Here is a 51,917-nt window from a genome sequence, read left to right on the forward strand (position 1 = left end):
ATGATCTCCAGGTCGGGATCGACCTCCTTGTCCGTCTCGATCAGGTCGCCTTCGGACTTGAGCCACTCCAGCGCATTGCGCAGATCGTGGATCTGCTCGGCCGCGGCCCCGAGTTTCTTTGCTGGTTTCGCCATTTCCCACTCCTCTTGTGTGATGTACGGTTGAACGGATCCGCTCTCGTCCGCGGCTCGCCCTTGTGGTGGCGCCACCGGTGGGTCATGTGGACTCGCCGGCGACGGTAAATTCTTCCTCAACTCTGCAAAGGATAAAGGAATTCGTCCGACCGTCGGACGGGGCGTTGCGCTCGCGAGCGGAGTCCCATCAAGTTAGCCAAAGGGACAGACCGTGTCAACCTTTGGTTCCCGCTTTTCCGGCCTTCACCCGAGCTCCGGCCGAAACCGCCTTTTCCAGATCAGGCTGCCGAGGATGCAAACGTAGACCAGCGCGGCGCACAGGAGCGCCAGGAGCCACGCGAAGCGGTACGAGCCCGTGACGTCGTAGGCGAAGCCGCCGAACCATGTCCCGGTGGCGAAACCGAGGCCGAAGGTGATTTCCAGCATGCCTACGATGGTGGCGATGTTCCGGCCCCAGAAGATATCGGCGATGGTGGCGGAGTAGATGGGATGGCTGGCGCTGTGTCCCAGGCCGTAGAGGAATACGAAGGCCGCGAACCACCACCGGGGCGCCGCCGGCCCCAGCAGCATGAACAGGCCGATGCCGCTCAGCATCATGATGGTGGAGATGCCGAAGGCGCGTTCGCGGCCGAGCCGGTCCGAGACGAACCCCCAGATGGCCGTACCGGGTACCCGCGCCATGCCCACCAGGCTCAGGACCGAGGCCGCGCCGAGCTTGCCCATGCCGGTGTGCACCAGGTGGGCGACGGCGTGAGTGTACATTAGCGAAGTGCCGGTGCCGACGCCCAGGTGCCCCAGGAAAATGGCCCAGAAGGGAAAAGAGGACAGGACGTCCCGGAACGTCCACTCGCGGTGGGGGAAGGCCCGCTTGGGGACGGTCTGGGCGGCGGGGCCGTGCGCCTCCGGTTCTTCCACTCGGTCGCCGTCCGGGAGCTGCCCGATATCCTCGGGCCGGCGCCGCTGAAACAGCGCGTTGAGCGGCACCAGCGAGCCCAGCACGGCCGCTCCGAACAGCAGCATGGCGGTGCGCCAGCCGTAGCCGGAGATGAGGAGCTGGACCAAGGGTACGACGACGATGCCGAGTCCCAGCCCCATGGCGGCGAAGCCGATGGCGGTGGCCCGGCGCCTGCGGAACCAGTGGGAGATCACCGCGGTGGTGCCGACGAAATCGATGCAGCCGAGGCCGAAACCCGCCAGCAGGCCGTAACCGAGATAGAACTGCCACAGGGAGGAGCTGCCGCTCGACAGCACCAGCCCGAGGCCCACGAGCCCGCACCCCAGCGGCATGAGGATGCGCGGCCCGAGACGGTCGTAGAGCCATCCCGCCACCGGCGCCATGGCGCTGTAGGTGATACCGTTCACGGAGGCGATGGTGGCGGTGGTGGCGCGCGGCCAGCGGAACGTCTCCAGCAGGGCGACGTTGAACACGCTGAACGCGGCCATGAACGTGCCCACGAGCATCACGTTCAGGAAGCACAGGGTGACGATGACGTAGCCGTAAAAGAACGGGCGCCGCATGGACATCACTCGATGGCGCGTGTCTCCGAGCGGCGCGCGTCAGCGCGTCTCGGGGTGAACCCGCCGCTGCCACGTCATGCTGGCCCGGATGCTTACGTAGGTCATGGCGAAGGACGCCATCCCCACGATCCAGGCGGTCTGGTAGGAACCGGCGACGTCGTAGGCGTATCCCCCGAACCAGGGCCCGAACGCCACCCCGATGCCGAAGGTGATCTCCAGCCACCCGAGGATCTTGCCCACGTCCTTGCCGCTGAAGATGTCCGTGATGGTGGAGCCGAAAGTGGGGTTGCCCCCGCTGTGGCCGACCCCGTAGAGGACGGCGAAGGCCACGAACCACCATGCCGGCGCCTCGGCGCTGAGGGCCATGAGCACGCCGAGGCCGGCCAGGGTGACGAGGGTGGCGACACCATAGGCTTGGTCCCGGCCCAGGCGGTCCGAGGCCAGCCCCCAGACGGCCGTGCCGGGAATGCGCGCCAACCCCACCATGCTGAACGCGGACGCCGCCGCCAGGTCGTCCAACCCCACGTGCACCAGGTGCGCCACCGCGTGTGTGTACATGAGGGACAGGCCGATGCCCAGGGCCAGGTGGCCCACCGCGATGGCCCAGAAAGGGAAGGATGCGAAGGCCTCCCGGAGGGTCCAGTCATGCCGCGGAGCGGGCCCCTCCCGGCGGGCCTCACCGGGCCTCGGGGCGTCATCCGCGGCGCCCGTCAGCTCGCCGTCCGGAAGCTGTCCGATGTCTTCCGGCCGGCCTCTCTGGAAAACGGCGTTCAACGGCACCAGCGTGACGAGAACGGTGGCGCCCAGCAGCACCATGGCCGCGCGCCACCCGAAGCGCTCGATGAGCACCTGCACTCCCGGCACGAGCAGGATGCCCGCGCCCAGCCCCATGGTGGCGAAGCCCATGGCCGTGGCCCGTCGCCGCCGGAACCACTGGGACAGCAGCGCGGTGTTGCTCACGAAACCGATGCAGCCGACGCCCAGTCCCACGAACACGCCGTAGAAGAGGCACAAATGCCACCAGGACGTACTGGCGCCGGAGAGCAAGAGCCCGACCCCGATGGCAGCGCACCCCAGGGGCATGAGAATGCGCGGCCCCAGGCGGTCGTAGGCCCAGCCCACGAGCGGGGAGGCGAAGCTGTAGACCAGGCCGTTGACCGAGGCGATGCTCGCGGTGGCGGCGCGCGACCACTGGAAGGTGTCCAGAAAAGCGATGTTGAAGACGCTGAACGACGCGAGGATGCCGCGCATCAGCACCATGTTGAAGAAGCAGATGGCGACGATGACGTAGCCGTAGAAGAAGGGGCGGCGCGCCATGAATGGGCTCACAGGCGCGGCAGGGCTTCCTCGGCGAAGTGCTGCATCTGCTCCAGCCGGTCGGGCCAGCGCGGCACCATGAACTGCAGCGCCAGGTGCTCCACGCCGGCATCGCGGTAGCGCGCGATGGCTTCCACGAGCTGCGCCGGGGTGCCGGCGAGGCGGTCCGGTTCCTGCGGCACGGCTGCGCGCGTGACCTCGACGGGGAGGCAGCAGTTGAGCCGCAGGCTCTCCGGCGCGCGGCCGGCGGCCTCGGCGTGGCGCCGGGCGTTGTCGAAGCGCGCGGCCAGTTCGTCCGGGCGGATGCGCACGAAGTAGGGGAACCACGCGTCGCCATGGCGGCCGGCGCGTCGCTGGGCGTGCTCGCCCTCGCCGCCGACCCATATGGGGATGCCTCCGGGACGGCACGGCTTGGGCAGGAAGGCGATGTCCTCGAACTCGTAGAACCGGCCGGAGAAGCTCGCGTGCTCGGCGTTCCAGAGTTCCTTGAGCACCTGGAGCTGCTCGTCTGTGCGGCGTCCGCGGTCCCGGAACGGAGCCTGGAGCGCGCGAAACTCCTCTTCCATCCAGCCGACGCCCACGCCCAGGATGAAGCGTCCGTTGGACAGGTGGTCCAGGGTCACGGCGATCTTGGACCACACCAGGGGTTGGCGGTAGGGCAGCACCAGCACGCTGATGCCCAGCTCCACGCGGCTGGTGCACGCGGCCAGGAAAGTCAGGCAGGTGAGGGAGTCGAGGAACGGCCGGTCCGGCGGCACGATGAACGTCCCGCCCCGGGCGTAGGGGTAGTGCGTGTCGATGCGCCAGGGAATGATGATGCGGTCCGCCGCCCAGATGGAGTCGAAACCCCACGCTTCCGCGCTCTGGGCTGCCTGACGCAGGGTCTCGGGAGTGGCGGCGCGGCCCGAGATGGGAAGAAAGACGCCGGTCTTCGTGGTGCGGCTCCGTTTCCAGGAAGTGGTCTGCGACGGCTGGTGAACTCGCAGGTTTCTTAGTAGCCGGACGGTGCGGGGCTGTCAAATTCGTTCGCGGTCGGTCCGTTTGACGCGGGCCGGGCAAAGGGGCTATGGCTACGTTGCGCGCGGGTTGCGGAGACACCGTTCCGAGCCCCGCGGGACCGGCGAGGGAGAGCATCGGGAGATCGACCGTGGAGTTCCGCCGCATCGGCATTCTCAACATCGGCGAAATGGGTTACCACTGGGCGCGTCTCCTGGCGGCGCGCGGCGCGGAGCCGTTGACCTGCGTCGCGGGACGGAGCGAGGCCACCCGGCAGCGCTGCGACGAGGCCCCGGTCCGGCAGGTGGATAACATGGAGCGGCTCGTCGAGGAGGCCGACCTGGTCGTCTCCATCGTGGTGCCGTCCGCCGCGTTGGAAGTGGCGCGGTCGGTGGCGCACGCGGCCGCCGCGGTGAAACGCCGAGGGCTGCCGTTCCTCGAAGCCAACGCCATTTCGCCCATGACCGCCGAGGCCGCCCGCGCCGCGCTGGAAGGCGCTGGCGGCGTGTACGTGGACGGCTGCATCATCGGCAGCGCGCGGCGGCTGGAAAAGGCCGCGGTCTACGTCTCCGGCCCGCAGGCGGAGCGCCTGGCGCCGCTGCGGGAACTGGGGCTGCCGATCCGCGTGCTGGGAGATGGCGCGACCCAGGCGTCGGCCTTCAAGGTCGTCTACGCCGGGTTCACCAAGGGGCTCGCGGGCCTCTTTACCGAGCTTTTGACCGGCGCGCACAAGATGGGCCTGCTCGAACAGATTCTCGAGCGCTACGAGGAGAGCTTCCCGGGCCTGCCCGGCAAGGCGAGCGGCTCCATCACGTCGCTGCGGCTCCACGCGGCGCGGCGCAGCGAGGAGATGGCGGAACTGGCGGACACCTTCAGGCATGCGGGTCTGGAGCCGGTGGTGACCCCGGCCATCGAGCGGCTCTTGAAGGCGGTCGCGGCGGCGGAGTCAGGGCACGGGCCGAAACACCGCGACGAGTTGGGGTCGTTGCCGGAGACCGTGGAGGGGTTCGTGGAACACGGGCTGTTGGCGGCGCACGGCCAAGACGGCGGCGAAGGGAAGGACAGGTAAACACCAACCAGGAAACACGGCGCAAGCCGCGCCGAGGGAGAACATCGACATGGCACAGGCCAGCAGGACGGAGAAGAAACAGGCCGAGTACGGGTCCGACGTGGTCGTCGATATGCTCAAGGCCTTCGACATCGAGTACACGGCTTTCAACCCCGGGGCGAGCTTCCGCGGCATCCACGACTCCATCGTCAACTATGGCGGCAACCACCACCCGGAGGTGATCTTCTGCTGTCACGAAGAGATTTCGGTGGCCATCTCCCACGGCTACGCCAAGGCCACGGGCAAGCCCATGGTGGCGATCCTGCATGACGTGGTGGGACTCCAGCACGGCAGCATGGGGATCTTCAACGCCTGGTGCGACCGGGTGCCCGTGATCTGCCTGGGCGGCACCGGCCCGGTGGACACCACCATCCGGCGCCCGTGGATTGACTGGATCCACACCGCCCTCACCCAGGGCAACCAAGTGCGCGACTACACCAAGTGGGACGACCAGCCGGCCACGCTGGAGAGCATTCCCGAGTCCTTCATCCGCGGCTACCGCCTGGCGGTCACCGAGCCCACCGCGCCGGTGTACATCAACTACGACGCGGGCCTCCAGGAAATGGCCATGTCCAAGCAGATCGAGATCCCGGACGTGAGCCGGTTCGCGCCCCAGGCCCCGATGCAGGGGAACCCCGACGCCATGCGCCGGGCGGCGGAACTCCTGGTGGGCGCCAAGGCGCCGCTCATCATCGCCGACTTCATGGGACGGAAGCCCGCGGCGGTGGCGGCCCTGGCCGAGCTGGCGGAGCTGCTGGCGATTCCAGTCATCGACAAGGGCAACCGCCACAACATCGCCAACACGCATCCGCTGGACGTGACCAACGTCTCCGGCGACTTCTTGAAGAAGGCCGACGTGGTGCTGGCCCTGGACGTGCAGGACCTCTACGGCTCGCTCACCACGGTGGACCGCACCACCCGCGAGATGGGCTACGTGATCCAGCCCGGCACGCAGATCATTCACATCAACCTGAACGACATGCTGGTGCACAGTTGGGCCACCGACGTCCAGCCGCTGCAGGCGGTGGACGTGCCCATCAGCGCCGATACCGCCATCGCGCTGCCCGAGCTGACGCGCCTGTGCCGCGAACGGATGGACGGAAACAAGGCGGCGGTCGAGGCCCGCGCCAAGGAGGTCCAGGCGGTGCACGACTCGGCGCGTGCCCGCTGGCAGGAGGAAGCGCGCCAGACCCTGACCCGGAACGAGATCACCACCGCGTGCCTCGGTTACGAGTTGGGCGAGGCCATAAAGCGCGAGGACTGGGTGCTGGCCAACGGCAGCGCCAACGGGTGGGCGCGGAAGCTGTGGGACTGGACCAAGCCGGGCCAGTACCTGGGGCGGAGCGGCGGCGCCGGCGTGGGCTACGGCATGAGCGCGGCCATCGGCGTCGCCCTGGGCCACATGAAGACGGACAAGTTCTGCGTGGACATCCAGTCCGACGGCGACCTGCTGATGACGTCGAGCGCGTTGTGGACGGCGGCGCACCACAAGATCCCGCTGCTCATCGTCATCCACAACAACCAGTCCTTCTACAACTCGGAAGAGCACGGCATCAAGCTGGCGGAGTTCCGCAACCGCCCGGTGGAGAACGCCGGCATCGGCACCCACGTGAGCGATCCGCTCGTGGACTACTCCAAGATGGCCGAGTGCTTCGGCGTGTGGGGCGAAGGCCCCATCCGCACGCCCGCCGAGCTGGGTCCCGCGCTGGAGCGGGCCTGCAAGGTGGTGAAGGAGCAGCGGCTCCCGGCCGTGGTGGACGTCGTATCCGAGCCGCGCTGACCGGGTTCGCCTCGGGACGCGCCGGCCCGCGGGAGCGCGGGCCGGCGGTGTCCCCGCGCGGCGGAGAAGGGCCGCCGCGGTTTTGCGCCGGAGGGAGAAATGGACGAGAGCGCGCAGTACCAGGCTTTCGCCGAGGCGGTGTCCGCGCCCGATATGGATTTGGCCCGCGTGGCCCTCACCATCGCCCTGCCCGAGTATCCGGATCTCGACATCCAGGAATACCTGAGCCGCCTGGACGGGCTCGCCGAGAGGGTGAGCAAGGCGGCCGGCACGGAGGACAGCGCATACCGGCGTCTCGCGTGCGTCGACTACGTGCTGTTCAAGCAGGAACGCTTCGAGGGCAACGAGGACGACTACTACGACCCCGAGAACAGCTTCCTGAACCGGGTCATGGCGCGCAGGCGCGGCATCCCCATCACCCTGTCGGTGCTCTACATGGAAGTCGCCCGGCGTATCGGACTCGACGTCGAGGGGGTGGGTTTTCCCGGGCACTTCCTGGTGAAGGCCCAATGCGACGGCGAGGAGATCCTCGTGGATCCCTTCCACGGCGGCGACATCCTGTCGCCCGCCGACCTCCAGGGTCTGCTCGACAAGCTCTACGGCGGCCGGCTGCAGGTGCAGGCGGAATACCTTTCCGCCGTATCCGCCCGCCACATCGTCCAGCGCATGCTCAACAACATCAAGCTGATCTATGCCAATCGCCAGGACCTGAAGCGGTGCCTCCGGGCGGTGGAGCAACTGGTGATCCTCAACCCGGACGACGCCGAGCAGGTGCGCGAACGGGGCCTGCTGCGCCTGCGCCTGCGGGACGGCGCGGGCGCGCTGACCGACCTGGAGCGGTTTCTGGAGCTGGCGCCGGACTCCGGCAGCGCCGCCACGGTGCGCGAGCAGATCGAACGGATCCGCAAGCACTGAAGGCGGCGGGTCCAAGCACCTGAGTGTCCGATTCCAGAAATGGCCGGAAGCCGGCTCCGCGCGAGCTGTCGCCGCTCTTCCACACCCACATCATCGTCGACTGGTCGGCGCGATCCAAGCCGAGTCCCGCGAAGCGCACCAAGGACGCAATCTGGTGGGCTGTCGCCCGCATCGACGGCGGCAGCGTATCGGTCCATCGACCTGGGTACGCGCGTACCCGCCACACCGTCCTGCGGCGCCTCGCACGCCTGATCGCCGGGGAGCTCGACTCCGGCCGGCGCGTGATGGTAGGATTCGACTTCCCCTTTGGCTATCCGGAAGGCGTCGCCGCGCATCTGACCGGCAAGGCGTGTGCCTTGACCCTTTGGGATTGGCTGGCGGCCCGCGTCAAGGACCAGCCCGACAACACGAACAAACGTTACGACGTCGCGGCCGAGATCAACGCGGCCTATCCGGGTTGCGGTCCGTGCTGGGGCCGGCCCGGCAAATGGCCCTACCCGACCATCCCGGTGAAGGAGTCGGAGCGTACCGAACGAGGACGCCACCCGCCGGAGCGCCGCATCGCCGATCGCTGCGCCAAGGGTTCGAAGACCGTTTGGCAACTGGCCTATGCCGGTTCCGTCGGCTCCCAGGTCTTGCTCGGTCTGCCCGCCCTGAAGCACCTGATGGAGGCCCGGTCCATCGCCGGCCGCGCGGCGGTCTGGCCGTTTCAAACGGGTCTCCGGACACCGGAGGCGCCGGCGGTGATCGCCGAAGTGTATCCCTCCCTGCTCAGGACGCAGATCGGCGAGCGCAGGCGCGAACGTGAAATTCTCGATTGTGCGCAAGTGCGGGTAAACGCGGAGGCGTTCGCGCGGCTGGATGCGGACGGAGGGTTGGCGCCGCTGTTCGACGGCGCCTCATGGCTGACCCCGGTTCAACGTGGCGTCATCGAGACGGAGGAGGCGTGGATACTCGGCGTGGGCCACGAAGAGGCGCTCAAGGGCGCGCTGCCTACTGGAAGGCCCTGACGTAGGCCCGCTGGAGCCGTTCCACGCGGCTGGTGTACATCAGCCCGATGCGCGCGAAGGCTTCCAGGGCCGCGCCGTCTCCCTGGTCCATGGGGAAGTGGACCACCTTGGGGAAGCGGCGGATCTCCTTCTGGGACTCCTCGTTCAGGTGCTCCACCACCTGCTGCAGTTCCTCGCGCCCCTTGAGCACCTTGTTGAGGATCGGCAGCACGAGCACGTCGGCCTTGTCCTGGATGCGTGACAGGGCGGCGCTCGCCACCGGCACGACGTCGATGTCGAGGTCCGAAAGGAAGTTGCTGAGGCGCTGGCCCACTTGGTCCTTGAGGAAAGCCTCGGGCACGGCCACGGCGTGGCGCAGCCGCCGCCGCATCCAGCGCCGTGCCCCTGGGTACAACTCGCGCCGCAGCTTGCGGAGGTAGTCCTTGCTCAGCTCGCCCCAGGTGTGCTCCGCGGTGACGCTCTCGGCGAAGGGCGTCGCCGCCACCGCCTCGGGATCGCCATGGGTCTTGTTCACGTAGTCGTGGAAGTGCTTTTCCGAGATCATGTAGCTGACGGCGTAGTCGAGCTTTTCGAAGTTGGGGTGCGGCCACATGATCTGGCGCAGCGTCCTCAGGAAGAAGCGCCGCCGCGCGCTGTCGGTGGTGAAAACGTAGTGCCGGATCGTCTTGGCCAGGATGCCCAGGACCTCTCGATCCACCTTGTTGCCGCGGCCGTGGCGCGTGTATTCGGGGCGGAAGTGCTCGATGCCCTTGACCAGCCGCGCACCGTAGTTCTCGTATTTGTAGAGGCTCCGGATCAGCCAGTTGTAGCCCTGCTGCACCTCCTCGATGCTCATCAGCTTGGGAACGAAGTTCAGGTCCGCCGAGCCGTGGCCCATCATCTGCGCGGAGTCGTAGGGGATCAGCCGACCTTCCTTCTCCATGCGCTCGTAGAGGGGCGTCTTCTCGATGGCCGTGAGCACCCCGCTGGTGGTGAAGGCGATGCCGGCCTCCTGCAGGAAGTCGAACTGCTCCCGGAAGATGTCCTTGTCGTCGTTGTCGAAGCCCACGATCATGCCCGCCAGGATCGCCATGTTGTGGGACTGGATCTTGCGGATGCTCTCCATCAGCGGCGAGGTGGTGTTCTGCCGTTTCTGGGTCTCGTTGAGGCTCGCCACCCGCGGCGACTCGATGCCCAGGAACATGCTGGTGAAGTTGGCGTCGTGCAGCAACTGCAGCAGCCTGGGCTTCTCCGCGACGTTGATGGTCATCTCCCCGGAGAAGTTGATGGGGTAGCCCTTGGCGCGGCCGAACTCCGCCACGGCCTCGAGCAGCCCCTCGGCGTAGCGCATGTTGCCGATCAGGTTGGCGTCGGAGAAGCTGATGTGCTTTCCGCCCACGGCCTCGACGGCCTCGATCTCCCGGATCACGTGGTCCACGCTCTTGGTGCGCGGCACGCGCCCGTCGGTGATGATGATGTCGCAGAACTCGCACTTGAAGGGACAGCCCCGGGTGGTCTGCAGGAAGTAGTAGAGGTAGTCGTCGCGGGACGCCAGATCCACCCGCGGCACCGGCGAGAGCGTGATGTCGACGTTGCCCTCCTGCTTGTAGACGGACTTGTAGTCGCCGGCGCGGAGATCGTCGCAGAACTGCGGCCAGGTAATCTCCACCTCGCCGTCGAAGACCACGTCGAAGAGCCCGTCGGTGAAGCGCTCCGGGCACAGCGAGGGGTAGGGGCCGCCCACCACCACCGTCTTTCCCTGCTTGCGGAACGCCTGGGCGATGTGCCGGGCGCGATTGTACTGGATGTTCCAGCACGCGATGGCCACCACGTCCGCGTCGGTGTCGAAATGCAGCGGCCGGACGTTTTCGTCCTGAAGCTCCACGTCGAAGTCGGGCGGCGTCAACGCGGCCACGGTGAGCAGGCCCAACGGGGTCTGCGCACAGCGCTGCGGCAGGATGTCGGTAATGCCTGTCAGGCGCCACAGTGAGTTCGGGAAGCGCGGATTGACGAACAGGATCTTCATGGCGTGCATTCCTACTGCGGTCGGTGACTCCGCGGTTTCCTTTTTGTTACGGAGCCGGTTTAGTGGTAACCTGCGTGAGAGAGGCCGGGAAAATACAATAGAACGTATTTCCGCCACGTTATCAGCCGTCCAACGGGAATGTCAAGGTGGATTTCGCGGTTTTCCGGGGCAATCCCAGGTTCTCCCCCGATGTCCATGATTCAGCTTCACAGCGTCTCGAAGGTGTACCCCCCGGACAACGCCGGAGTGAAGGACATCACGTTCCAGGTGGAGGCAGGCGAGTTCCTGTTCCTGTGCGGTCCCAGCGGCGCCGGAAAGACCACGCTGCTGCGGTTGCTGTTCCGTTCCGAGCAGGCCACCGAGGGCCAGATCATCGTCAACGGACGCAACATCACCCGCCTGAAGGGGCCCGGACTGGCGGCCTACCGGAGAAAGCTGGGACTCGTTTTCCAGGACTTCAAGCTCATCCCGCACATGACCGCGCTGGAGAACGTCTCGCTGGCGGCGGACGTCGTCGGCGTTCCCTGGCGCCAGAGCCGGCGCCGGGCCTTCCGCCTGCTCTCCGAGCTCGGGCTCAAGGACAAGTACGGCGTGCTGCCGCCCGCTCTGTCGGGCGGTGAACAGCAGCGGGTGGCCATCGCCCGGGCGCTGGTGAACGGTCCCGAGCTCGTGCTGGCGGACGAGCCCACGGGGAACCTGGACCCCGAGAGGGCTGCGGAGAGCCTGCGGCTCTTCGCGCGCATCAACGAGGAAGGCACCACCGTGCTCATCGCCACCCATGACCCGCGTCTGTTGCGGAGTTCCGACGGCCGTGTCCTGCTGATGCACCAGGGACGGCTGCTGCGGCGCGCGGACCTGGAAGCGGCGGCCTCCGCGCCATGAAGCTCGCCCACGTCGCATTCGTGACCGGACGCGTGGTCCGGAGCCTGAGGGAGCTTTTCTGGACCCATCTGCTGACAGCCGGCGTCATGGCCATGACCCTGCTGGTGTTCGGCGGGTTCCTGCTGATCCAGGAGAACGTCGGCCAGCTTGTGCGAGGGTGGGGCGAGGATATCCACGTGTTCGCCTACCTGGACGAAAACGTGGACGCGGCCGCGGCGGCGGACCTGCGGGTCCGGCTGGAGAGCTTCCCGGAGGTGGGCGCCGCGCGCTACGTTTCCCGGGAGCGTGCATGGGAGGATTTCAAGAGCGCGCTGGGCTCGCAGTCGGGAATCCTGGAGGGACTCGACCCGGCGATGCTGCCGGCGTCCATGGAGCTGGAGCTGCGCGCCGGCTCCCGGTCGCGTGACGCCGTGGCGGGGCTGGTGGAACGGCTGGGGGCCCTGGAGGGAGTCCGGGAGGTGGAGTATCCCGAGACCTGGATGGAACGGCTGCGGCTCCTGCTGGCGGGCATGGAGTGGCTCAAGTGGGTGCTCGGCGGGGTCCTGTTCCTGGTGGCCTTTCTGATCGTCGGCAGCACCATCAAGCTGGCCATCGTGGCGCGGCAGGACGAGATCGAGATCATGCAACTGGTGGGAGCCGGCACGGGCCTGATCAAGGCGCCGTTCGTCATCGAGGGGATGATCCAGGGGCTGTTGGGCGCGGCCCTCGCCCTCGGGCTCCTGCGGGCGGCGTTCTCGCTCCTCGGCGCGGAATTGCTGGCCCCGTTCGGGTCGCTCGCGGCCGGTATCCAGTTCACGTTCCTCAACTCCTGGCAATGCGTGGAGCTGCTTTTCCTGGGGTGGCTTCTCGGGACCGCCGGCAGCGCGCTGTCGGTGAAGCGTTTCCTGGCCTGACGGCGGCGTCCCCAAGGCGAATGTTCCGGTCGCGTCCCACGAAGGTTTTCCCCATCGCCTGCCGTGCCGTGGCGGCGACCGGCCTGTGCCTCTGCCTGGGTTTCCCCGCGCCCGCCCGGACGCAGGACGAGGGAGAGCTGGCGGAGTTGCAGGAGCGCATCGCCGCGGGGCGCGCCGCCCTGGACAAGGTCCGGCGCGGGGAAGCGTCGGTGCTGGAGGTGCTCGACGATCTCGAAACGGCCCTGGAACGCCGCACGCGCCGGCTCAAGACCTTGAACGCGAGCCTCGAGCGGCGCGAGGGCGAGGTGGAAGAGGCGGTGCGGGCGGCGAACGAAGCCGCCGCGGCACTGGAGCAGGGACGCCGGGCGCTGGTGAAGCGGGTGCGGGCACTCTACAAGTGGCAACGCGGGGGAACGCCCTTCGTGCTGCTCAACGGCGAATTGTCGGTGCCGGAACTGATGCGTCGCAAGCGGTTGCTGGAGACCGTGCTGGGCCGGGACCAGGCGCTGATCGGGCGGCTGGCGGACAACCTCCGGCGGAGCCGGGACCTGCGGAGCACGGTGGAGGCCCGGCGCCGGGCGCTCGCGCGCGAGCGGGACGAGGTGGCGGCGCTGGGCGATGAGCTGAGGAAGGAGCGGGCGCGCAGGCAGGGCACGTTGCGGGCATTGCGGCGGGAGCGCACGCTCCGCGGACGCGCCTTGCAGGAGCTGCGGGAGGCGGCGCGGCGCCTGGAGGGCATCATCCGTGGTTCGGAGGAGGAGGGCCGCGCATCCGTGGCGAGCCCGGCGGCCACTGTCGCGGACGGTCTGGTGCTGCCCGTGGACGGCACCATCGTCAGCGGCTTCGGCATCCACAAGCATCCCGACCTGGACGTGGACGTGCACCGTCCCGGCATCGACATCGCCGCGCCGGCGGGAGCCGAGATCCGCGCGGTGGAGCGTGGTCGGGTGCTGTTCGCGGATCGCTTGCCGGGCTACGGAAAGATGCTTATTCTCGACCACGGAAAGCGCTATTACACGGTGTACGGCCACCTGTCCCAGTTGGCCAAGTCCGTCGGTGATCGCGTCGCGCGGGGCGAGGGCATCGCGCGGGTCGGCGGCGACCCTTCGTCCGGCCGGTCTCGGCTCTACTTCGAGATGCGCCGAAACGGCAAGCCGGTGGACCCGCTCCCCTGGTTCCGCCGGGCGCGGGCGGTGGCCAGAGGGAAAAAATAGACGGAGTCGTCGGGAGGAGACGATACGATGAAGCTGCGGAATGGAAAGCGCCGCGTGTCCGGCTGGTTCTGGGTGTTGGGCTGGGTCCTGTTCGCGGCCGGGCTGGTCGTGCCGCGTGTCTCGGCCGTGGACTCCGGCGCCTATGAGAGCCTGGAGAACTTCGCGAACATCCTCGCCATCGTGCAGAGGAACTACGTGAAGGAGGTGGAGACGGACAAGCTGGTCGACGGCGCCATCAAGGGCATGCTGGAATCCCTGGACCCTCACAGCAGCTACCTGACCGAGGATTCCTACCGCGCGCTTCAGACCGAGACCGAAGGACGCTTCGGCGGTCTGGGCGTGGAGATCACCGTGCGCAACGGACTCCTGACCGTGGTGTCGCCCATCGAGGACACGCCCGCGGCGCGCGCGGGCCTGCAGCCGGGCGATCAGATCGTCGGCATCGACGACGAGACCACCGAGGACATGACTCTGACCGAGGCCGTCAAGCGGCTGCGCGGACCCAAGGATTCCAGTGTTACCCTGCTGGTGCGGCGGAAGGGCGAGGACAAGCTGCTCACGTTCACCCTCGTGCGCGCCGTGATCGAGATCAGCAGCGTGCGCGCGCGCGTGCTCGAGCCGGGTTTTCTCTACATGCGCATCGCGCAGTTCCAGGACCGCACCAGCAACAACCTGATCGACGCCATGGCCAGGCACCAGCCCGGGGACGGCTCCTACAAGGGCGTGGTGCTCGACCTGCGCAACAACCCCGGTGGACTGCTCAGCCAGGCGGTGGGAGTCTCGGACCTGTTTCTCGACTCCGGCCTGATCGTCTACACGGAAGGGCGCGGGAGCCAGAACAAGCAGAGGTTCTCCGCCACCCGTGACGGGTCCCGGACCGACTTCCCCATGGTGGTGCTGGTGAACGGCGGCAGCGCCAGCGCGTCCGAGATCGTCGCCGGGGCGCTGCAGGACCACAAGCGCGCGCTGGTCCTGGGGACTCAAACCTTCGGCAAGGGGTCGGTGCAGACCATCCTGCCGCTGGACGGCCGCTCGGCCCTGCGCCTGACCACGGCACAGTACTTCACGCCCAAGGGCCGGTCGATACACGAGGTCGGCATCAAGCCGGACATCGTGATGGATCCCAAGGCAAGGCCGGCCGTCGCCGAGGCTCCTTCCGCGGACAAGGCGGCGGAGCCGGAGGCCGGCGGGCCGGCAGCGGCGCCGGCGGAGAGAGCCGCGGTACCCGACGACCTGGTCCAGCGGCTCAGGAACGACCCGGAGATCGGACGCGCGCTGGAGCTCCTCAAGGGTTGGGAAATGTTCCGCGGCCTCGCCGGCTCGGCCAAGGAAAAGACCTGAGCGGCGTGCGCCGATGTCGCGTCCCTTCCACCACCCTTCCGTGGGACAGCCGGCCGCGGTCCTCACGGTCAGCGAGCTGAACGACATCATCCGGGACCGGCTGGAGACCGGTCTCGATGCCTTGTGGGTGGCCGGGGAACTGTCCAACGTACGCTTCGCGCCCTCGGGACACGTCTACTTCACGCTCAAGGACTCCGAATCGCAGATCGCGGCGGTGCTGTTCCGCCGCAACGCCGAGAGGCTGCGGTTCCGTCTGGAAGACGGCATGGAGGTGGTCTGCTCCGGCCGGGTCGGCCTGTACACGGTGCGCGGCGCGCTCCAGTTCTACGCCGTGGAGGTGGAAGCGCGCGGCAAGGGCGCGTTGACCGTCGCCTTCGAGCAGTTGAAGAAACGCCTCTGGCAGGAAGGCCTGTTCGAGAGCGAGCGGAAGAAGCCGCTGCCGTTCCTGCCGCGTACCGTCGGCATCGTCACCTCGCTTCAGGGGGCGGCGGTGCGCGACATGCTGAGCATCATCGGCGAACGGTTTCCGGAGCGCCGGGTGATCATCCGGCCGGTGAAGGTGCAGGGCCAGGGCGCCGCCCTGGAAATCGCCCAGGGGGTCCGGGAACTGGATGAGACCGGCGTGGTGGACGTCATGATCGTGGGCCGCGGCGGCGGTTCGCTGGAGGATCTCTGGGCGTTCAACGAGGAGGCGGTGGCGCGGGCCATCGCCGCCGCGCGCACGCCGGTCGTGTCCGCGGTGGGCCACGAGATCGACGTGACCATCGCGGACTTCGTGGCCGACCAGCGCGCGGCCACGCCCACGGCCGCGGCCGAGATGATCCTTCCCCGCCGGCGCGAGTTGGAGGAGCGCGTGGCGCTGTGGGCGCGCCGGCTGCGGCGCGGCGCCGAGAGCCGCATGGAGCGGCGGCGCGAGAATCTGCGTTACTGGGCGCGCCGGCTGGCGGATCCCGGCCGGGGGCTGCGGCAGGGACAGATGCGCCTGGACGAGCTGTCGTTGCGGCTCTGGCGGCGCCAGGAGGACGCGGTGCTGCGCGTGCGGGAACGGCTGGGCCATCTCGCCGGGCGGCTGGGCGGCGTCGATCCGCTGGCGGTGCTGCGGCGCGGCTACAGCATCGTCTACGACGTCCCGGGCGGGCGCATCGTCAAGGACGCCGCCGCCCTCAGCAAGGGCCAGCAGGTGCGGGTGGACTTCGCCGCGGGGCGGGCCGTCTGCCGGGTGGAAGAGGTGGAGGAGTAGGACGAACGGAGTTTCCGTAAGGGGGATGGGAATGTCTCAGGACGAGAGCGCGCGGGAGGCGCGGGACGAACGCAGCTTCGAGGAGTGCCTGCAGGCCCTCGAGAAGGTCGTGGAGCGCATCGAGAGCGGCGAGTTGAACCTCGAGGAGTCGCTCGCCACCTTCGAGGAGGGCGTGCGCCTGGTGCGGTCGTGCAACCACAAGCTCGGCGAGGTCGAGCGGCGCATCGAGGTGCTGACCAAGGATTCCGAAGGGCGCTCGCGTCTGCGCGAGTTGGTCGAGGAGGAAGATTGACGGCGGCCAAGGAACGGCTCGACCGCCTGCTGGTGGAGTCGTCGCTGGCGCGCAGCCGCGAGGAGGCGCAGCGCTACATTCTCGCGGGGACGGTGCTGGTGGACGACGCGCCGGTGACCAAGGCCGGTACCTTGGTGCGGCGCGACGCGCATCTCCGGGTGAAGGCGCCGGCGCGCTACGCGAGCCGCGGCGGCGAGAAGCTGGAAGCCGCGCTGGTGCGCTTCGGCGTGAACCCGGCGCGCCGGGTGGCGCTGGACGTGGGGGCGTCCACCGGCGGATTCACCGACTGCCTGCTGACCCACGGCGCGGCGCGCGTGCACGCGGTGGACGTGGGTTACGGACAGCTCGACTGGCGCCTGCGCCAGGATTCGCGCGTGACCGTGCTGGAACGCACCAACATCCGCCGTCTCGAGCCGGACGCCCTGGCGGAGGCGCCGGACCTGGCGGTGGTGGACGTCTCCTTCATCTCGCTGCGCCTCGTGCTCCCGCGGGTGTGCCGCCTCCTCAAGCCGCCGTTCGAGATCGTGGCGCTCATCAAGCCGCAGTTCGAGGTCGGCAAGGGCCGTGTCGGCAAGGGCGGGGTGGTGCGTTCGGAGGAAGAGCACCGGCGCGTCATCGACGAGATCGAGGCGGCGGTGGACGCCCTCGGCCTGGAGCGCCGTCCGGTGGTTCCGTCGCCGCTGCTGGGCCCCAAGGGCAACCGGGAATTCTTCATCCACGCGCTCGCGCCGGCGGATTGGACGGCGTTTTCAAAAGCGTCATCCGGGCTTGACTTGGGTGGCTGATTGGCTATAGTTCGACAGACCCAAGGAGTGGAACCAGCCTATGACAGGTGTTCGAATCAAGGAAAACGAGTCCATCGAAAGCGCTATCCGGCGTTTCAAGAAGCAATGTGAGAAGGCCGGAATTCTGGCGGAGTTGCGCAAGCGGGAACACTACGAGAAGCCGAGCGTCAAGCGTAAGAGGAAGGCCATCGCAGCCAAAAAGCGTGCCATGAAGCGCGCCCGAAGCCACCAGTGGTACTAGGGCTCACGTAACTGCGACTGGGAGTTCCGGGCGTGGCAATGGCACGGGCCGGGTGAGTTCGACCGAGCCGGCTCCGCGGGATCCATGGTGGATCCCTTGCGGAGAGCGGGCTCCGGCGGCGCCCAACAGGCCATTGTGAATATCGTAGACGCAGTGTTGGCAGCGGTCCTGTGCGTGTTTGCCGTGAGGGGATACGCCAGGGGACTGTTCCGGGAGGTATTCGCCTTGCTGGGTCTTTCGGTCGGCCTCATCGTCGCCGTAAGGTACTACGACCAAGCCTCCTCCTGGGCCGACCTCTGGCCCTACTCTCCGCTCATCCTGAACGTCCTCGCCTTCATCGTTCTCTTCTTTCTGGCCTATATCGGGCTCAACTGGGTGGGGCACCTGCTCCACCGGTCCGCCGACCGCTTCTTTCTCAGCGGCTTCAACCGTTTGGGGGGCCTCCTGGTGGGCGGCGCCAAGGGGGCGGTGTTTCTGGGAATCGTCCTCTTCATCGCCATCGAGCAGGCGTGGGTGCCGCAGAAGCTGGAGCAGCCGTTGGGAACGGCCGCGCTGGTGGGACCCCTTTACGGCTTCGGCGCCGGCGTGACCTCCATGGGCGAATCCTTCAAGTGGCCCGGGGCCTGGAACCCGGGTTCCGCGTCGATGGATACACGGGACGGGGCATGATCTCCGATCAGACCACTCAAGAGGTTCGCGCAAGGGCCCCCATCGTGGAGGTGGTCTCCGACTACGTCACCCTCAAGAAGGCCGGCCAGAACTACTCGGGGCTGTGTCCCTTCCATTCGGAGAAGACGCCTTCCTTCACGGTCAACGAGGAGAAGGGCGTCTTCTACTGTTTCGGTTGCCGCGAAGGCGGCGACGTCTTCAAGTTCGTCATGCTCTACGATGGGCTCACCTTTCCCGAGTCCGTGGAGCGGCTGGCGGAACGCTACGGCATTCCCATCGAGCAGTCGGGGTCGGGGAGCGGCCGGCGCGGCGACCTTTTCCGCCTGAACGAGCAGGCGGCGGAGTGGTTCCACCGGCTGCTGCTGGAGCCCGCCCAAGGGACCCAGGCGCGCCACTACCTCCAGAAGCGTGGCGTCGACGAATCCCTGTGGCCGCGTTTCAACCTCGGCTTCGCGCCGCGGGGCGACGGCCTCGCGTCCCACTTGCGGCGCCTGGACGTGGCGCCGGCCGACGCGGCCGCGGCGGGCCTCCTGGTGGAGCGGGAGCGGGGCCGGTTCCGCGACCGGTTCTTCGACCGGGTGATCTTTCCCATCACCGAGCCGGGCGGCAAGATCGTGGGCTTCGGCGGGCGGGTCATCGGCGAAGGCGCTCCCAAGTACCTCAATTCCCCCGAGACGCCGCTGTTTCACAAGAGCGCTCAGGTCTACGGCCTGAAGCAGGCCCGGGACGGCATCCGCGCCCAGGACCGGGTCCTGGTGGTGGAGGGCTATCTCGACGTGCTCTCGCTGGCGCAGTACGGCGTCACCCACGCGGTGGCCACCCTGGGCACGGCCCTGACCGCGGAGCACCTGCGCCTGTTGGCGCGCTACACCCGCAACGTGACCGCGCTGTTCGACGGCGACGCCGCCGGGCGCGCCGCGGCCGCGCGGAGCGTCGAGGTGTTCCAGCAGGCGGGCCTGTGGGGCCGGGCCGCCTTCCTGCCGGGGAACGAGGATCCGGACACCTTCGTCCGCGCCCACGGGAAGGACGCGCTGGAGAGCGTGCTGGAGCGCGCCGTGCCCATCGTGGACTTCTACATGGACTGGTTGCGCGAACGGCACGGTACGAGCCTCGAGGGCAGGAGCCGTTCGGCCGCCGAGGTCAGCGGGATGTTGGCCAAGTTGACCAACCCCAACGACCGCGATCTGCTGGCCGGCCGCGCGGCGGACCTCCTGGGCGTGCGCGAGGAGTCGTTGCGCCGGCATGCCGGCGGCGGCCCGGCGGCGGGCGCGCGGCCGGCCGGAAACGACCGGGGCGGCGCGGGCCGTCCGGCGCCGCGCGCGGCCGACCGGTGGACCCTCGGGGACGACCGCGCGGAGGCGGCGCTGGTGGCGCTGATGCTGCGGTTTCCGGCGGTGGTGACGGCACTGCGCCGGGAGCCCATGGACAAGCTCGTGAGCGGGAAGTGGAGCGACGTGATCCGGCGGATGTTCGCGAACGCCGGGGACGACGGGGGGCTGGAAGTGGGGGCCTTGACCGAGGGTCTGGCGCCGGAGCTGGCCTCGGAGGTGACGGGGCTCGTGTTGCAAGGACAGGAGTTCGCCGAGAGCGAGCGTGAGCGAATGACCCGGGACTGTCTCCTGTTCTTGAAAAGGCGTTATCTGAACCGGCTCGATCGGGAGTTGTGCAGAGCGATTCGCGTTGCCGAAGAGACCCGCGATGACGCTGCCAAGAAAGAGAGGATGCGGCAATGGCAGGAGGTCATGCAAAAGAAACTCCGCTTGGAACGCGCGGCGCCGGGCTTGTAGACATGACGCCGGTCAACGCCCCCCGGGAGACATCGCGGACTCGCCTGATGAAGCGGGAACAGGATGTCAAGCGGTTGATCGACCTCGGCAGGGAGCGGGGCTACCTGACCTACGATCAGGTGAGCGACATGCTGCCGGCGGACACCGTCTCCCCCGAGCAGCTTGACGACGTCATGTCCATTTTCGGCGAGATGGACATCGAGGTGGTGGATCCGAACTCGCGTATGGCGTTGACCGGACAGGCGGAGGACGCCCCCGACGACGAGCCCGAGGAGGGGGAGGTCGAGTTCGACGGCGGAGAGGCGGACGTGGCCGGCAAGACCGGCGATCCGGTGCGCATGTACCTGCGCGAGATGGGCAACGTGTCGCTGCTCAGCCGGGACGGAGAGGTGGAGATCGCCAAGCGGATCGAGGAAGGCGAGGGGGTGGTGGCGGACCATGCGCTTTCCTGTGCCGTCGCGATCCAGCACGTGCTCGATCTCGGAGAGAGGCTCGAGGTGGGCGAGGTCCGCGTGCACGAAGTGATCAAGGGCGTGGAAGCCGAGGGTGACGTCACCGAGGAGGAGGTGCACTGTCAGCACCTGCTCGAAGAGATCGCCAAGCTGCGCCACGCCGCGGGAGAATACGACGCCGTGCGGCAGAAGCTGCGCAAGCGCAATGCGGCGGCCGCACGGGAGGAGATGGAGCGGCAGTCGAGCCGGTGCCGCACGAAGATTGTCAAGCGGCTCAAGGCGTTGGGGCTCAACCGACTCCAGATCGACGCGATGGTGGAGAGGCTCAAGGGGGAGCTGCACCGCATCGAGTCCGGCAAGGCCCGGCTGGAGCGGTACGAAAGGGAGACCGGGAAGAGCCCCAGGGAGATCCTCGAGGTGGCGGCGGGCGACGACGGCAAGGACAATTGGCGGAAGACCGTGGGGACGTTCAGGATGAGCCTGAAGGCCTTCAGCGACATGCAGGAAGGCATTCGCCAGGCCATCGAGGACGTGGAAGGGACGCAGCAGCGCCTGGAGATGTCCGAGGAGGAGCTCCGCCGGCGGGTGGAGTCGATCCACGAGGGCGAGGTGCGCGCGGACGAGGCCAAGAAGCAGTTGATCGAAGCCAACCTGCGGTTGGTGGTGAGCATCGCCAAGAAGTACACCAACCGCGGCCTCCAGTTTCTCGACCTTATCCAGGAAGGCAACATCGGTCTCATGAAGGCGGTGGAGAAGTTCGAGTACCAGCGCGGGTACAAGTTCTCCACCTATGCCACGTGGTGGATCCGCCAGGCCATCACCCGGGCCATTGCCGATCAGGCGCGCACCATCCGCATCCCGGTGCACATGATCGAGACCATCAACAAGCTCATCCGCACGTCCCGCTACCTCGTGCAGGAGATCGGCCGGGAGCCCACTCCGGAGGAGATCGCCGCCAAGATGGAGATCCCGCTGGAGAAGGTGCGCAAGGTGCTGAAGATCGCCAAGGAGCCCATCTCGCTTGAAACCCCGGTGGGCGAGGACGAGGACAGCCACCTTTGCGACTTCATCGAGGACAAGCGCGTGGCGACCCCGTCCGACGCGGTCTCGAGCCTGAACCTCGAGGAGCAGACCCGCAAGGTGCTGGCCACGCTGACGCCGCGCGAGGAGCAGGTCCTGCGGCTGCGTTTCGGCATCGGCGAGAAGTCCGACCACACGCTGGAGGAGGTCGGGCACAAGTTCGCGGTGACGCGCGAACGCATCCGCCAGATCGAGGCCAAGGCCTTGCGCAAGCTCCGCCATCCTAGTAGAAGCAAGAGGCTCAAGAGTTTCATGGAGGGGTAGGAAGCGCCCAGCCATGGGGCGTCGGCGGGCTACTTCCTTCCGCGCGCGATTCGTTCGGCGCGCCAGTCATTTCCGGGCCCATAGCTCAGTTGGTTAGAGCCACCGGCTCATAACCGGTAGGTCCCTGGTTCGAATCCAGGTGGGCCCACTCATCCCGTCCGGGTCCGAGCCTGATTCAGAACGCACCGGGACGGCCGGCAAGGGAGGTACCGTCCATGGCCGAGAATATCACCGCGGGCATCGACAACTGTGTCGCGTCGTGCGCCAGGGTCGAGCGCGGCCAAAGCGTCTACATCGTCACCGAGGAGGGAGTCGCCGACGCGGCGGTGGTGGAGGCGTTGACCGAGTCGGCGCGGGACCGGGGCGGGGACGTCCACGTGGTGAACGGCCCGGCCATCCCCAAGGACCGGCCCGAGGAGATTCCGGCTGCCGTGCTGGACGCCTACGGGCGCGCGGACGTGCTGTTCGCGCACTACCCCTCGCTCAAGCGCGAGGAGCTGCACCATCATTTCCCCGGAGAGGCGCGCGTGCGAGTGCCCAACCGCGCACGTACCGTCGCCCTCATGTCCTCGGACTGGGCGGCATTTCCCTACTCGGTGCAGCGGGTCCTCGCCAACACCCTCGACGCGCTGTCGGCGCCGGGCAAGTCATGGCGCATCACCAGCCCCAACGGCACGGACGTGCGGGGAACCTTCGGCGCGCGCGAGAGCACGGTGGCGCAGGCCTACTTCGTCGAGGACGAGGGCGGCCGGGCGCGCCGCAACTTTCCCGGCGGCGTGCACAGCCCGGTGGTGGCCGTGGCCACCGAGGGCGTCATCGTCGCCGACCACATCGCGAAGTTCGGCGGCATGCCGGAATCCGTGCGCCTGGAGCTGAAGGACGGACGCGTGGTCTCGCTGGAGGGCGGCGACCCGTCGATGCACGCCAGGTTGAACGCCACGGACGGCTTCATCGACTCGTGGCACGCCGGCGTCAATCCCAAGACCATCGTGCCGACGGCCCGCGCCGACAACCCCGTGGAATGGTACAGCTACTCCCACTGCAGCCCGACCATCGTGCACTTCCACGTGGGCCGCTCCCACGATCCCGTGGACGTCGCCTGCTTCGACCAGACCATCGAGATCGACGGCCGCACCGTCTACGACGAGGGCAAGCTGACCATCTGGGACGAGCCCGAGGTGGAGGCCGCCATCAATGCCGCCCGAATGGCCGACTCCATGATGGTGAACACACCGATGACGACGGACTGACGCTCACCCTTCCCCCAGGTAGAGCTTCCTGGCGTTGTCCCGCGTGATCTTGCGCACCACCGCCGCGTCCATGCCGGCCATGTCCTGCTCGACGGTCTGATGCGACAGCGGCCACACGGAGTCGCCGTGGGGATAGTCCGAGGCCCACAGCACCGTGTCCTCTCCCATCACGTCCAGCAGCCTCAAGCCCACCGGGTCCTCCTGGAACGTCGCGTACATCTGCCGCTGGTAGTATTCGGACGGCTTCATCCTGAGCGCGCCGGCGCCGGTGGGGCGCATGCGCGGCCGGATGTCGAACTCCTGGTCCATTTTCTGCAGGATGTACGGGATCCAGCCCAGGGAGCTTTCCCCCAGCACGGCCCTGAACTTGGGGTGCCGCGCCAGCACGCCGGAAAGCACCAGCGACGCCAGCACCTCGTCGAGCTGCGCCGCCACCACCGTGATGCGGATCAGGTCGACGCCGCGTCCCGGCGGGATGTTGGTGCGGCCGGTGCTCCAGAAGCCCGCGCCCTGGTGGAACGAGATCGGCAGCCCGGTATCCTCCGCCGCGCTCCACAGCGGCTCCCAGGCCTCGTCCCAAACCCGTTTGGCGGCGTCGAAGGCCTGGAACTGCACCCCCTTGAGCCCCAGCCGGGCGCAGTGGTGCAGCTCCTCCACCGCCGCCTCCACCCCCTGGACCGGGAGAAACCCCAGCCCGATGAGCCGCTCGGGGGCGGCGCCGCAGAACTCCGCGATCCACTGGTTGTACGCACGCAGGCTCACGGAATTCAGCTCGGGTTCCTCCAACTGAAATCCCGAGATCAACCCGCCGTACATGACCTGGCACTCCACCCCGTCCCGGTCCATGTCCTCGAGCCGCAGCTCCGGCGTCGTCGGCCGCCACCGCCCCGGCTCCTGCGTTACCGGCGTGGTGGCTTTGCCGAACCGGATGCTCGTGTAGTTGTCGTAGCGGTAGGGGACGCCGAAGAGCTTGCCGTCCGCCTCCCAGTGCCACTCCTCCGCGCTCTCCACCAGCCGCGGCACCCGGTCCCGGAACTTCCGCGGCACCCGCGCCGTCCACAGATCGCCCGGCAGGTAGGGCAGGTCCACGTGGTCGTCGGCGGAAAACAGTTTCCAGTCGGGCATGGTGGCCTCCGTTCTTCGAGCTTGGTCCCGACAGGTGTCGGAAACCGTGGTTTGCCGCGGTCAGGTTCCGCCGAGCCTCACGAGCAGCGGGTCGGGAATGCCCGCCTCGGCGAACCCCTTGGCCCGCAGGACACAACTGTCGCACGAGCCGCAGGGGACATTCCCGCCCTTGTAGCAGCTCCAGGTGTGCTCCAGCGGGGCTCCCAGCCGGATCCCGAGCGCGGCTATCTCGGCTTTCGAGAGATCGATGATCGGAGTTTCGACCCTGATCGGCACCGCGTACTCCGTCCACAGCTTGCTACCCAGATCCAGCGTGCGCCTTGTGGCCTCGTAGAACTCGGGGCGGCAGTCGGGGTAGCCGCTGTAGTCGAGCGCGTTGGGGGCCATGTACACGGAAGCCTCCACGTCGGATGCGGCCACGCCCTCCACCTCGATGGCGTACAGCACCCGACTCTCCAGCCAGGCCGCGGCAAGCGACAGGAAGATGGTATTCCGCATGGGCACGTAGGTGATCGGGATTCCGTGTCCCATCTCCCCGGCGGCGCGCCCGAACGGTACCGGGAAGCGGTCGGGGCTGATCAAGGCGGAGTACCAGGCGACATCGGATAGAAAGGAGATGTCCAGGAGCCGGTGCTCGATGTCCAGCATGCCGGCGATCCGCACCGCGCAGTCGACCTCCTTCGAGTGACTCTGGCCGTAGCGGAACGTGATCGCCGACATGTTGTCGACACGGCCCTTGGCATAGGCCGCTACCGTGGTGGAGTCCAGTCCTCCGGAGAGAAGAGTGACACCATAACTGGGCATGGAAGACTTATAGCAGATCGCCGGGCACCCATCTCAACGGGTTACAATGCATCAGCCGCCCCGAAACGTCATTCCCGCGAAAGCATCGCCCCGATCGGGGTCGAGGGCATGCTTTCGCAAGAATGACGGAACCGATGTGGCGATGGCCCTGACATTGCTCCCGCGCTGGCCGGGTGGTAGCCTCGGCAACCGGACAGAACCGACGGACCCATCCCGCGCCCTGCGCACAAACAAGGGAGGCATCATGGTCATCGACATACACCGGCATTTCTGGCGCGGGAACCAGCGCTACTACGACGCGGAGGCCTCCGCGGAAGCCGCCGCGCCCGCGCCGCCCGATTGGGAAGAGACGACGCGGGAACTGGTCGAGGAGATGGACGCCTCCGGCGTGGACGTATCCGCGATGCTGGTGGCGGACTACGGCGACCGCCTGGGCACGCCGCATTTCACCATCGACCAGGAGAACTGGATCCTGGCCCAGGCCCAGGCGCGCCACCCGGAGCGCATCGTCGCCTTCTACGGCATCGATCCGCGCCGCCCCGGAGCACCCGAGAAGTTCGAGCGCGCCATCCAGGAGTGGGGCATGGGCGGCATCAAGCTGCACGCCACCGCCGGCTACTTCCCGCACGACCGGGCCTGCTACCCCATCTACGAGATCTGCATCAAGCACGACGTGCCCGTGCTGCATCACTCCGGCGAGCGCTTCCACCCACTGCTGTACAGCCGCTTCACCCATCCGCTGGAGTTCGACCAAGTGGCCGTCGACTTCCCGCGTCTCAAGATGATCCTGGGCCACGCCGGCGGCCAATGGTGGGCCGACTGCGCCACCATCGCACGCGTCCACGACAACGTGGTGGTGGACCTGTCCGAGTGGCAGACCAAGCTCCGCGACAGACCCGAGGAAACCCTCGCAGCTCTCGACCACATGCGCAACTTCCTGGGCACCGAACGCATCCTCTGGGGCACCGACTTCCCGCACATGCGCCAGCACATGTCCCTCAAGGACACCGTGGACATCTACCGCCGCCTCCCCTCCCTCGCCCACGAGCACGGCTACGGGTTCACCGACGGCGAGGCCGAGGCGATGTTGGGCGGGAACGCCGCGAGGGTGCTGGAAAAGGGGGCGTGAACGTATGCCTCGATCCACCAAGACCTTGACATTCTCGCTCTCTCCGGTAATGGCCGACAGGGTCGACCAAGTAGAACGACTCGCGACAAATTCGCGAAGCACTCGATGGTTGTGTGCGAGTCCTCGCGGAACATGATTTGAAGGGTTGCGAAAATAGGGTGCGAGAATTGAAGGTCGACCTTGAGTCGACGGGCAGCGCAAGGTTCTGGCGGTAACCCGTGGCCCATGCGCAGACAGCTCTTGACGTCCGTGTTTCAACGGAACCCCCGGATAGTTCGTGGACGTGGCAGATCAACCCGAACGCAGTCCGCTTCGGGTTTAGGGAGGGCGGTAGGTACCGGATACGGAGGCCGGGCGAAGGCTACCGACTGTTGATAGACGATGAAGCCATCGAAACCGATGGTGACGAGTGGGTTTGGAGTCCAGACTTCTACGCCGGTCAAGTGCGCGCTGAGTTGCTTGGACCCGACGACCGTGTTCGAGCGCAATACCTTTTGGATGTATCTCCCCACCCAGGTAAGGTGGGCCGCGATATGTTTCAGAAGATGCTCGATCAGATCCAGAAGTTCGATCCGAGGCTGGTCTTGGGCACGGAACCGGCTAGTCTTTCCATAGGACACGAAGCGGAAATCGAAGACGATTGGCTCGAATATGCGCGACTGCGAGGCCATGGTGAAGGCTTCGTGCATGCGCTGTCGGCGATAGCGCGTCATCCGTTGAGATCTATGAACGGTGGTGTTTCGTCCGACTAGGCGACGCGGTTCAGTCGCTCAAGCCCGGATACGACTGGTCGATTTCACGAAAACACAAGTCAGGCGCGAAGGTGGCATTAACGGGCTCGACAGGAGGAACGGCGCGCATCGAGCTGTTGCTGCAGCCACCGTTTCCTGCGGGTGACCACAATTCGAATGCAGGCTTCCGCTCGATTTCACGCAGGCGGGAACCCGATATCGTATTGACGCGGATGGATCCCGAGCATCCGCCAAAATGGTCCATTTTCGATGCGAAGTACCGAACACAACGGACCCATGTCCTCGAAGCCATGGCCTCGGCGCACATTTACAGAGATGCGTTGCGTTGGCGCGAGACGGATTCCGAGGAGATTCGATCGTTGCTCTGCGAAGACTTTGACGAGGTTTCCGAATCCTCTGCGAAGGTGACGATATAGCCGCTGTTGTCATGGTGTAGTCTTTGTGTTGCTTCGGCTGGAGATGGGTGGCGGCAGCCTGTCCCTAGCCAAACGTGGAGCCCACATTGCCTGAGAAAACTGCGCTCGATCCGGAGTGGAAGAGACCGCGGCACTCAGCGCAACTCGGGGTAGCCTTGGGCGGCGGCGAGGCGTTGGAACTCGATGATCCGGTCATACGCGGAACGGGGAAGGATCTCCACGCCGCCGATGAACACGGCGGCACCGGCGACGCGGACTTCAGGCTCTTCGAAGGCCTCCATAAGTGCATTCTGCAACCGCCGGATCCGATCCGGAGCGGTCCCGGCCCGCGTCACGAAGGGAATACCGGGGGCGCTCGCCGTGTAGCAGAGCTGGCGGGTCCCTTGGAGCAGGGAAGGGCGATAACGCTCGAGGTGGGCATACGTGACACAGTCGATGGCGGCGATATCAGCGTCTCCCCGCGCCACCGTAGCGACGCTCGCCGGGTGCGAACCGCTGGTGACGATACGCGAGAAAAAGCGGCCCCGCAGGTTGAGCGGGGCTACCAGCGCCCGCAGCGCGTTTGCCCCGGAGTGGGATTCGAGGCTGTTGACCACGCATACCGTGTCGCGCAGGTCTGACATCTCGGTGGCGGGCGAATCCTCGGCGACTAGGACTACGCTCGAATAGTCGCAACCGTCGCAGCCCGGCGCTTGGTAGATCGGCGTGGCCACCAAGGCGAGTGTCCCGGTGTAGCAGCCGACGAGATCGGCCCCGCAGCACTGGCTTAGCAGCAGCCCCGGATCCGTCCAGAGTTCGTGAACGCCCCAGGATCGATTGAGAGCTGCGGGAACCCCTTCCATCCCCGCCCTTCCCAGCTTCTGAGCGACACTTGCCCAGAGGACATCGTGGACGCCGCGCACCTCCTCGAAGTCGTACATGGGGAAGCTCGCCGACAGCATCATCGGGCGCGTTCGCAATCGGTGCTTGGATTCGTCGGGAGGCAATAAAACGGTCTCATGAAGGGGGGAATCGGCGGTCGCCACCTAACCTATACCTGCCCGCGATCCTCGACATCAAGAGGAGCACCGTGCCGCCAGCGAAATCGTCCAGATGTCAGCGTGGATCGCAGGCGGCACGGTGCTTGTTTTGCCGCCTCCCGGCGTCCGTGGTAGCCTGCGTCTGCGATTGTGTTTCCGAACGCCAAGGAGGTTCCCATGACCATCGAGCTCAATCACACGATCGTGCCCGTTCGTGACAAAGAGGAGTCGGCCCGTTTCTGGGAGAAGATTTTCGGGTTTGAGCACCAGAAGCCGCTGGGTAACTTCCAGCCGATCCATATTTCCTCCCAGTCCTTGTCGCTGGATCTGGACGACCGCAAGGAGGTGGAGCACCACCACTATGCCTTCAAGGTCAGCGAGCCGGAGTTCGACGAGATCTTCGGACGCATCAAGGCGGCGGGGCTGGAGTACGGCAGCGGCCCCAGGAGTTCCACCGACATGAAGACCAACACCTGGAACGGCGGGCGCGGCGTCTATTTCCGGGACCCTAACGGACACCTGCTGGAGTTGCTCACGCAGGACTACGCGTGAACCGATTTCCGGGTTTGGGTTGGGAAAGAGCCCGCCACGCCTACCAGCCCGGCGGTTTGGTGATGGTGCCTTGCGCATCCGAGAGGGTGTCTGGAAATAGACTGGCGCGCAATGGCCCCTCGCGTAACGGCCGGTACCAAGAGGCCGCGCTGTGCAGCTCGAAGCTCCGCCTACGGCTCGGGTCGAAGACCCCGACCTCCTTCGCCAACCTTGTTCGCGCCATTCGGATGGGAAGCTGCAAGTCGGAGTCGTTGGAGATAACGACGGCCGTTTCGTACTCGTCTTCAAAGCCGTCAAGCAGCAGGTATGAGGCTAGATTGACGTCCGACCCTTTTTCCTCGGTGTCGAGTATCTCGACGGTACGCGGGCCGGTCCGAGGTGGTTGAGCCAATGGCCTCCGCTTGGTCTTCGCAAGGAGATGTCCGTAGTGGATCGTCAGGTCGGGGATGGTTTTCAAAGCGCGAAGGTACGCCTGTTGTCGTTGCGCTTGAGTGGGGTCACTGGGCCGGTTAGCGACGATCGCGGTGAAGTAGCGTATCCGCGCTATGTCGTGCCGGGACAGGAGAAACCCCGCCAGCTTTCCGATGTCCAGCCAACGGTAAGGCGTACCGCGCAAGGCACGATAGTAGAGATTAAAGCCGTCAATATAGACGTTGGTACGGATAGGACCATCCCAAAAAAGCCAAGGCTGCCTTGCGGCAGCCTTGCGCCCTGCCGCCGAAGCGAGCAGGGGGTGTATGAGGTCAACGTACTCGATACAGTTGCCGGCTGTCAAGCAGCGCGGATGTGGCAAGTTGAGAGGATCGCCCGTCCTACGGCCGCGCCGGCTCCGGTAGCGGGGCGTCGTCGGAGCGGATGGCGATGTAGATGAGCAGGGCGGACGACAGGAGGATCAGGCTCATGATCTGCATGAAGCCGTCGTAGCTGCCGTAAATGTCGAAGTAGACGCCGGCCAGAAAGGGGCCGCTGGCGGAGCCGACTTGGTGCACGATGAAGCTCAGGCCCATGATGAGTCCGGCGAGGCGCGGCCCCACCATCTCGAAGAACATGACGTTCTGGATCGCGATGGTGCCGAAGGTCGGCCCCATGGCCAGCGCCACCACCAGGTAGAACGTCAGCGGGTCCGACATGTCCAGGGACATGAGCAGAGTGCCGACGCCGCGGCAGACGTAGGTGAGGGCCAGCATCTGGGCGCGGCCGTAGCGGTCGGACAGCCAGCCGAAGGTCACCGCGGACACGGCGGCGGCTATGCCGAAAACGGACACGGCGATGGCTCCGGTGGCGTGGTCGAAGTCCTTGCTCAGCGCGATGCCCACCAGGTGCACGCTCTGGAACAGGGCCATGCCGCACGAGAAACGCGCCAGGAACTGCAGGATCATCGAGCGGTCGCGCAGGTAGGGCAGGCAGCTCGCCCAGCTCGCGCGTTCCCGCTTCCTCGTGGAGGAGCGATCGGGATCGCGCGCGCCGACCCATCCGAACGGAAGGGCCACGCCCAGGAGCAGCGCCCCGCACGCGAACGCGGCCACGCGCCAGTCGTAGCTCCCGATGAGGAAATACAGCAGCGGCGCCAGGAAGAACGGGCTCAGGGGCGACGCGGTCTGCACGATGCTCACCACGAAGCCGCGTTTCTCGGCTTCATAGTGTTTGGACACCAAGAGCGAGATGATCACCAGCCCGCAGGCGCCCTTGGCCATGCCGGTCATGATGCCGAAGGTCAGGCATAGCTGCCACAGGTTCTGCGACAGGCCCATGCCGATGAAGCCCCCGGCCATGAGGAGCACGCCGCCGAGAATCACCGGGCGGGTGCCGAGGTCGTCCGCCATCTTGCCGAACAGCACCCCGCCGATGCCCCAGCCCAGCATGGCGAACACGTAGGGGATGGTGGCCACCGAACGCGACCAGCCGAAGGTGTCCTCGATGGGCGTGAGGAACAGGCTGAACGCGTTCATGCTGATGGACGTGATCACCACGACCGCGGCGGAGAAGACGACGATGAGGGCGCGCGGGATTCGCATGGGTCACTCGAGGTACCCGCGCTCCCGATAGAACCGCGCGGCGCCGGGATGGAGAGGCACGTCATAGGGCGCCTCTTCGTCGTTGGCGCAGAGCTGCGCGATGTTCAGGGGCTTGAAGTTGTCCGTGGGGATGGTCTTGCGCCGCAGCTCCAGGGCCTCGCACAGGGCGTAGGCGACCTCGTCGGGCATGTCCTTTCGCACCACCATGGGCCAGCCGCTGAAGTCGACGGTGGTGACGTCCTCGGTCATGCCCTTGAAGTGGGTCCTGGGCAACAGCGCCTCGCGGTACCCCATGGCCTTGAGCCGGCGCAGCACCGCGCCGTCGATGGAGAGGTAGCGGAAGCCGTTGTCCACGGCGGTCTGCCCCCAGCTCTTGATGCCTTCGTCGAACACCGCGTTGACGGCGCCGTTTTCGATGGCCGTGCGCCGGTCCGGATGGCTCGGACGGGTCACCGACTGGATCCTGCCGCCCCACTTGCGGATGTCCGCGACGCTCAGGCCCGCGGCCTGGAGCACCGACGCCACGGTGTACGCCACCGGCGTGTCCACCAGGCTGCGCTTGCCCGTGGGACCGGTGGAAAGGCGCAGCGGAATGCGCTCTTTCGCGATCTGCCTGAGCGAGGTGATGCCGGTGGACTCGTGCACGGCGAAGCCCATGACGTCCCAGGACGGGAACACCGCGATGGTGCGCAGCGGCATGCGCCCTTCGAGCGGCCCCTTGCCCTTGTACGCCAGGGTCACCGACGCCGACGGATTGATCCACGCCATGGAGATCTTGCCGTCGGCGAGCATCTTGAGCTCGCGGAAACTGTCCGCCGCGAACGAAAGCGAGACGCAGTCGTCCTGGCTGCCCCGCGGCAAGAGCGACAACTGGAGGTAGTAGCCGAGCCGGGCGTCGGTCTGGAGCACGCCTTCCGCCGCCCGGCGGGTCTGGTGCGAGAGGGAGGTTTCGTACAGGCCCGAAGCCAGCTCGAGCATGCCCTTTACCCGTTGCACAGCCGCGTTGTAGCGCCGCTTGGTGGCCATGAGAGGAGGTCTCCCGTTGTTTCGACAGGGCGAACGGCGCCGCCCGCGCGGTTCGGACGCCGGTTCTAAAGGCCGTACAGCGCCTTGGGGTTGTGGTACAGGATGTTGTCCTTCCGCTCCTGGCTGATGTCGTCCATCTTCTTCAGGTCGAGGATGGCGTCCATCTCGCTGGACGGGTCGGTGTGGCCGTAGTCGGTGCCGATGACCAGGTTGCCCTCGCCCGAGTACTTGAGCACGTAAGGGATGTCGTCGTTGGTCTGGCAGGTGACGTAGATGCCGTACTCGGCGAACAGGTCCTTGGGGAACTCGCGTCCGGCCGCCTGGTAGCGGTTCTCGCTTTCCAGGTAGATCCACGGCACCCACTGGGAGGAGGCTTCGATGAAGCCCCACCGGAGTTTCGGGAACACCTGGGGAATCTCGCTCATGACGAGGCCCAGGCACGAGGTGACCGTGGGCGCCCGGAACATGGCGAAGCGGCCCGCCGTGGTCGGACGGTAGGTGTCGCAGTTGCCGGGATTGCCGTTGGCGATGTGCACGGCGACGGCCATGTCCAGGTCGCTGGCCGCCTGGTAGACGGGGTAGAAGTACGGGTCGCACATGTCCCGGTCCCCCTCCAGCGGCCTCATGCACACCGCCACCGCGCCGTCTTCCTGGGCCTGCTTCATCTGCGCTACCGCTTCGTCCAGGGCCAGCACCGGCACCACGCACGACCAGCGCAGCCGGCCCTGGCTCTGCCGGTAGATGTCGCCGAGCCAGCGGTTCCAGCTCCGGCACAGCGCGACTTCCACGTCCGGCTTGGTCGTGATCTGTTCGATCCAGAAAGTGTTGTGCAGCACCTGGACATCGACCCCGAGCTTTTCCATGTGGTCGAGCCGAAGCTGCACGTCGTCCAGCTCGCGCGCGGCCTGCGGCGACTCGACGTTCCGTCCGAACTGGTCCGACAGGTCCCTCAGTTGCTGCTCGCTGTAGGTCGGAAAGCGGAACCCGCGGATCTTCTCGTCGATGACCCAGTACTGGAGCGTGGGCTCCTGGGGCGAGGAGAACAGCGACGGGCGGTACTTCTCCTCCGACGGTTCCAGGTAATCCCACGTGTGCTCCGTCTCGATCACGTGGGCGTCCGCATCGATAACGGGGAGGCTCTCCTGGCTGGACATGGCGTGTCTCCTTGATACGCGGCCCGAGAGGTTCCGGGCCGGCAGGTTTTTCGGGCGAACCGCGCGGCGGCGGCCGGCACTCAACCGTCAAATTCGACCAAGAGCGGGCGTTTGTCAACCGGCCTAGTGCAGGTTGGCGCCGCCGTTCACGAGAATGGCCTGGCCGGTGACGAAGGCGCTCAGGTCGGACAATAGGTAGAGCGCGGTGCCCACCACGTCCTCCGGCTTCTCGATGCGCTGCAGGATGCGCTTGGACGCCGAGCGCTCGTAGTCCTCGAGGGCGGCCTCCGTGGGCTCCGGCTCGCTGGCCGTGGAGCCCGGCGCCAGGGTGTTCACGCGGATGTTGTCGGGACCCAGCTCGCGCGCCAGCACCCGCGTGAAGCCCACGACGGCGGCCTTGGACACGACGTAGTGCATCATGCCGGCGCCGCCGTTGTAGGCCATGTTGGAGGCGATGTTGACGATGCTGCCCTGTCCGCGCTCCTGCATGGCGGGGACCACCGCGCGGCTGCACAGCCACAGTCCCTTCACGTTGACCGCCATCACCCGGTCCCATTCCTCCTCGCGGATGTCCTGGAAACCCGAGCGCGTCACCGGCACGCTCATGAAGATCGCGGCGTTGTTGACGAGTCCGTCGATCCTGCCGAACTGTTCCAGGGCTGCCTGGGCCATGGCCTGGCAGCTTCCGAAGTCGGCCACGTCCGTCTGCACGCCCAGGGCCTGGCCGCCGCTCCCGGCCACCTCCCGGGCCACGGACCGGGCGCCCTCCCCGTCGATGTCGGCGGCTACGGGTACGCCGCCCTCGCGCGCGATGCCCAGGCAATACGCCCTGCCGATGCCGTTGCCTCCGCCCGTCACGACTACGACTTTCTGATCCAACAGACCCATGATCGGTCCTTTCTTTCCCGGCCGCGCGTTGTCCGCGGCAGGTTGCAACTGTTCACTACGCCAACGCTACGATCCAGCACAGCACCACCGCCCCCGCCGCCGCCACACCGATCCTGAGCTGAACCGTCGTGGTTTCCGGCCGCTCCACGAAGAGGGCCGCGCAGATCCCCGCGCCCGCGCCGGCGCCGAAGCCCCAGAAGTGCGCCCACAGGTCCACGCGCGGTCCGCCGGTGCCGAGCATGGCGAGAATGGCTACCCCCGCGGCCAAAGGTATCCAGGCGCGGCGTCCCTGCATCCCGAGGCGCTGGCGCTCGACGACGCCGATGGCGCCGAGCAGGCCCAGGGCGCCGAACACCGCGGTCGAGGCGCCCACGGAGTGGTGGTCGAAGCCGTGAAACCAAGCGTTGAAGAGGTTGCCCAGCGCCCCCACCGCCAGCACCATGGCCGCGCCGAACCCGGGTCCCAGGGAACGGCACACCGCGGTCAGGAAGAAGACAAGAGCGACCGCGTTGGAGGCTACGTGGGGGAAATCGCCGTGCAGGGTAAGGGCGGTGACCGTGCGCCACAGTTGGCCGCGCAGGATCCAGTCGGCCGACGCGTTGCCGTGCTCGACCCAGCGCACGGATTCCTGAGTCCAGGCGGCGAGGAAAAAGAACGCCAGGAGTCCCGCCGCGACGCCGAGCCCCGTGTAGAACGGAGCGCGACCGGGCCACGGGCGGTCTTCTTCCGCCTCCGTGGCGCGGTTTTCGCTCTCGTACGCCCACAGCTCCGTGGCGGCCCGCTCCAGGTGCTGGGACGGCACCGAGATGATCCATCCGCTGGACGTGTGCAACAGCCGAGGCGCCAGCCCCTCGGCTTCCAGCACCAACGCCCACTCCTCGGCGCGGCGGTGGTCGCGCGTCCTGCGTACGATGATTTCCCTTCCTGCGAGCGTCATGGGCGGCGAGTCTGCCTTGTGTGGTTCGTCCATGTTCTCAAATATCGGAGACGGATAACGGCTTCAACAGTCGGTTGCCGCCTCAACGGTACGTGATGAGCGCGATGCCGGTGACAATGAGCAGCGCGCCGGCGGCGACGCGGGCGTTGATGGTCTCCAGGTCCCGAAGGAACAGCGCGCTGAAGAGCACGATGAAGAGCGGGTTCGTGTTGATGAGCGGCACCACCACGGACACGTCGCCCTCGGCCAGGGCGATGTAGCCCAGCAGTTGCGCGGTGGCCGAGACCACGGCGGCGGTGCCGTAGAACGGCAGGCACTTCCGGTCGCCCCGGAGGGTGTGCAACTGCCCCGTCGCCACGAGGCTCAATGAGAACACCACCAGCGACGTGGTGATGGTGACCGCCGTGGCGACATAGGGGTTGGGCATGATCAGGAGCCCGGTCTTGCGGAAGTTCTGCGAGATGGCCGTGAGGAAGGCCGCGCCCAGCGGATACGCCAGGTGAATTGCCTTCCACTCGCTCTCTCCCTCCCGTCGGCTCGAGGTGAGCCAGACCCCGACGACGCTCAGCAACGACCCCAGGTAGACGCCGGCGTCGGGCCGTTCGCCGAGAAACGAGAAGGCGATGGCGATGGCGAACAGCGGCGTCACGCTGCGCACCGGGCCGGCGCGCGACGCGCCCAGGCGGACGATGCCGGTGTAGTGGAGGAAGCGGACGATGGCCGGCTGAATCAGCCCGCTGATGATGAAGTACCAGGTGCCTCGGGTGTAGAGCAGACTTAGCGGAAGGAAGAGCCAGATGGCGCTCCACAGCACCACCGTGCTCAGCACGAAGCCCATGAGCGCGGCGAGCACGACGCTGGCGTAGCGCGCGCCGCGGCGCACCAGGATCGCCTCGGAACCCCAGGCCACCGCCGCGCTCAGGGCTAGTAGCTCGGCGCCCAGACTTACTCCAGCACGAGCGGCGTGTCGTCGCGGTTGGCCCACTCGGCCATGGAGCCGTCGTAGTTGCGTGCCCGTTCGTAACCCAGCAGTGTCAGGACAAAGACTCCGTGCGCCGCACGGATGCCGCCCTGTCAATACGTGACCACTTCACGATCGGGTGGAACCCCCGCCTGCTCCAGCAGGCTGCGCAGCTCGCCGGCCTCCTTGAAGGTCCGGTAGGGCTTGTCGTGGACGAAGTTGAGCCACTCCAGGTGCACGGCCCCGGGTATGCGGCCGGCGCGCTTGTTGCCGCGGTTGTTGGCCCCCGTCCACTCGCCGTCCGAGCGCACGTCGAGGAACACCACGTCCGGGTTGCCCACGGCGGCGGTGCCGTAGTCCACGGTGCACACCAGGTCCGGATTGGCCTTGGGAGTGAAGGTGGCCGCGTCCGGCCTGGGCACGTCCAGGGTCGCCGGACGGCCCTCGTCGAACCACTTCTGCCAGCCGCCGTTGAGCACCGTCACCTTGGTGTGGCCGTAGTAGTTCAGCACCCACCACAGGCGCGCCGCCCACAGCGAACCGTTGCTGTCGTAGGCCACGACATGCGTCTCGTCGCCGATGCCCAGGCTCTCCATGACCTCCCTGGCCGTGTCCGGAGGCGCTACCAGCGGGTACTTGCGCGGGTCCGTGGGGTATTCCGGCTGCTTGATGTAGTGGTGCACGCGGATGCCCGCCGCGCCCTTGATGTGCGCCCGGCGGTAGACGTCGTAGGGGTCGCAGTCGACGATGCGGATGTCCGGGTCGTCGAGATGCTGCTCCAGCCAATCCGTCTCCGTCAACAGGTCCGGGCGCGCATAGCCTGCCTGTGCCATGAGTCCACCTCCCGTTCTGCCGGTTCCGGCGCATCGGCTCCCGTAACCAAGTCGCGAGCCAGCCGGACCGACGTGTCGAATCTGTACCAAATGAAATGACGGCGCGCGAGAGCCGCCGGGTTGAACTTTCGACGCGTCCTGGGCGAGAATGATTCCGGGCGGCGAGCCGGGCCTGATACCGAGCCCAATAAATCCGCGGGAGGAAACGACATGTCACTGTTCATCGACGCCGACGCGCACGTGATCGAGAACGAACAGACCTGGGAGTTCATGGCCGAGGAGGACCGCCACCTGGCGCCCGACCTGCTGGTGTCACAGAGCACGGGGCTGCGCTACTGGCGCATCGACGAGCGCGTGGTGCCCAACACCAACATCGGCCTCAACACTTCCGCGGAATCCCGCGAACTGGTCAATGTGGGGGCGCGCATCGCCCACATGGACGAGCTGTCCGTGGACATCCAGGTGATCTATCCGACCATGTTCCTGCGACCCCTGACCGCTCGCGGCGACGTGGAGCGGGCGCTCTGCCGGGCCTACAACCGCTGGCTGGCGGAGATCTGGAAGCAGGGGGGCGGGCGCCTGCGCTGGGTGGTGGTGGCGCCGCTGCGGTCCATGGACCAGGCCATCGAGGAGATCCACTTCGGCAAGGAGCACGGCGCCTGCGGCGTGTTCATGCGCGGCATCGAGGGCGGGCGGCTGCTCTCCGACGACACGCTCTTCCCCATTTACCGGGAGGCCGGCGACCTCGACATCCCCATCTGCGTGCATGCCGGCGGGGGCAGCTTCGACCACTACGACCTGTTCCTCCAGGACACGTTCGCGCGCTTCAAGCTGTCCACCGTGGGCGCGTTCAACAATCTCATCTACAAGGGTGTTCCGGACAAGTTTCCGGACCTGCGCTGGTGCTTCGTGGAATCCACGTCCCAATGGGTGCCCTACGCTCTGAACGACCTGATGATCCGCACCCAGGCGGAGCTGGCGTTCCGCCGCAAGCATGCGGACAACGCGCTGGCGGCGGTGCGCGGCGCGCCGCGGGAGTTGGCCAACGGCAACCTGCTCAAGGAGAACCGCATCTACGTGGCCTGCCAGACCACGGACGACCTGTCCTACGTGCTGGAATACGCCGGCGAGGACAACATCATCGTCGGCACCGACTACGGGCACGCGGACTACTCCAACGACATGGAAGCCATCGCCAAGCTGTCCAAGGACGGCGTGCTCGCCGGCGGCGTCGCGGACAAGATCCTGAGCGAGAACCCGGCACGGCTGTACGGCCTGCAGGATTGACGCATGGCGAAAGTCTCCTTCGGCGTCGAGATTCATCCCTACTACGACGTGCCCGAACTGATGCGGGAGATCACGCTCGCCGAGGAGCTGGGCTACGACCAGGTGTGGGTGGGGGATTCCCAGCTCATCTGGCGCGAGATGTACGTGATCCTGGGCGCCGCGGCCCAGGCCACCTCCAGGATGCTTCTCGGAAGCGGCGTCACCAATCCCGTCACCCGGGTTTCCGCGGTCACCGCCAGCGCCGCGGCGACGTTGCAGGAGCTGTCCGGAGGACGCCTCACGCTGGGAATCGGCAGCGGCTTCACCTCGGTCAACACCATGGGCCAGCGGCCCGCCACGCGCGCCCGGCTGGAAGCCTGTGTCGATGAAATCCGCGCGCTGTGCCGCGGCGCGCGCGTGCCCGCCGGTTCCGAGGACATGCGCCTCATGTTCGCGGCGCCGGAGAAGTGCCCGCCCATCGCGGTGGCGGCCAGCGGACCCAAGATGTTGCGACTCGCCGGGCGCATCGGCGACGGGGTGATCCTGGCCCGGGTCGCCATGGAGGGGGACATGCTCGCGCGGATGCTGGAGTGCGTGAACGACGGCCGTCGGCAAGAGCGCCGGGAAACCGAGCCCTTCCAAACGTTTCTTTCGGTCTCCGCGGCCGTGGACGAGGACGGGTCCAAGGCGGTGTCGGTGGTGCGGCCGCACGTGGCCCGGTCCATCCTCAAGCCGTTCTGGGGGCTGAGCCCCGCGGCCGCCGCGGCGGCGGAACGGATGACCGGCCGCTACGACAACTACCAGCACCTGAACCCCAACGCCGCCCATGCCGACGCCGTGCCCGACGACGTGGTGCCGGAGTTCGCCTTGGCCGGCACCCCCGCCCGCTGCATCGAGACGGCCCAGCGCATGTTCGACAACGGCATCAACCAGATCACCATCCGTCCCTACGCCGTGGACGGCCGGCCCCGGGCCAGCATGATCCGCGCCTTCGCCGAGCAGGTGATGCAGCCCATGCTGCGCGCTGACCGATGAACCTCGTCTTCCTCGCCGCCGCGCACTTCCTCGATCATCTCTTCATGCTGATCTTCGCGACGGTGGCGGCCTTGCGCCTCGCGCACGAATGGAACATGAGCTACGCGGCCCTGATCCCCTATGCCACGCCCGGTTTCGTGGCCTTCGGGGTCGGCGCCATCGTGGCCGGGTGGATCGGCGACAAGTGGAGCCGGCCGGGCATGATCACCATCTTCTTCGTCGGCATCGGCGTGGCCTCGATTCTCACCGCGCTGGCCGACACGCCCTTCGAGATCGCGCTGGGGCTGCTGGCCGTCGGCATTTTCGCCGCCATCTACCACCCCGTCGGCATCGCCATGGTCATACAGGGACGGCGGAAGACCGGCATCCCCATCGCCGTCAACGGCGTCTTCGGCAACCTCGGGGTCGCCGCCGCCGCGCTGCTCACCGGCTACCTCATCGACACCGGCGGCTGGCGCAGCGCTTTCGTCGTGCCCGGCGCGGTCTCCGTCGTTCTCGGGATCGCCTACGGAGTCCTGGTATGGGCGCGGCAGGGGAGTGGGGGTGCGGGCCTGGCGGACGATGCCGGCGGCCCGGGCGGCACGTCCACGGTGGACGCGCCGACCATCGCACGTTCGACGTTCATCCGCGTCCTCTGCATCATCGTGTTCACCACCGCCATCGGCGGCCTCGTGTTCCAGAGCACCACCTTCGCGCTGCCGAAGATCTTCGACGAGCGGCTCGGCGATCTCGCCGGCTCCGCCACCGCCGTGGGCGGCTACGCATTTCTGGTGTTCGCCATCGCGGCCTTGGCCCAGCTCGTGGTGGGGTACCTCGTCGACCGCCACTCCGTGCGCACCGTGTTCGCCTTCGTCGGCGGCCTGCAGGCGCTGTTCTTCGCGCTCATGTACCAGCTCACCGGCGCCGCCGCGCTTGTGGTCTCCGTCGCCTTCATGCTCGTCGTCTTCGGCCAGATCCCCATCAACGACGTCCTCATCGGCCGCATCACCAAGAGCGAATGGCGCAGCCGCGTCTTCGCCCTGCGCTACATCGTGACCTTCTCCGTCATGGCCTCCACCTTGCCCGTGGTCGCCGGCATCCACGCGGGCTGGGGCTTCGGCGCCCTGTTCGTGGTGATGGCGGTGGCCGGGGGAGGCGTGCTTGCCGCCGCCCTGATGCTGCCGCGCGCGGAGGCGGTCGTCGCTCAACCCGTCCCCGCGTGAAGCCGCGCCGTAGCGCACTCTCGGCAATCGCCGTTTCGACCTCGGATACAAGCACTTCGCGGAGCGCCTGAAGGACCCGGTGCCGGAGTTTCCCCTGGTGCCGGTGACGGCGCGGCTGTCGGCGGCCCTGAACGGTTCGTCGCTGCCCTGTCTCTTTCGGATCGATAGATTGATAATCGGCTCGGTTCAAGTGACAGAGACGTCGGATTGGGTGTTTGACAAAACGATTTCAATGATAAATTATTCTCAATAATCTTTCGGACCAGGAGGAACTAAGCTCGTGCGCGATGCTCGCGCCGAGGGGGTCGAGGAGCATGAATTGACCGGCCAAGGTCGTGGCGGGTGATCCGGTGAAGAAGTCTTGACAAGGACCTTTAGATGATAAAGAAATCTCGCTATCGAATTACTTTTCGTGAAAGGAGAACGCATACCGTGAGAATCGAGAAACTCAAACCGCTTGCAACACTGATTATTTCATTGGGTTTGTTGTTCGCCGTCGGCCTGGCCACGGCGGCAGAGAACTCAACTTCCGTTTCAGGCCGCCTGCTGGTGGGCGACGGCGAGACCAGCAAGATGTCGATCATCGACCTGAAAAAGGGCACCGTACAGCAGGACGCCTTTGACATGGGGTCCCGGGCCGGCCGCATCTACGCGACGAAGAGCGGACGCTACGCCCTCGCGGTCTCCAGCGACGCTAATACGGTGCACGTCTTCGACGGCGGCATCTACCTGGAAAAACACGGCGACCACTTCGACCGGGTGAGCGGGCCGGTCAAGCAAATCGATGTGGACCTGACCGGCGAGCGCCCGGTGCACTTGTATGTCAGTGGCAAGTGGTCCGCCATATTCTACGACGGATCCGGCGACGTGGTGCTGCTCAACGAGGAGGAACTTGAGAAGAAGCGAGCCAACTACAAGCCGCCGAAGCTCAACGCGGGTGCCCACCACGGCGGGGCGGTGCCATTGGCACATGACCTGTTCGCGGTCACCCTCCAGCACCCCGACTTTGCGGCCAACCCCAAGGACTACCGTCTCCCCATCGGCGCCAAGATCGTCGACCTGTCGGGGAAGGAACTGCATCGCCAGGAGGGCTGCAAGGATCTACACGGCGACGCCGGAAACGGCCACGTGGCGGCCTTCGCCTGCAGGGGCGGCGTCCTCACGCTGGAAGCGGACCACGGCAAGTACAAGGGGAGGTTCATCCCGTTTCCGGAGGGTGTAGACAAGGAACTCCGCTTGACCGCGATCTGGGGCTACTCCGGTCTGGACCACTTCTTCCCTCTCGGTTCCGCGGCTGGCGTGTACGCCGTGGATGCCAAGAAAGGCGTCATGAAGCAGTTGGTCTCCGCTTCGGACGCACTGAAGCCCGTCAACGCCGGGATGAGCCACGACGGCAAGGCTCTGCTGGTGGTGATGAGCGACGGCGAGTTGCGCAAGTACGACACTCGCAAGCTCGATCTGTTGGCCTCGGCGCGCGATTTCCTGGCGACTCCGGTAGAGACGGGCTTCTGGGCGCGCCCCCACGTGACCACCATTCCCGGCGCGGTGTTCATCACCGATTCGGTGGGTGGCAAGGTGCTGCAACTGGACGACAAGAACCTGAAGGTCGTCAAGAGCTGGAAGATCGCCGGCAACCCCACCAAGGTGGCCTTCGTCGGCATCATGGGGAAGACCAAGGGCCACTAGAGCCAGCGCCTCCCATTACCCCCGGCCCCGGCGCGCCGCGCGCTTTCCCTGCGTGCGGCCCCGTCGGGGCCGGGTCCCCCGCCTGCGGACACTAGTGTGGTGTCTGGTTAATTCGCAGCATAATATGCGGGTCTTTTCTGTATTAAGATCACTTTTTAGCATATTTATCAATGAGTTATGTATACTTCACATAGGCTGTAATCGTACCGTAATCGGATTGGATCTATCCGCTGGCAGCGCAAGTGCACGCATGCGCGTCGTTCAATCTGTTCGCGCACGGCAATTTCACGGGCTTCCGTGTGCGCGTCCACCCTTCGGAGACCAACTCTTATGCTATAAACTACCGCGCTGGCAACGGCGGGCGCAAGGCGCCCAACAAGCGGGTAGTGGTGGGCCGTGTCGGGCGGGGCGGCGGGCCAACTGCGACACCCTGCGAGAGGAGAACCGCGGGTGGGTGTTCCCTACCCGTCAAGCGCCTCAGGGCACGTGGAGGAGCTTCAGGCGCACTACGAGGCCATCGGGCGGGTGGGCGGAGCGAAGTTCTGGTTCCACGCGTTGCGCAACTGTTTCATCACAATTGGCGAGCGGGAGCTGATGCTGCCGCGGTCATTGACCAAGCGACTGGTGAACCACGCGCGGCCCGGCGACGTGACCGAGGGCTGCGCCACGGACTGGACGGTGGAGCAGCTCCGCGAGCCCGCACAACAGATGGCCGATTGCATCGACAGGCTTACGGAGGTCGACGCGCCGGTGACGACGCCGGCCCAACCGACTGCAGGGTAACGCGTGGCGCGTTGTTCACTACCCGCCGTTGCACCGCCGGTCTCTGAATCTCCGGTGCCGGGCGCATGTTACCTTATTGGAACCGAGGCCGTTTTCGCGTACCAAGGAAATGAAAGGGGACAGGCCAAATGAACTGGCGAGAACACATCACCGTCGATCCCGAAGTCTGCCACGGGAGAGCCTGCATTACGGGCACGCGGGTCTTGGTCGCCACCATCCTCGACAATCTGGCGGCGGGTTTGGGTTCAGAGGAAATCACCAAGAGCTATCCTTCGATCAGAAAGGAGTCCGTGCAGGCAGCGGTGTGCTACGCCGCGGAGTTGGCCAAGGAACGGACGGTAGCGCTGTCCGAGTAGGGAACTGTCCAAGTGCGGTTTAAGCTAGACGAAAACCTCCCCGCGGAAATGGCGGATTTGTTCAATGGGGCCGGCCATGATGCGGTCACCGTTCTCGATGAGCAGATGGGCGGTGCAACCGATCCGGATCTGGCGACCGTCTGTGTTCAGGAGCGCCGCGCAATCGTGACGCTCGATAGTGACTTTTCGGATATCCGAACGTACCGGCCCAGCGCATATTCGGGAATTGTCGTGTTTCGACTGGACAATCAAGCACGTGACCATCTTCTGGAAATTGGAGCACGGTTTCTTCATCAGCTTTCCACCGGCTCCCTCGATGGCCAACTCTGGATCGTGGAGGAATCGAGGATTCGGGTGCGTGATTGAGTAATCCCTTCGGGTCGATTTCGGACCTTTGGATATCAGACTTATTCGAACGCCGAGTTGACCCGTAATCGAATGCGGTGCGTTGACTCCGGGCAGGGGCCAGCGGACCTGACGTGATTGTACCCAACGAAAGCGGACAAAATTGTGCCAAGGCATGGAATCAGGAACACCCACTCGCAGTGCCCATTTCAATTGCTGATACACGATCAGCATGGGGTGGTGCTCTCCTCAGGCAGCGCCTTTTTCTTCGAGACGGCCGGAAACTGGTTTCTCATCACGAATTGGCACATCGTCAGCGGCCGCCATTTCCTGACCCGCGAACCACTGACCCCTTCGTTCCGGGAGCCTATCAGTCTGACCGCCAAGTTGGCGTCATACAAAATTGGTGATCCTGACGGCAGAGAATTCGGAATCGTGCCACATTCCATCCGACTCTATGACGGAGAGTATCCGGTGTGGCTTGAACATCCTGATTTAGGCCCCTCCTGCGACGTGATTGCGATCCCGATGGCAAAACCGGAATCATGTCCCGAGTTCATGCACAACGCGGCAAACCGTATCAACGAAAACGAAATACCGGTTGAGCCTGGATGTACGGTCTTCATTATCGGCTTCCCGCAGGGCATCAGCGTTGGCTTCGGCCTGCCGTTGTGGAAGTCCGGCTATATCGCCTCCGAACCGTATTACGACATCGACCTAGCCGGAAAGCTGCAGGCGTACGGCGGATTGACAGGCGGCACGCGCATACCGGCGTTCTTCGTAGACGCACAAACGCGGGCAGGTATGTCAGGATCCCCGGTGTTTGCTCGCTACTACGGCGCTTGGGATATGAAAGATCCGTATCGCAAGGTTGATCCCGACGAACCAGGATTCTGGGATAGGGACGACATCGCGATCTGGGGCAGCCAGGGCACCCAGTTCGTTGGATGCTACAGCGGTCGTGCCATGCAATCGGAAAGCGAAGCGGCATTGGGTTTGTGTTGGCGCACCGACACAATCCAAGCAATCTGCTGTCGTGGCAAACTCGGACGCAATCCTCATCTGACCGCCGCCTGACGACATCGTTACTGGCTCAGCCGTGGCCTCCACAGGCGCCAAGCCCGGTGGCCCCAGGGGACCGCCGCCATCCACCTTCTCCCCTCACCGGTTGCCGCCTTGGCGAGGCGCTGACCCTGCGCCGGCGCAACATCGGTCCAGCCGCCGTCTACCTCCGGCCCGCGCGCGCTGCTACCCATCGGCGTCGTCGCGCCCGTCGGTCGATTTACTGCCAGTACCCCGCCACCGGGCGCCCTGAGCATTCTCGACCTTTGCGACCGGAAGGGCTACCTTGTCGCGGGAGTGTTAGTTCGCGACCGGCGCGAATTCGAAGCTCGACAGGCTGCCCCTGTATGACCTCGGGCCCACGATAGCCAGTCACGTTATCATGTCGCGCGAGACCTACCGCTGGTCCGCAGTCTGCTTGGTCAATGCCCGTACCGTACGAGAGAGCGCCATGCCAATCGGCCCGCGGGCACCATATCGAAGTCACCAAATTTGTCGGAAACAGAATCGCCGAAGCGATGCGCATCCTGGCCACAGAAACATGCCGCAACCATGCAGACGCGCATTGAGGGCGCGTCTATCGTTTCATAGTTCGTCAAACCACATCGGATCCGCATCCCCCATGCGTCCAAGCTCCGAGTCGTAGTTGAGTGCACCTGAATATGGAAGTATGACCTCGCTCGGAATTGCAAATGTTACAGGATGCAACGTCCCGCTTGAGTCCTCAAGGCTTGAGGTAATCATTCCGTAAGCCGCACCCGTTTCCGGATCAAACACCGCCCCACCGCTCATACCGCCAGCGGCCGGAGTACTCAACTGAATTAGCCGTGTTTCCCTTTCGTTCTGCGCAGGTATAATCGCGCTTACGATGCCATCGAAGAATGAAGGCTGCACAACCCCGCGATTGTTCTGAGCAATTTTGAAGAGGTCCGTCCCGTAGGGATATCCTCCAATTAGCATCCGATCTCCAACGCCTAATTTAGTGGAATCCCCCCACACGATTGACGGGGTGTCGATAACGTGACCGTGGCGGTCTCTAGGAACAAAGGGAATTACGGATAGGTCGACGCCCCCGTCTCCCGTCCTTTGACCGGGTCGAACATACTTGAGGGCGTGGCTAGAGTCGAACGAACAAGCCGTGTGGTGAATCGTGTTCCGCGCCAGTTTACGCGATACAAGTACATATCCCCTCAGGTTCCGGTCGGTAATGTCATCAACTACATGCAGGCAGGTCACTAGTTTTCCAGTGCCAGTTTTAATTGCAGTTCCAACTATGTTCAAGAGATATTTCTCGAACTCCTTATCCTTGTTCGTTATTTCTTTCGCTGTTCCCTCATATTGCCAGACAGGCAGACTTGGATTGTAAACGCCAATGGGCAACAGGCTACGTCCGACTTCTGACACTACACTCGATCGTCCCGTCGAGGCCCATGGAATGATGTTTGCAAAATCGTCGTACTGGCGCCGCGGTTTTCGTGTCATTCCTGGCACCTCACAACTTGCTGGTGGTACTTGCCATTACGAGTACGCCGATCCTCCGCGCCGTATCGGTGAAGTGCTCTCCGTAGCGGCTGATCGACTCCGCGAAAACCTCTGCCTCTTAAAGAGAAGCAATCTGAAATGTTTCGGTCTCCTTATACATTACGTTCTCTGTTCATGCACGGCCCGCCCAGGCAGTCGCCGAGAGTCGTCTTCGACGTGCGTCTGATTCTCCTCATTTGGCTGCCAGCGGCCAGTATACATCTTCTCATAGAGCATGAACAGATGCTTGGCCCGCTCGCGCTCGGAAGCGAAACGTTTCGCCGATAGAACCGCCCCACTGCGCAGTCGAGAGCTTGATGCGACCGGCGAAGTTTCGGCAGCATCGGATCAGGACTCATTGACGTAAATCCCTATCGCCGACGAGCGCACACGTGCGCGTCTATGTCGTAAGTTACTGTAATATCTATTAAATGCGGTTTGAAACGGTCACGGAATCGGCTTCCTTTCCAGCCGGATGAGGAGCGCCGGGGACGGCGCCGTCCTTCCCGTACGTTGTTTCCTCAGCGGAAGGGCGATAGGGCGCCAGCGGTCGGAGAAGGGAGATCGAGACGTTGGGAAGCCGCACGATTCACGGGCGCCTCAACGGATGGATGGCTGTCCTCGACCTCAGTATGTGGGTCCGGGCGCTGCTCGCTGGGGCCTTAATGTGGGCGGTGGCGTGCGCGGTCGCATTAGCGCCCGACACCACGAGGCATGACTGGTACGCCACGAGCAAGCTCACCCTGACGCGGCCCGCAGGGTCCGAAACGCCTCACCCTCGGGCGCTACGGTCAACTGTTGGCCGGCGACGCCCGCAAGCAGGCCGCCGAGGCGATCGACCGCATCAAGCGGGGTCTGACCCCACCGTTGCCGACGTCGCGGCGCGCTGCATGCGCGCCTACGTCATGGTCCAGTGCAAGGCGAGGACGCAGATGCTCTACCGCACCGCCATCGACCTGCACATCGTCCCAGCGCTCGGCACCATGGCGGTCAAGGATGTCGGCTCGAAGCATGTCATCGAACTCCACGGCCACATGCGCGATACGCCGGCGATGGCCAACGAGCGCTGGCGAAATTGGCGATCACGACGCGTTCATGATGGGCGATCGCGCGAGATACCGGTTCGGTCGTTCGCTCAACCCGAGGTGGTCCGCGAACACCGTTCGGACCTGGGTGCTTTTCTCCCGCGGGCACTTCTTCTCTACTGCTGGATCGCCTTTGCATCCCGTTCCAACGCAGTTCCCACCGGCCGCTGGTAACTCCACCCCAACCGCCGATAAACTCGGTTTGTGACGCCCCATGTGTCGTCGGCCATGCGTCTTCCTGTCGGCTATTCTTGTTCGAAGCCGTGGCTGATGAACTTCAACGTACGGGTGTTCTCGGTGACGGTGCGAACGACACGGTCCGGGGCACCGTCGGGAATCTCGGCTTCGACCTCCAAGGTCACCTTGACTTTCGCACCGACGAGGCTGGTGAGATGGGCGACTACTTCGTCGGCGATCTGGCTCGCATCGAGTCCAACCCGCATGGCGTCCAATTCGACGGTGCCGTGAAAACGCCTTGGCCGAAGGGCGACCAGTTTGACAGGTCCGATGTTGTCAGATCCAGACCCAGGGGCGACTGGAGCCGCTGGCGGTTTAATCTCATCTGGCTGGTTGGCTGGCACCGTCGAGCTAGGCGCTTCCGCGTCGAGTTGCCGGCACGCCACTTCAGGCTTCACCAGCATACCGTACGAGCCGGCATCAGGGAGTGCGATCGCGTGGCCCCCCCGAAGCCCTCGGTAACGCTGCCCCTGTTCATCATAGCTTTCGGCGAAAGCGAAGGAATCCTGCCGCCAGTTCAGGAGCCCGACGCCGTCGGCGATGGCCGTTAGCACGACCGTTGAATCCTTAAGACGCGGTAGATAGGGGTATCGGGAGAAGTCTTCAACGATCTGTTGGACCGTCACGTGATTGCCACGCCACAACGGAACCTGGTCCATCTCCATTCGAAGCCGGGTCGCACCCAGGGCCACGACCAAGTGTTCCTCGCTCTTGAGCCTCTTGCATGCTCGCACCGCAAGGGGACCCTCGCCCGTCAGCCTTATTGACTGCCACGCCATCGAATCTTGTGGTTTCGATTGCACGGGCACCAGGAGCCATTGGTAGGTTTCCGGCAGTCGGACCGTAACCGCACTGGCCGAGGCATCCAATTGGATTTCGGCCTGCTTCACTTGATGCGGTGATAGATTGAGCTGCTCTCTCTCCGCCAGGATCGATTCCCAGGCTAGGCGATGTCGCAACGCCTCGTCGAGGTCTTGTAGACGAGTCCTATCAGCAGCCAGGAAGACGAGCGAATTGCGGTACAACCTGGGCGCAGTCCCGCGTGATTCCAGGATGGCTGTCGCTGTCACCTGGGCGGGGTTGTCACCTTCCCGGCTGTACGGCTGATCCCCGCCCAAAACCACGAGACGCGCGTCACGATCGTCAGGCACATCCTGGCCGGACTGTGGCAAGGGATGGACGCGGCTGAAGTCGCCTCTTTGACGCAGGTCGGCGCTGAGACAGTTCCGCAGTTCCTGAACCAGCTTGTCGGGTTCACGCCTTAGCTGCTCCGCCCGGTCCTCGGCAAGCTTGGTGACCGTGGGCTGGGTTGAGTACCAGTAACGATTGCCGTCCTGGTACAAGTAGGTAGCCGCCCCTGCCAAACGTCTCAGAGCATCCCCGAACACTGCGGGCGACTCGCCCGGCAAGACGCACCCGAGCTTGACGCGACGGTCTTCTAATCCGCGGTTTGCGGCCTCCAGTGCGGGAGCGGAACCGAGATAGATGGTTCGGGCCACCCGGCGCGCAGCCGAGAACTTGCCCAGATTGGGCGTCTCCCTGTCGATTCGCAACGGCAACGAACTGGGGCCGGCAACATCTTTTTCGAGGATCGGCACCCAGTTGTCCGGCAGATAGCGCGTAAGCTCGAACTGCACCCGGTTATCATCAATCGAGACGTGGGCAGGAAGAATTAGAGGATTTGGATCGCCGTTCTCCCACAGGCTGTGAATAACCGCGGCCATCAGGCGGAGAACGCCGCGCGTACGCTGGAAGCTCGCCAAGGTGGACCAATCCGAATAGAGGCGGTCGAAGACTTCAGGGTGAATCGGATAGGCGGCCCGGATCCGCTTTTCGTAGTCCGCATCCCGACACTCCACCGGAAACTCCTGCTGCTGGGTTCGGTAGAGGTCGGCGAAGCCTCGCGCCACCACGTCCCGGTCCTTGAACCGCCCCGGGTCGGTGAGGGGCTCGAACAGGCGCCGCCGAACGATCTCGAAACCCTCATCTGCGCTAGCCGGACGCCAAGACGATTCGACACGGGCCACCACGTTGCGTAGCCGGACGAGAGCCTCGCGACCGCGCTGTCCACCCACCTCCACGTCATCCACATGAGGCGAACCACCTGAATCCGACGCCGGCAGGCTGATGACTAGAAGGCAGTTCCTGGCCGCTCTCGCTGCTTCGGTGAGCGTCTGGGCAAAGGTGAACTGAGTTTCGAAGCTCCCGGCGGGCAGGTCGCTCTGATCGTGAAGTTGGCGCGCATAGGCGACCCACTCGTCGATCAGGATCATGCAGGGACCATATTCGTTGAGAAGCTCCCGCAGCACGTCGCCCGGACTCGTGGCCCTCTCGTCGTCCGCTTGAACCCGGTCGAAAGCGCTCTTGCCGAGCTGCCAAGCCAACTCACCCCATAGGGTTCGAACCGTCGTGCCATCCGGTTTGATTGAAGGATTTCCGGGAGATATCTTGTTGCCCACCAACACGATCCGTGCGACAGATGGCAGTCGGTCCGCGCCGGCATCCTGCATGATCTGCTCCACATCCATCAAGTCGCTGGTGGTAGCACCCGAGAACAGGTGATACAGCGCAAGCATCGAGTGGGTTTTCCCGCCCCCGAAGTTGGTCTGAAGGTCCACCACGGGGTCGCCGTCATTCCCGGTCAAGCGTTGCACGGCCCTCACCAGTAGCCGCTTCAGACTCTCCGTGAGGTACGTACGCCGGAAGAACTCCACCGGGTCCCGATAGTCGTCGGTCCCCTCGCCCAGGTACACCTGCCACAGGTCAGCGGCAAACTCGGCCTGCTGATAGCGGCCACTGGCCACATCCGCGTGCGGCGTGATCACCTCGCGCCACGGCTTGAGGCCGGCCGTTGCTCCGCTCTCGATGGCCGCACCTACCTGCTTGCGGCGCTCTCCCCGTGTCTGTTCATCGAACCGGACGCGTAAGAGTTCCATCTTGAGCTTGTCCAATTCTTCGGACTGTGGCGCCGACACGGCCGCCAGAAGACGACTGGCCGAGTCCAGCGCCCGATAGGCATCGTCGCTAGAGATGCTTTCCTGGTGCGCCCACTTATTGCGCCACCCACGCAGCTCGGACACGAGACTCCGTTCCGCATTCCCCAGGATGTTCCGAAACACTAACTGCCAGTTGTCCCAAATCAGCTTCAGCAGACCCGCAACGTCCTGCTCGGACAAGGGCTTGCTCGGTGCAGCGGTGCCTTCTGCGGCGTTCTTGTCCTTTAACTCCCGTCCGACGAAGGGCACGAGGCCGTCTCGGAGCACCTCCATCGCCTTACCGACTCGTTCGTGATTGGTTATCGCCATCCGTCGCCTCGGTTCGCTCCCAGTATCGTCTCACGGCTCATCCGCAGTCCATTCCACAGGATTGTTCAGCGGGCGGCCAGTTCGCGCTTCAAGTCGGCAAACGCCGCCTCTTCGAGATCGAGGCGGTCACGAATGATGCGTTCGATCCACGCGTCGATACTCTTCTCACGGTGGAGGCGCGCGAAGAAGGCGGCTCGCGTGGCAAGCTGCGCGGACAACGGTACGTTCGTGGCTTTGCCCTTCCTGCCACGGATAGGTTTTCCCCAGGCCGCGTCATCGTCTGCCTGAGCAACGACGATGTCGTCAATTTCTCTCTCGCTTAAGGGTGTTTTCTTTTTTCTCATATCGGCCATCCTGTAATGATCCGGACAATATCGCCCGGCTTCAGTTGAAAAATGATTTTTAGGCGCCTTCCGCCCACCGTTCGTCCCAGCAGTTGGTAGCGGTCTTTATACGACTTGTTGCGACGTATCTCGAAATCCGAAAAGAAACACTCGACTGCTTCCTCGAAAGTGACCTTGTGAGAGGCAAGTTCATCCCGCTCAAAGTCATACTCAAAGTCGACCGGCGTGAAACGTGCCCAGTTTACCATTCCGCAGATTGCCCCCTACTTGCGGGGTCACTCAAACCAGTGCCCCAGAGTCATAGCAACTCGCCCTGCTCCAACGAGCGGGCCAAGCGGCTAATCTCCGGCCAGCTCTGGACAAGAGAATTATACGATAACGCTTCCGCGGGACGGCCCTTCCTTTCGGCGATGCTGTAAAGGCGATAAGCGAGTTCACGCGCGGCCTCTCCCACCTCTCCGAGTCGTCTAAGGAGCGCCGCAGCTTGGGTCTCGCCGCCGCTCTCCAGAACGCGTACGAGTTGGTGTACGACTTCCCACGCCGTCAGTCGCGAGTCGGAGGTTGGATCCCAATCGTCCGTCAATTCGTTGGGGCGGAGAAGTCGCACCTTGCCTCCATGGGAGGCCAGGATGCCCCCCTGAGCGATACCCGCAATGCTGGTGTTCTTAGCCTTGGACAGCGTCTCGGCCACGCCGTAGTCGCCCTCGCCGAAGCCCTGATGCTCGAACCAAGCCAACGCCCAACGGCTGTCCGCGTCGAACTCGCCTTCCTGTTCAGCGAGAGTTTCATCAAGAGTCTGGTTGATGAGTGCCAAAGCGTCCCGGACGGGTACCTGCTTGCCCTCGGCGTCGAGCACCTTGGCGTAGCGTGTGTAAACCGCCATTCCCGGCCCGATGGCCGCCTGGG

The 51,917-nt window shown here is 65.5% G+C and carries 49 protein-coding genes and 1 tRNA gene; 30 read left to right on the plus strand and 20 right to left on the minus strand.

Going from position 1 to position 51,917, the window contains the following annotated elements; all coding sequences use genetic code 11:
• Positions 1-377: 377 nt before the first annotated feature.
• Genes OXU42_16430 through OXU42_16440 form a run of 3 tightly spaced genes read right to left on the minus strand, consistent with a single transcriptional unit; the run spans position 378 to position 3,955 of the window.
• Complete coding sequence (locus tag OXU42_16430) at positions 378-1,652, minus strand: MFS transporter (protein MDE0030975.1); 1,275 nt, start codon at positions 1,650-1,652, stop codon at positions 378-380.
• Positions 1,653-1,691: 39 nt separating this feature from the next.
• Complete coding sequence (locus tag OXU42_16435) at positions 1,692-2,969, minus strand: MFS transporter (protein ID MDE0030976.1); 1,278 nt, start codon at positions 2,967-2,969, stop codon at positions 1,692-1,694.
• Between the two features lie 8 nt (positions 2,970-2,977).
• Entirely contained in the window at positions 2,978-3,955 is a 978-nt protein-coding gene (locus tag OXU42_16440; protein ID MDE0030977.1) for an LLM class F420-dependent oxidoreductase, read from the minus strand.
• A gap of 161 nt (positions 3,956-4,116) precedes the next feature.
• Between OXU42_16440 and OXU42_16445 the strand changes: the two genes are divergently transcribed.
• The 4 genes from OXU42_16445 (at position 4,117) to OXU42_16460 (ending at position 8,778) form a co-directional block, all read left to right on the plus strand.
• Positions 4,117-5,034 carry a DUF1932 domain-containing protein gene (locus OXU42_16445; protein ID MDE0030978.1) on the plus strand — a complete coding sequence of 306 codons (918 nt, stop codon included), beginning with the start codon at positions 4,117-4,119 and terminating at the stop codon, positions 5,032-5,034.
• A gap of 49 nt (positions 5,035-5,083) precedes the next feature.
• A complete protein-coding gene (locus OXU42_16450; protein MDE0030979.1) occupies positions 5,084-6,853 on the plus strand; it encodes a thiamine pyrophosphate-binding protein in 1,770 nt (589 codons plus the stop codon).
• A 99-nt stretch (positions 6,854-6,952) separates the two neighbouring features.
• Complete coding sequence (locus OXU42_16455) at positions 6,953-7,768, plus strand: transglutaminase-like domain-containing protein (GenBank protein MDE0030980.1); 816 nt, start codon at positions 6,953-6,955, stop codon at positions 7,766-7,768.
• Positions 7,769-7,791: 23 nt separating this feature from the next.
• Positions 7,792-8,778 carry a molybdopterin guanine dinucleotide synthesis gene (locus OXU42_16460; protein MDE0030981.1) on the plus strand — a complete coding sequence of 329 codons (987 nt, stop codon included), beginning with the start codon at positions 7,792-7,794 and terminating at the stop codon, positions 8,776-8,778.
• Here OXU42_16460 and OXU42_16465 read toward each other — a convergent pair.
• Positions 8,762-10,783, minus strand: coding sequence for a DUF4070 domain-containing protein (locus tag OXU42_16465; protein ID MDE0030982.1), 2,022 nt, complete (start codon positions 10,781-10,783; stop codon positions 8,762-8,764). The two genes, OXU42_16460 and OXU42_16465, sit on opposite strands and share 17 nt — an antisense overlap.
• A 189-nt stretch (positions 10,784-10,972) precedes the next feature.
• Here OXU42_16465 and OXU42_16470 point away from each other — a divergent pair, with 189 nt between their 5' ends.
• The 13 genes from OXU42_16470 to OXU42_16530 all read left to right on the plus strand — a co-directional run bounded on the left by OXU42_16470 (position 10,973) and on the right by OXU42_16530 (position 23,173).
• Positions 10,973-11,665 (plus strand): ATP-binding cassette domain-containing protein, encoded by a 693-nt coding sequence (locus tag OXU42_16470; GenBank protein ID MDE0030983.1) that lies wholly within the window; start codon positions 10,973-10,975, stop codon positions 11,663-11,665.
• Positions 11,662-12,558, plus strand: coding sequence for a permease-like cell division protein FtsX (locus tag OXU42_16475; protein ID MDE0030984.1), 897 nt, complete (start codon positions 11,662-11,664; stop codon positions 12,556-12,558). The genes OXU42_16470 and OXU42_16475 overlap by 4 nt, the downstream gene beginning before the upstream one ends.
• 20 nt (positions 12,559-12,578) lie before the next feature.
• On the plus strand, positions 12,579-13,772 hold the full coding sequence (locus tag OXU42_16480) for a peptidoglycan DD-metalloendopeptidase family protein (GenBank protein MDE0030985.1): 1,194 nt from the start codon (positions 12,579-12,581) through the stop codon (positions 13,770-13,772).
• A gap of 27 nt (positions 13,773-13,799) precedes the next feature.
• A complete protein-coding gene (locus OXU42_16485) occupies positions 13,800-15,113 on the plus strand; it encodes a S41 family peptidase (protein ID MDE0030986.1) in 1,314 nt (437 codons plus the stop codon).
• Positions 15,114-15,126: 13 nt separating this feature from the next.
• On the plus strand, positions 15,127-16,353 hold the full coding sequence (xseA, locus tag OXU42_16490; protein MDE0030987.1) for an exodeoxyribonuclease VII large subunit: 1,227 nt from the start codon (positions 15,127-15,129) through the stop codon (positions 16,351-16,353).
• A gap of 25 nt (positions 16,354-16,378) precedes the next feature.
• Positions 16,379-16,645: an exodeoxyribonuclease VII small subunit gene (locus OXU42_16495; GenBank protein ID MDE0030988.1), complete on the plus strand. Its 267-nt coding sequence runs from the start codon at positions 16,379-16,381 to the stop codon at positions 16,643-16,645.
• Positions 16,642-17,430 (plus strand): TlyA family RNA methyltransferase, encoded by a 789-nt coding sequence (locus tag OXU42_16500; GenBank protein MDE0030989.1) that lies wholly within the window; start codon positions 16,642-16,644, stop codon positions 17,428-17,430. Before OXU42_16495 ends, OXU42_16500 begins: the two co-directional genes overlap by 4 nt.
• A 40-nt stretch (positions 17,431-17,470) precedes the next feature.
• Complete coding sequence (rpsU, locus tag OXU42_16505; protein ID MDE0030990.1) at positions 17,471-17,671, plus strand: 30S ribosomal protein S21; 201 nt, start codon at positions 17,471-17,473, stop codon at positions 17,669-17,671.
• A gap of 153 nt (positions 17,672-17,824) precedes the next feature.
• Entirely contained in the window at positions 17,825-18,340 is a 516-nt protein-coding gene (locus OXU42_16510) for a CvpA family protein (GenBank protein ID MDE0030991.1), read from the plus strand.
• On the plus strand, positions 18,337-20,127 hold the full coding sequence (gene dnaG / locus OXU42_16515; protein ID MDE0030992.1) for a DNA primase: 1,791 nt from the start codon (positions 18,337-18,339) through the stop codon (positions 20,125-20,127). Before OXU42_16510 ends, dnaG begins: the two co-directional genes overlap by 4 nt.
• Before the next feature lie 2 nt (positions 20,128-20,129).
• Positions 20,130-21,923, plus strand: coding sequence for an RNA polymerase sigma factor RpoD (gene rpoD / locus OXU42_16520; GenBank protein MDE0030993.1), 1,794 nt, complete (start codon positions 20,130-20,132; stop codon positions 21,921-21,923).
• A 74-nt stretch (positions 21,924-21,997) separates the two neighbouring features.
• Positions 21,998-22,071 (plus strand) — tRNA-Ile (locus OXU42_16525).
• Positions 22,072-22,138: 67 nt separating this feature from the next.
• On the plus strand, positions 22,139-23,173 hold the full coding sequence (locus OXU42_16530) for a hypothetical protein (protein ID MDE0030994.1): 1,035 nt from the start codon (positions 22,139-22,141) through the stop codon (positions 23,171-23,173).
• Between the two features lie 3 nt (positions 23,174-23,176).
• On the opposite strand, the gene OXU42_16535 is transcribed toward OXU42_16530, so the two are convergent.
• Positions 23,177-24,298 carry an amidohydrolase family protein gene (locus OXU42_16535; protein ID MDE0030995.1) on the minus strand — a complete coding sequence of 374 codons (1,122 nt, stop codon included), beginning with the start codon at positions 24,296-24,298 and terminating at the stop codon, positions 23,177-23,179.
• A gap of 60 nt (positions 24,299-24,358) precedes the next feature.
• Entirely contained in the window at positions 24,359-25,102 is a 744-nt protein-coding gene (gene queC / locus OXU42_16540; GenBank protein ID MDE0030996.1) for a 7-cyano-7-deazaguanine synthase QueC, read from the minus strand.
• Positions 25,103-25,346: 244 nt separating this feature from the next.
• On the opposite strand from queC, the gene OXU42_16545 reads away from it, so the two are divergent.
• From OXU42_16545 to OXU42_16555, 3 genes are all read left to right on the plus strand, one after another.
• Positions 25,347-26,231, plus strand: coding sequence for an amidohydrolase family protein (locus OXU42_16545; protein ID MDE0030997.1), 885 nt, complete (start codon positions 25,347-25,349; stop codon positions 26,229-26,231).
• Positions 26,232-26,602: 371 nt separating this feature from the next.
• Positions 26,603-26,983, plus strand: coding sequence for a hypothetical protein (locus tag OXU42_16550; GenBank protein ID MDE0030998.1), 381 nt, complete (start codon positions 26,603-26,605; stop codon positions 26,981-26,983).
• Positions 26,953-27,399, plus strand: coding sequence for a nuclease domain-containing protein (locus OXU42_16555; GenBank protein ID MDE0030999.1), 447 nt, complete (start codon positions 26,953-26,955; stop codon positions 27,397-27,399). Before OXU42_16550 ends, OXU42_16555 begins: the two co-directional genes overlap by 31 nt.
• A gap of 134 nt (positions 27,400-27,533) precedes the next feature.
• Here the strand turns inward: OXU42_16555 and OXU42_16560 are convergent, their stop codons facing one another.
• The gene (locus OXU42_16560; protein MDE0031000.1) at positions 27,534-28,424 is read right to left on the minus strand and encodes a PhnD/SsuA/transferrin family substrate-binding protein; all 891 of its coding nucleotides are present in this window, start codon (positions 28,422-28,424) and stop codon (positions 27,534-27,536) included.
• Positions 28,425-28,595: 171 nt separating this feature from the next.
• On the opposite strand from OXU42_16560, the gene OXU42_16565 reads away from it, so the two are divergent.
• The gene (locus tag OXU42_16565; protein MDE0031001.1) at positions 28,596-28,970 is read left to right on the plus strand and encodes a VOC family protein; all 375 of its coding nucleotides are present in this window, start codon (positions 28,596-28,598) and stop codon (positions 28,968-28,970) included.
• Positions 28,971-29,010: 40 nt separating this feature from the next.
• Here the strand turns inward: OXU42_16565 and OXU42_16570 are convergent, their stop codons facing one another.
• The 8 genes from OXU42_16570 to OXU42_16605 form a co-directional block, all read right to left on the minus strand.
• Positions 29,011-29,745, minus strand: a complete 735-nt coding sequence (locus OXU42_16570) for an NYN domain-containing protein (GenBank protein MDE0031002.1) — start codon at positions 29,743-29,745, stop codon at positions 29,011-29,013.
• Between the two features lie 37 nt (positions 29,746-29,782).
• Positions 29,783-30,985, minus strand: a complete 1,203-nt coding sequence (locus tag OXU42_16575; GenBank protein MDE0031003.1) for an MFS transporter — start codon at positions 30,983-30,985, stop codon at positions 29,783-29,785.
• A 3-nt stretch (positions 30,986-30,988) separates the two neighbouring features.
• Complete coding sequence (locus tag OXU42_16580; GenBank protein MDE0031004.1) at positions 30,989-32,011, minus strand: hypothetical protein; 1,023 nt, start codon at positions 32,009-32,011, stop codon at positions 30,989-30,991.
• A gap of 65 nt (positions 32,012-32,076) precedes the next feature.
• Positions 32,077-33,165 (minus strand): amidohydrolase family protein, encoded by a 1,089-nt coding sequence (locus OXU42_16585; GenBank protein MDE0031005.1) that lies wholly within the window; start codon positions 33,163-33,165, stop codon positions 32,077-32,079.
• A gap of 123 nt (positions 33,166-33,288) precedes the next feature.
• Positions 33,289-34,053 (minus strand): SDR family oxidoreductase, encoded by a 765-nt coding sequence (locus OXU42_16590; GenBank protein MDE0031006.1) that lies wholly within the window; start codon positions 34,051-34,053, stop codon positions 33,289-33,291.
• Positions 34,054-34,108: 55 nt separating this feature from the next.
• Positions 34,109-34,990: a rhomboid family intramembrane serine protease gene (locus OXU42_16595; protein MDE0031007.1), complete on the minus strand. Its 882-nt coding sequence runs from the start codon at positions 34,988-34,990 to the stop codon at positions 34,109-34,111.
• Positions 34,991-35,072: 82 nt separating this feature from the next.
• Positions 35,073-35,975, minus strand: a complete 903-nt coding sequence (locus OXU42_16600) for a DMT family transporter (GenBank protein ID MDE0031008.1) — start codon at positions 35,973-35,975, stop codon at positions 35,073-35,075.
• A complete protein-coding gene (locus OXU42_16605) occupies positions 35,936-36,784 on the minus strand; it encodes a sulfurtransferase (protein MDE0031009.1) in 849 nt (282 codons plus the stop codon). Before OXU42_16605 ends, OXU42_16600 begins: the two co-directional genes overlap by 40 nt.
• A gap of 210 nt (positions 36,785-36,994) precedes the next feature.
• Here OXU42_16605 and OXU42_16610 point away from each other — a divergent pair, with 210 nt between their 5' ends.
• The 8 genes from OXU42_16610 (at position 36,995) to OXU42_16645 (ending at position 44,534) form a co-directional block, all read left to right on the plus strand.
• Positions 36,995-38,071, plus strand: a complete 1,077-nt coding sequence (locus OXU42_16610; GenBank protein MDE0031010.1) for an amidohydrolase family protein — start codon at positions 36,995-36,997, stop codon at positions 38,069-38,071.
• A 3-nt stretch (positions 38,072-38,074) separates the two neighbouring features.
• Positions 38,075-39,085 carry an LLM class flavin-dependent oxidoreductase gene (locus OXU42_16615; protein MDE0031011.1) on the plus strand — a complete coding sequence of 337 codons (1,011 nt, stop codon included), beginning with the start codon at positions 38,075-38,077 and terminating at the stop codon, positions 39,083-39,085.
• Positions 39,082-40,287: an MFS transporter gene (locus tag OXU42_16620; protein MDE0031012.1), complete on the plus strand. Its 1,206-nt coding sequence runs from the start codon at positions 39,082-39,084 to the stop codon at positions 40,285-40,287. Before OXU42_16615 ends, OXU42_16620 begins: the two co-directional genes overlap by 4 nt.
• A 432-nt stretch (positions 40,288-40,719) precedes the next feature.
• Positions 40,720-41,973, plus strand: coding sequence for a hypothetical protein (locus OXU42_16625; protein MDE0031013.1), 1,254 nt, complete (start codon positions 40,720-40,722; stop codon positions 41,971-41,973).
• Between the two features lie 450 nt (positions 41,974-42,423).
• A complete protein-coding gene (locus OXU42_16630; GenBank protein MDE0031014.1) occupies positions 42,424-42,756 on the plus strand; it encodes a hypothetical protein in 333 nt (110 codons plus the stop codon).
• A 128-nt stretch (positions 42,757-42,884) separates the two neighbouring features.
• Positions 42,885-43,112 (plus strand): DUF433 domain-containing protein, encoded by a 228-nt coding sequence (locus OXU42_16635; GenBank protein ID MDE0031015.1) that lies wholly within the window; start codon positions 42,885-42,887, stop codon positions 43,110-43,112.
• Positions 43,113-43,124: 12 nt separating this feature from the next.
• Complete coding sequence (locus tag OXU42_16640; protein ID MDE0031016.1) at positions 43,125-43,478, plus strand: DUF5615 family PIN-like protein; 354 nt, start codon at positions 43,125-43,127, stop codon at positions 43,476-43,478.
• 192 nt (positions 43,479-43,670) lie between these two features.
• Positions 43,671-44,534 carry a serine protease gene (locus OXU42_16645; GenBank protein ID MDE0031017.1) on the plus strand — a complete coding sequence of 288 codons (864 nt, stop codon included), beginning with the start codon at positions 43,671-43,673 and terminating at the stop codon, positions 44,532-44,534.
• A 570-nt stretch (positions 44,535-45,104) separates the two neighbouring features.
• Here the strand turns inward: OXU42_16645 and OXU42_16650 are convergent.
• Positions 45,105-45,899, minus strand: coding sequence for a serine protease (locus OXU42_16650; protein MDE0031018.1), 795 nt, complete (start codon positions 45,897-45,899; stop codon positions 45,105-45,107).
• Between the two features lie 1,031 nt (positions 45,900-46,930).
• Between OXU42_16650 and OXU42_16655 the strand changes: the two genes are divergently transcribed.
• Entirely contained in the window at positions 46,931-47,299 is a 369-nt protein-coding gene (locus OXU42_16655; GenBank protein ID MDE0031019.1) for a hypothetical protein, read from the plus strand.
• Between the two features lie 71 nt (positions 47,300-47,370).
• Here the strand turns inward: OXU42_16655 and OXU42_16660 are convergent, their stop codons facing one another.
• The 4 genes from OXU42_16660 to OXU42_16675 form a co-directional block, all read right to left on the minus strand.
• Complete coding sequence (locus tag OXU42_16660) at positions 47,371-50,667, minus strand: DUF499 domain-containing protein (GenBank protein ID MDE0031020.1); 3,297 nt, start codon at positions 50,665-50,667, stop codon at positions 47,371-47,373.
• Positions 50,668-50,732: 65 nt separating this feature from the next.
• Positions 50,733-51,011, minus strand: a complete 279-nt coding sequence (locus tag OXU42_16665) for a hypothetical protein (protein ID MDE0031021.1) — start codon at positions 51,009-51,011, stop codon at positions 50,733-50,735.
• On the minus strand, positions 51,008-51,259 hold the full coding sequence (locus OXU42_16670) for a hypothetical protein (protein MDE0031022.1): 252 nt from the start codon (positions 51,257-51,259) through the stop codon (positions 51,008-51,010). Before OXU42_16670 ends, OXU42_16665 begins: the two co-directional genes overlap by 4 nt.
• 50 nt (positions 51,260-51,309) lie before the next feature.
• Positions 51,310-51,917: DUF1156 domain-containing protein (locus OXU42_16675; GenBank protein MDE0031023.1), on the minus strand; the 608-nt coding region annotated here is incomplete at its 5' end.

It is taken from the genome of Deltaproteobacteria bacterium (assembly GCA_028818775.1).
In the GTDB taxonomy this organism is placed as follows: domain Bacteria; phylum Desulfobacterota; class Binatia; order UBA9968; family JAJDTQ01; genus JAJDTQ01.

Coding starts and splice junctions, on each gene's coding strand:
- OXU42_16430 (MDE0030975.1), bottom strand. CDS start 1,652: ATGCGGCGCCCGTTCTTTTACGGCTACGTCATCGTCACCCTGTGCTTC.
- OXU42_16435 (MDE0030976.1), bottom strand. CDS start 2,969: ATGGCGCGCCGCCCCTTCTTCTACGGCTACGTCATCGTCGCCATCTGC.
- OXU42_16450 (MDE0030979.1), top strand. CDS start 5,084: ATGGCACAGGCCAGCAGGACGGAGAAGAAACAGGCCGAGTACGGGTCC.
- OXU42_16455 (MDE0030980.1), top strand. CDS start 6,953: ATGGACGAGAGCGCGCAGTACCAGGCTTTCGCCGAGGCGGTGTCCGCG.
- OXU42_16465 (MDE0030982.1), bottom strand. CDS start 10,783: ATGAAGATCCTGTTCGTCAATCCGCGCTTCCCGAACTCACTGTGGCGC.
- OXU42_16470 (MDE0030983.1), top strand. CDS start 10,973: ATGTCCATGATTCAGCTTCACAGCGTCTCGAAGGTGTACCCCCCGGAC.
- OXU42_16475 (MDE0030984.1), top strand. CDS start 11,662: ATGAAGCTCGCCCACGTCGCATTCGTGACCGGACGCGTGGTCCGGAGC.
- OXU42_16480 (MDE0030985.1), top strand. CDS start 12,579: ATGTTCCGGTCGCGTCCCACGAAGGTTTTCCCCATCGCCTGCCGTGCC.
- OXU42_16485 (MDE0030986.1), top strand. CDS start 13,800: ATGAAGCTGCGGAATGGAAAGCGCCGCGTGTCCGGCTGGTTCTGGGTG.
- xseA (MDE0030987.1), top strand. CDS start 15,127: ATGTCGCGTCCCTTCCACCACCCTTCCGTGGGACAGCCGGCCGCGGTC.
- OXU42_16495 (MDE0030988.1), top strand. CDS start 16,379: ATGGGAATGTCTCAGGACGAGAGCGCGCGGGAGGCGCGGGACGAACGC.
- rpsU (MDE0030990.1), top strand. CDS start 17,471: ATGACAGGTGTTCGAATCAAGGAAAACGAGTCCATCGAAAGCGCTATC.
- dnaG (MDE0030992.1), top strand. CDS start 18,337: ATGATCTCCGATCAGACCACTCAAGAGGTTCGCGCAAGGGCCCCCATC.
- rpoD (MDE0030993.1), top strand. CDS start 20,130: ATGACGCCGGTCAACGCCCCCCGGGAGACATCGCGGACTCGCCTGATG.
- OXU42_16530 (MDE0030994.1), top strand. CDS start 22,139: ATGGCCGAGAATATCACCGCGGGCATCGACAACTGTGTCGCGTCGTGC.
- OXU42_16535 (MDE0030995.1), bottom strand. CDS start 24,298: ATGCCCGACTGGAAACTGTTTTCCGCCGACGACCACGTGGACCTGCCC.
- queC (MDE0030996.1), bottom strand. CDS start 25,102: ATGCCCAGTTATGGTGTCACTCTTCTCTCCGGAGGACTGGACTCCACC.
- OXU42_16545 (MDE0030997.1), top strand. CDS start 25,347: ATGGTCATCGACATACACCGGCATTTCTGGCGCGGGAACCAGCGCTAC.
- OXU42_16565 (MDE0031001.1), top strand. CDS start 28,596: ATGACCATCGAGCTCAATCACACGATCGTGCCCGTTCGTGACAAAGAG.
- OXU42_16575 (MDE0031003.1), bottom strand. CDS start 30,985: ATGCGAATCCCGCGCGCCCTCATCGTCGTCTTCTCCGCCGCGGTCGTG.
- OXU42_16580 (MDE0031004.1), bottom strand. CDS start 32,011: ATGGCCACCAAGCGGCGCTACAACGCGGCTGTGCAACGGGTAAAGGGC.
- OXU42_16585 (MDE0031005.1), bottom strand. CDS start 33,165: ATGTCCAGCCAGGAGAGCCTCCCCGTTATCGATGCGGACGCCCACGTG.
- OXU42_16590 (MDE0031006.1), bottom strand. CDS start 34,053: ATGGGTCTGTTGGATCAGAAAGTCGTAGTCGTGACGGGCGGAGGCAAC.
- OXU42_16595 (MDE0031007.1), bottom strand. CDS start 34,990: ATGACGCTCGCAGGAAGGGAAATCATCGTACGCAGGACGCGCGACCAC.
- OXU42_16610 (MDE0031010.1), top strand. CDS start 36,995: ATGTCACTGTTCATCGACGCCGACGCGCACGTGATCGAGAACGAACAG.
- OXU42_16615 (MDE0031011.1), top strand. CDS start 38,075: ATGGCGAAAGTCTCCTTCGGCGTCGAGATTCATCCCTACTACGACGTG.
- OXU42_16620 (MDE0031012.1), top strand. CDS start 39,082: ATGAACCTCGTCTTCCTCGCCGCCGCGCACTTCCTCGATCATCTCTTC.
- OXU42_16635 (MDE0031015.1), top strand. CDS start 42,885: ATGAACTGGCGAGAACACATCACCGTCGATCCCGAAGTCTGCCACGGG.
- OXU42_16655 (MDE0031019.1), top strand. CDS start 46,931: ATGCGCGCCTACGTCATGGTCCAGTGCAAGGCGAGGACGCAGATGCTC.
- OXU42_16660 (MDE0031020.1), bottom strand. CDS start 50,667: ATGGCGATAACCAATCACGAACGAGTCGGTAAGGCGATGGAGGTGCTC.
- OXU42_16665 (MDE0031021.1), bottom strand. CDS start 51,011: ATGAGAAAAAAGAAAACACCCTTAAGCGAGAGAGAAATTGACGACATC.
- OXU42_16670 (MDE0031022.1), bottom strand. CDS start 51,259: ATGGTAAACTGGGCACGTTTCACGCCGGTCGACTTTGAGTATGACTTT.